At 68.0% G+C, this 57,671-nt stretch carries 50 protein-coding genes, 1 tRNA gene and 1 pseudogene (2 of these 52 cut by a window edge); 27 read left to right on the plus strand and 25 right to left on the minus strand.

What is annotated here, in order from left to right; all coding sequences use genetic code 11:
• From HW274_RS06215 to der, 7 genes are all read left to right on the plus strand, one after another.
• Window positions 1-389: the 3' portion of a site-specific tyrosine recombinase XerD gene (locus HW274_RS06215; protein WP_075404475.1), read on the plus strand. Its footprint begins 535 nt before the window's first position; 389 of the gene's 924 nt are visible here — the last part of the coding sequence; its start codon lies off the left edge, out of view; it ends in the stop codon at window positions 387-389.
• A gap of 161 nt (window positions 390-550) precedes the next feature.
• On the plus strand, window positions 551-1,423 hold the full coding sequence (locus HW274_RS06220) for a ParA family protein (RefSeq protein WP_009406376.1): 873 nt from the start codon (window positions 551-553) through the stop codon (window positions 1,421-1,423).
• A complete protein-coding gene (locus HW274_RS06225) occupies window positions 1,413-2,234 on the plus strand; it encodes a ScpA family protein (protein ID WP_185989492.1) in 822 nt (273 codons plus the stop codon). Before HW274_RS06220 ends, HW274_RS06225 begins: the two co-directional genes overlap by 11 nt.
• Window positions 2,231-2,830 (plus strand): SMC-Scp complex subunit ScpB, encoded by a 600-nt coding sequence (gene scpB, locus HW274_RS06230; RefSeq protein WP_185989493.1) that lies wholly within the window; start codon window positions 2,231-2,233, stop codon window positions 2,828-2,830. Before HW274_RS06225 ends, scpB begins: the two co-directional genes overlap by 4 nt.
• The gene (locus tag HW274_RS06235) at window positions 2,827-3,801 is read left to right on the plus strand and encodes a pseudouridine synthase (RefSeq protein WP_185989494.1); all 975 of its coding nucleotides are present in this window, start codon (window positions 2,827-2,829) and stop codon (window positions 3,799-3,801) included. Before scpB ends, HW274_RS06235 begins: the two co-directional genes overlap by 4 nt.
• Window positions 3,798-4,958 carry a prephenate dehydrogenase gene (locus HW274_RS06240; RefSeq protein WP_185989495.1) on the plus strand — a complete coding sequence of 387 codons (1,161 nt, stop codon included), beginning with the start codon at window positions 3,798-3,800 and terminating at the stop codon, window positions 4,956-4,958. Before HW274_RS06235 ends, HW274_RS06240 begins: the two co-directional genes overlap by 4 nt.
• 129 nt (window positions 4,959-5,087) lie before the next feature.
• Window positions 5,088-7,247: a bifunctional cytidylate kinase/GTPase Der gene (gene der, locus HW274_RS06245; protein ID WP_075253920.1), complete on the plus strand. Its 2,160-nt coding sequence runs from the start codon at window positions 5,088-5,090 to the stop codon at window positions 7,245-7,247.
• Between the two features lie 13 nt (window positions 7,248-7,260).
• Here the strand turns inward: der and HW274_RS06250 are convergent, their stop codons facing one another.
• Window positions 7,261-7,773: a glyoxalase/bleomycin resistance/extradiol dioxygenase family protein gene (locus HW274_RS06250; RefSeq protein WP_065362666.1), complete on the minus strand. Its 513-nt coding sequence runs from the start codon at window positions 7,771-7,773 to the stop codon at window positions 7,261-7,263.
• A gap of 72 nt (window positions 7,774-7,845) precedes the next feature.
• On the opposite strand from HW274_RS06250, the pseudogene HW274_RS12900 reads away from it, so the two are divergent.
• A pseudogene (locus HW274_RS12900) lies at window positions 7,846-8,139 on the plus strand (DUF6597 domain-containing transcriptional factor); the annotation flags it as partial.
• 84 nt (window positions 8,140-8,223) lie between these two features.
• On the plus strand, window positions 8,224-8,661 hold the full coding sequence (locus HW274_RS12800) for a helix-turn-helix domain-containing protein (protein WP_260679216.1): 438 nt from the start codon (window positions 8,224-8,226) through the stop codon (window positions 8,659-8,661).
• 31 nt (window positions 8,662-8,692) lie between these two features.
• Here the strand turns inward: HW274_RS12800 and HW274_RS06260 are convergent, their stop codons facing one another.
• The gene (locus HW274_RS06260) at window positions 8,693-9,082 is read right to left on the minus strand and encodes a hypothetical protein (RefSeq protein ID WP_009747536.1); all 390 of its coding nucleotides are present in this window, start codon (window positions 9,080-9,082) and stop codon (window positions 8,693-8,695) included.
• Window positions 9,083-9,210: 128 nt separating this feature from the next.
• On the opposite strand from HW274_RS06260, the gene pgi reads away from it, so the two are divergent.
• Both pgi and HW274_RS06270 read left to right on the plus strand, forming a co-directional pair.
• Window positions 9,211-10,866 carry a glucose-6-phosphate isomerase gene (gene pgi, locus HW274_RS06265; RefSeq protein ID WP_185989497.1) on the plus strand — a complete coding sequence of 552 codons (1,656 nt, stop codon included), beginning with the start codon at window positions 9,211-9,213 and terminating at the stop codon, window positions 10,864-10,866.
• Between the two features lie 60 nt (window positions 10,867-10,926).
• Window positions 10,927-11,226, plus strand: coding sequence for a rhodanese-like domain-containing protein (locus HW274_RS06270; protein WP_185989498.1), 300 nt, complete (start codon window positions 10,927-10,929; stop codon window positions 11,224-11,226).
• Window positions 11,227-11,291: 65 nt separating this feature from the next.
• Here HW274_RS06270 and HW274_RS06275 read toward each other — a convergent pair whose 3' ends face one another.
• The 8 genes from HW274_RS06275 to zwf all read right to left on the minus strand — a co-directional run bounded on the left by HW274_RS06275 (window position 11,292) and on the right by zwf (window position 18,851).
• Window positions 11,292-12,161: an HAD family hydrolase gene (locus tag HW274_RS06275; RefSeq protein ID WP_185989499.1), complete on the minus strand. Its 870-nt coding sequence runs from the start codon at window positions 12,159-12,161 to the stop codon at window positions 11,292-11,294.
• Window positions 12,162-12,305: 144 nt separating this feature from the next.
• On the minus strand, window positions 12,306-13,259 hold the full coding sequence (locus HW274_RS06280; RefSeq protein WP_075253823.1) for a CAP domain-containing protein: 954 nt from the start codon (window positions 13,257-13,259) through the stop codon (window positions 12,306-12,308).
• A gap of 472 nt (window positions 13,260-13,731) precedes the next feature.
• A tRNA-Pro gene (locus HW274_RS06285) sits at window positions 13,732-13,808 on the minus strand.
• A gap of 100 nt (window positions 13,809-13,908) precedes the next feature.
• Window positions 13,909-14,346, minus strand: a complete 438-nt coding sequence (locus HW274_RS06290) for an RNA-binding S4 domain-containing protein (protein WP_075253824.1) — start codon at window positions 14,344-14,346, stop codon at window positions 13,909-13,911.
• A gap of 22 nt (window positions 14,347-14,368) precedes the next feature.
• A complete protein-coding gene (locus HW274_RS06295; protein ID WP_185989500.1) occupies window positions 14,369-15,430 on the minus strand; it encodes an HNH endonuclease family protein in 1,062 nt (353 codons plus the stop codon).
• A gap of 82 nt (window positions 15,431-15,512) precedes the next feature.
• A complete protein-coding gene (gene pgl, locus HW274_RS06300) occupies window positions 15,513-16,307 on the minus strand; it encodes a 6-phosphogluconolactonase (protein WP_185989501.1) in 795 nt (264 codons plus the stop codon).
• Complete coding sequence (locus tag HW274_RS06305; protein WP_075253827.1) at window positions 16,300-17,271, minus strand: glucose-6-phosphate dehydrogenase assembly protein OpcA; 972 nt, start codon at window positions 17,269-17,271, stop codon at window positions 16,300-16,302. The genes pgl and HW274_RS06305 overlap by 8 nt, the downstream gene beginning before the upstream one ends.
• Complete coding sequence (gene zwf, locus HW274_RS06310; protein WP_070511529.1) at window positions 17,268-18,851, minus strand: glucose-6-phosphate dehydrogenase; 1,584 nt, start codon at window positions 18,849-18,851, stop codon at window positions 17,268-17,270. The genes HW274_RS06305 and zwf overlap by 4 nt, the downstream gene beginning before the upstream one ends.
• Window positions 18,852-19,268: 417 nt before the next feature.
• Between zwf and gndA the strand changes: the two genes are divergently transcribed.
• From gndA to HW274_RS06345, 7 genes are all read left to right on the plus strand, one after another.
• The gene (gene gndA / locus HW274_RS06315) at window positions 19,269-20,744 is read left to right on the plus strand and encodes an NADP-dependent phosphogluconate dehydrogenase (RefSeq protein WP_185989502.1); all 1,476 of its coding nucleotides are present in this window, start codon (window positions 19,269-19,271) and stop codon (window positions 20,742-20,744) included.
• A gap of 81 nt (window positions 20,745-20,825) precedes the next feature.
• Window positions 20,826-23,525, plus strand: a complete 2,700-nt coding sequence (pepN, locus tag HW274_RS06320) for an aminopeptidase N (RefSeq protein ID WP_185989503.1) — start codon at window positions 20,826-20,828, stop codon at window positions 23,523-23,525.
• Window positions 23,526-23,782: 257 nt separating this feature from the next.
• Window positions 23,783-24,235, plus strand: coding sequence for an FHA domain-containing protein (locus HW274_RS06325; protein WP_004564921.1), 453 nt, complete (start codon window positions 23,783-23,785; stop codon window positions 24,233-24,235).
• Window positions 24,232-24,996 (plus strand): MerR family transcriptional regulator, encoded by a 765-nt coding sequence (locus HW274_RS06330; RefSeq protein WP_185989504.1) that lies wholly within the window; start codon window positions 24,232-24,234, stop codon window positions 24,994-24,996. The genes HW274_RS06325 and HW274_RS06330 overlap by 4 nt, the downstream gene beginning before the upstream one ends.
• A 133-nt stretch (window positions 24,997-25,129) precedes the next feature.
• Window positions 25,130-25,606 carry a DUF151 domain-containing protein gene (locus HW274_RS06335; protein ID WP_185989578.1) on the plus strand — a complete coding sequence of 159 codons (477 nt, stop codon included), beginning with the start codon at window positions 25,130-25,132 and terminating at the stop codon, window positions 25,604-25,606.
• A 272-nt stretch (window positions 25,607-25,878) separates the two neighbouring features.
• Window positions 25,879-26,451, plus strand: a complete 573-nt coding sequence (locus tag HW274_RS06340; RefSeq protein ID WP_370538944.1) for a MerR family transcriptional regulator — start codon at window positions 25,879-25,881, stop codon at window positions 26,449-26,451.
• A 163-nt stretch (window positions 26,452-26,614) separates the two neighbouring features.
• Entirely contained in the window at window positions 26,615-27,574 is a 960-nt protein-coding gene (locus HW274_RS06345; RefSeq protein ID WP_185989505.1) for an aldo/keto reductase, read from the plus strand.
• Between the two features lie 23 nt (window positions 27,575-27,597).
• On the opposite strand, the gene HW274_RS06350 is transcribed toward HW274_RS06345, so the two are convergent.
• Complete coding sequence (locus HW274_RS06350) at window positions 27,598-29,199, minus strand: Hsp70 family protein (protein ID WP_185989506.1); 1,602 nt, start codon at window positions 29,197-29,199, stop codon at window positions 27,598-27,600.
• Between the two features lie 308 nt (window positions 29,200-29,507).
• On the opposite strand from HW274_RS06350, the gene HW274_RS06355 reads away from it, so the two are divergent.
• The 4 genes from HW274_RS06355 to HW274_RS06370 all read left to right on the plus strand — a co-directional run bounded on the left by HW274_RS06355 (window position 29,508) and on the right by HW274_RS06370 (window position 34,848).
• Window positions 29,508-30,746 carry an inorganic phosphate transporter gene (locus HW274_RS06355; protein WP_185989507.1) on the plus strand — a complete coding sequence of 413 codons (1,239 nt, stop codon included), beginning with the start codon at window positions 29,508-29,510 and terminating at the stop codon, window positions 30,744-30,746.
• On the plus strand, window positions 30,743-30,988 hold the full coding sequence (locus tag HW274_RS06360) for a hypothetical protein (protein WP_185989508.1): 246 nt from the start codon (window positions 30,743-30,745) through the stop codon (window positions 30,986-30,988). The genes HW274_RS06355 and HW274_RS06360 overlap by 4 nt, the downstream gene beginning before the upstream one ends.
• Before the next feature lie 43 nt (window positions 30,989-31,031).
• On the plus strand, window positions 31,032-32,564 hold the full coding sequence (locus tag HW274_RS06365; protein ID WP_185989509.1) for a GH32 C-terminal domain-containing protein: 1,533 nt from the start codon (window positions 31,032-31,034) through the stop codon (window positions 32,562-32,564).
• 232 nt (window positions 32,565-32,796) lie between these two features.
• Entirely contained in the window at window positions 32,797-34,848 is a 2,052-nt protein-coding gene (locus tag HW274_RS06370; protein ID WP_185989579.1) for a sucrose-specific PTS transporter subunit IIBC, read from the plus strand.
• 83 nt (window positions 34,849-34,931) lie between these two features.
• Here the strand turns inward: HW274_RS06370 and HW274_RS06375 are convergent, their stop codons facing one another.
• The 4 genes from HW274_RS06375 to HW274_RS06390 all read right to left on the minus strand — a co-directional run bounded on the left by HW274_RS06375 (window position 34,932) and on the right by HW274_RS06390 (window position 38,601).
• Window positions 34,932-35,963 (minus strand): LacI family DNA-binding transcriptional regulator, encoded by a 1,032-nt coding sequence (locus HW274_RS06375; RefSeq protein ID WP_185989510.1) that lies wholly within the window; start codon window positions 35,961-35,963, stop codon window positions 34,932-34,934.
• A gap of 111 nt (window positions 35,964-36,074) precedes the next feature.
• On the minus strand, window positions 36,075-36,698 hold the full coding sequence (locus HW274_RS06380) for an SGNH/GDSL hydrolase family protein (RefSeq protein WP_185989511.1): 624 nt from the start codon (window positions 36,696-36,698) through the stop codon (window positions 36,075-36,077).
• 44 nt (window positions 36,699-36,742) lie between these two features.
• Window positions 36,743-37,492, minus strand: a complete 750-nt coding sequence (locus tag HW274_RS06385) for an ABC transporter ATP-binding protein (RefSeq protein WP_260679217.1) — start codon at window positions 37,490-37,492, stop codon at window positions 36,743-36,745.
• On the minus strand, window positions 37,489-38,601 hold the full coding sequence (locus HW274_RS06390; protein WP_185989512.1) for an ABC transporter permease: 1,113 nt from the start codon (window positions 38,599-38,601) through the stop codon (window positions 37,489-37,491). The genes HW274_RS06385 and HW274_RS06390 overlap by 4 nt, the downstream gene beginning before the upstream one ends.
• 314 nt (window positions 38,602-38,915) lie before the next feature.
• On the opposite strand from HW274_RS06390, the gene HW274_RS06395 reads away from it, so the two are divergent.
• A complete protein-coding gene (locus HW274_RS06395; protein WP_185989513.1) occupies window positions 38,916-41,324 on the plus strand; it encodes an excinuclease ABC subunit UvrA in 2,409 nt (802 codons plus the stop codon).
• Window positions 41,311-42,594 carry a GNAT family N-acetyltransferase gene (locus HW274_RS06400; protein ID WP_185989514.1) on the plus strand — a complete coding sequence of 428 codons (1,284 nt, stop codon included), beginning with the start codon at window positions 41,311-41,313 and terminating at the stop codon, window positions 42,592-42,594. Before HW274_RS06395 ends, HW274_RS06400 begins: the two co-directional genes overlap by 14 nt.
• Window positions 42,595-42,627: 33 nt before the next feature.
• Here the strand turns inward: HW274_RS06400 and HW274_RS06405 are convergent, their stop codons facing one another.
• Window positions 42,628-43,749, minus strand: a complete 1,122-nt coding sequence (locus tag HW274_RS06405; protein WP_185989515.1) for a 6-phosphofructokinase — start codon at window positions 43,747-43,749, stop codon at window positions 42,628-42,630.
• Window positions 43,750-44,047: 298 nt separating this feature from the next.
• Here HW274_RS06405 and HW274_RS06410 point away from each other — a divergent pair, with 298 nt between their 5' ends.
• Window positions 44,048-44,407, plus strand: a complete 360-nt coding sequence (locus tag HW274_RS06410) for an RNA polymerase-binding protein RbpA (RefSeq protein ID WP_010615210.1) — start codon at window positions 44,048-44,050, stop codon at window positions 44,405-44,407.
• An 8-nt stretch (window positions 44,408-44,415) separates the two neighbouring features.
• Here HW274_RS06410 and HW274_RS06415 read toward each other — a convergent pair whose 3' ends face one another.
• The 9 genes from HW274_RS06415 to HW274_RS06455 all read right to left on the minus strand — a co-directional run bounded on the left by HW274_RS06415 (window position 44,416) and on the right by HW274_RS06455 (window position 55,301).
• Window positions 44,416-45,255 carry a polyprenol monophosphomannose synthase gene (locus HW274_RS06415; RefSeq protein ID WP_185989516.1) on the minus strand — a complete coding sequence of 280 codons (840 nt, stop codon included), beginning with the start codon at window positions 45,253-45,255 and terminating at the stop codon, window positions 44,416-44,418.
• 66 nt (window positions 45,256-45,321) lie between these two features.
• A complete protein-coding gene (gene lnt / locus HW274_RS06420; protein ID WP_075253844.1) occupies window positions 45,322-46,959 on the minus strand; it encodes an apolipoprotein N-acyltransferase in 1,638 nt (545 codons plus the stop codon).
• Window positions 46,960-47,017: 58 nt separating this feature from the next.
• On the minus strand, window positions 47,018-47,935 hold the full coding sequence (locus tag HW274_RS06425) for a DUF808 domain-containing protein (RefSeq protein WP_075253845.1): 918 nt from the start codon (window positions 47,933-47,935) through the stop codon (window positions 47,018-47,020).
• 58 nt (window positions 47,936-47,993) lie between these two features.
• Window positions 47,994-50,963, minus strand: a complete 2,970-nt coding sequence (locus tag HW274_RS06430) for an RNA helicase (protein ID WP_185989517.1) — start codon at window positions 50,961-50,963, stop codon at window positions 47,994-47,996.
• A gap of 9 nt (window positions 50,964-50,972) precedes the next feature.
• Window positions 50,973-51,956, minus strand: a complete 984-nt coding sequence (locus HW274_RS06435) for a diacylglycerol kinase family protein (RefSeq protein ID WP_185989518.1) — start codon at window positions 51,954-51,956, stop codon at window positions 50,973-50,975.
• Between the two features lie 49 nt (window positions 51,957-52,005).
• Window positions 52,006-52,827: a twin-arginine translocase subunit TatC gene (tatC, locus tag HW274_RS06440; protein ID WP_020991516.1), complete on the minus strand. Its 822-nt coding sequence runs from the start codon at window positions 52,825-52,827 to the stop codon at window positions 52,006-52,008.
• Window positions 52,828-52,872: 45 nt separating this feature from the next.
• Window positions 52,873-53,133 carry a Sec-independent protein translocase subunit TatA gene (gene tatA, locus HW274_RS06445; RefSeq protein ID WP_004564895.1) on the minus strand — a complete coding sequence of 87 codons (261 nt, stop codon included), beginning with the start codon at window positions 53,131-53,133 and terminating at the stop codon, window positions 52,873-52,875.
• A gap of 111 nt (window positions 53,134-53,244) precedes the next feature.
• Window positions 53,245-54,261, minus strand: coding sequence for a YafY family protein (locus HW274_RS06450; protein WP_185989519.1), 1,017 nt, complete (start codon window positions 54,259-54,261; stop codon window positions 53,245-53,247).
• A 2-nt stretch (window positions 54,262-54,263) separates the two neighbouring features.
• Window positions 54,264-55,301 carry a YafY family protein gene (locus tag HW274_RS06455; RefSeq protein ID WP_185989520.1) on the minus strand — a complete coding sequence of 346 codons (1,038 nt, stop codon included), beginning with the start codon at window positions 55,299-55,301 and terminating at the stop codon, window positions 54,264-54,266.
• 68 nt (window positions 55,302-55,369) lie between these two features.
• Between HW274_RS06455 and HW274_RS06460 the strand changes: the two genes are divergently transcribed.
• On the plus strand, window positions 55,370-56,542 hold the full coding sequence (locus tag HW274_RS06460; protein WP_185989521.1) for a DUF3866 family protein: 1,173 nt from the start codon (window positions 55,370-55,372) through the stop codon (window positions 56,540-56,542).
• Window positions 56,535-57,671, plus strand: partial view of a sensor histidine kinase gene (locus HW274_RS06465; RefSeq protein WP_260679218.1) — the 5' portion only. Its footprint extends 252 nt past the window's final position; the window shows 1,137 of its 1,389 coding nt (coding positions 1-1,137); the start codon lies at window positions 56,535-56,537; its stop codon lies beyond the right edge, outside the window. The genes HW274_RS06460 and HW274_RS06465 overlap by 8 nt, the downstream gene beginning before the upstream one ends.

Here is a 57,671-nt window from a genome sequence, read left to right on the forward strand (position 1 = left end):
TCCCCATGGGGGCCTACGCCTGGGAGGCGCTGGATGCCTACCTGGTGCAGGGCCGACCGGTCCTGGCCGAGAAGGGCAGGGGAGTGCCGCAGGTCTTCCTCAACACCTTGGGCAGGCCCCTGAGCCGGCAGAGCGCCTGGGCGGTCCTCCAGCAGGCCGCCGAACGGGCCGGGCTCATCGGGACGGACTGCGCTGATGAGCGGCGCATCTCCCCCCACACCTTGCGCCACTCCTTCGCCACGCATCTGCTGGCGGGAGGGGCGGACGTGCGTGTCGTCCAGGAGATGCTCGGACACGCCTCGGTCACCACCACCCAGATCTACACAAAGGTCACCGTCGACCACCTGCGGGAGGTCTACGCCACCAGCCACCCGCGGGCTCTGGCCTGATCGATGAACCCGCAGGCGAGGGCCGTTCCCCCAGGCCTTGGTGGAGGAAGCCTGAGTGCACACCGGGCCGCGGCTGAAAGCGGGGTTCTGTCGGCTTTGATCTCTGGCGTGTCCCGTCTGAACTGGGCGATGTCGGTCGGCTTTCGACTAGGCTGGATAACGTGAATGACTCCATCCAGCCAGGCCTGATCGACAACCCCGGCACCGACGAGAGCGAGGAGAAGGACTTCCCCGTTCCCGCGCCGCTGGAGTCGCACGGACCCGCTCGGGTCATCTCCATGTGCAACCAGAAGGGCGGCGTCGGCAAGACCACGACGACGATCAACCTCGGTGCGGCCCTGGCCGAGCTGGGGCGCAAGGTCCTCATCGTCGACTTCGATCCCCAGGGAGCGGCCTCGGCCGGCCTGGGCATCAACGCTCACGAGCTCGACTCCACCATCTACGACCTGCTCGTCGCCAGCCGTCCGGACATCCGCACGGTCATCCACGAGACCACGGTGGAGGGGCTGGACATCGTCCCGGCCAACATCGACCTGTCCGCCGCCGAGGTCCAGCTCGTCAACGAGGTCGCCCGCGAGCAGGCCCTCAAGCGGGTGCTGCGTCCGGTGCTCGACGAGTACGACGTGATCCTCGTGGACTGCCAGCCCTCGCTCGGACTGCTGACCATCAACGCCCTGACCGCCTCCCACGGCGTCATCATCCCGCTGGAGACCGAGTTCTTCGCCCTGCGCGGGGTGGCGCTCCTGGTTGAGACCGTCGAGCGGGTCAAGGACCGCCTCAACGCCACCCTGGAGATCGACGGCATCCTGGCCACCATGGTGGACTCCCGCACCCTGCACTCCCGGGAGGTGCTTGAGCGCCTGGAGCAGGCCTTCGGCGAGCAGCTCTTCGACACGCGCATCCGGCGCACGATCAAGTTCCCGGACGCCTCCGTGGCCAACGAGCCGATCACCAGCTACGCGCCCTCCCATCCCGGTGCGGACGCCTACCGCCGGCTGGCCCGCGAGGTCATCGCCCGCGGCGATGTCGCCTGAGTCGGAGGAGCAGGGGCCGCCCCGGCTGCCCGGATTCAGCGTCACGCTGCCCCAGTTCGAAGGCCCCTTCGACCTGCTACTGAGTCTCATCGCCCGCAAGCGGCTCGACGTCACCGAGCTGGCGCTGGCCGAGGTGACCGACGACTTCATCGCCCACATGCGCTCGGACTGGGACCTGGGGCGCGCATCGGAGTTCATCGTCGTGGCCTCCACCCTCCTGGCGCTCAAGGCGCACCGCCTTCTGCCCCATGACGAGAACGAGGAGGAGCCCGACCTCGAGTTGCTCGAGGCCCGTGACCTGCTCTTCGCCCGGCTCCTGCAGTACCGGGCCTTCAAGGAGGTCGCAGCGGCCTTCCGCTACCGGGCGGAGACCTCCGCACGCAGCTACCCCCGCATCGTCGCCCTGGAACCGCATCTGGCGGCACTGCTGCCCAAGCTCGTGGCTACCATCACCCCCGAGGAGCTGACGCGGCTGGCGGTGGGAGCTTTCACCCGGCCCACGGATCCAGGCGTCCAGACCGTCCACCTGCACGAGCGGGTACCGGTCGGTCAGCAGCTGAGCCTCATCGCCAGCAGGCTGCGCAGTCACGGACCCCTGACCTTCGCCCAGATCATTGAGGACGCCGAGCGCACTGCCGTCGTGGTGGCCCGCTTCCTGGCGCTGCTCATCCTCCACCGGCAGGGCAGTGCCGAGCTGGACCAGACGGAGGCCATGGGCGAGATCACCGTGACCTGGTGCGGCGGTCAGGACGACCTGACCGGCATGATGACCTCTGAGAACCTCACTGAGCTCGAGGAGGAATTCGCATGAGCGAAGCCGCCGGGCCTCAGCTGCGCAATGCCGCTGAAGCCATCCTCATCGTCGCCGACGAGCCGGTAACCACCTCTGCGATCGCCGAGGCCCTCGGCATCGAGGACAGCATCTGCGAGGAGCTGCTCGAGAGTCTGGCAGCCGAGTACCGTGGAGAGGCGCCCGGCAGCCGTGCTCACGGATTCCTCCTGCGACGGGCAGCAGGCGGGTGGCGCTTCGCCTCCGTGCCCGAGCATGCCGACCTCGTCGAGCAGTTCATCATTGGCGGCGCCACCGCGCGCCTGAGTCAGGCCGCGCTGGAGACCCTGGCCGTCGTCGCCTACCGGCAGCCGGTCACCCGAGGGCGCGTCGCGCAGATCCGCGGGGTCAATGTCGACGGCGTCATGCGCACCCTGCACGCCCGCGGCCTCATCGAGGAGGCCGGTGCCGAGACCTCCGGTGCGATTCTGTACCGGACCACGGGAGACTTCCTGGAGTACCTGGGAATCGACTCCCTGGACGAGCTGCCACCCCTGGCTCCCTACCTCCCCCGCGTCGAGGCGCTGGGGGAGATCGTCGAACAGGCCGATGAGATGGCCGGTAGGAGGACCCCATGACCCCGAGGAACCGCCACACCCGAACCAACTCTGTGCCCCACAGCGATTTCGGGGCCCAGGAGTTCTACGACGAGGACGACCTCGAAGAGCTCGACGAGCAGGCCGACGCCGGCGACCTCGCCGCTTTCGACGCCGAGGCCATCGACGAGGACGAGGAGGCCCGTCTGCTTCAGATGCGTGAGCGTGCCACCAAGGGCGGCCAGGACGACCCGCACGTCGCTTCCGGACAGCGTCTGCAGAAGGTGCTGGCCCACGCAGGGGTCGCCTCGCGCCGCGCCTGCGAGCAGCTCATCGCCGACGGCCGCGTCAGCGTCGACGGCATCACCGTCACCGAGGCAGGCGTGAGGGTGGACCCGCTGACCCAGGAGATCCGCGTTGACGGCAGCCGAATCCTCACCAACCCCGAGCTCATCACCCTCATGCTCCACAAGCCGGCCGGAGTCGTCACCACCATGGAGGACCCCGAGGGCCGCCCGACCGTTGCCCAGTACGGACGCGACTACCTGGCCGAGCACCCCGAGCTGCCCGACTCGCTGCGCCTGGTGCACGTCGGCCGCCTCGACACCGAGACTGAGGGGCTGCTCCTGCTTTCCAACGACGGCGAGCTCTCCCACCGGCTCATGCACCCCAGCTACGAGATCGCGAAGACCTATGTCGCCATCGTTGAGGGACAGGTTGAGCCCTGGGTCCCGCGCAAGCTGCGGCGCGGCATCGAGCTGGAGGACGGTGAGGCCAAGGCGGACCGGGTGACCGTCAAGGACTCCGGGCCGCGCGGCTCCATCGTCGAGATCACCCTCCACTCCGGCAAGAACCGCATCGTGCGACGCATGCTGGACGCCGTCGGCCACCCTGTGACGCGCCTGGCGCGCACCCGGCTCGGACCACTGCGGCTGGGCAACCTGCGTCCCGGCCAGACCCGTCCCCTCAGTGGCGAGGAGATCGCCGCGCTGCAGCAGGAGGTCGGGCTGTGAGCGCCCCCGAGCCGCGGGCATCAGTGTCCACGCGCGGCCCGGTGCTCATCGTCGGTACAGGGCTGCTGGGAACCTCACTCGCCCTGGCGCTGCGGACGGCGGGTGTCGAGGTCCTGCTCTCCGACACCTCGCCGACCTCCCTGGCCCTGGCCCGGGACATGGGTGCGGGAGCGCTTCACGGCGAGGACAGCCCCGAGCCGCAGGTCGTCGTCGTGGCCACGCCCCCCGACGTGACCGCCGACGTCGTCGTCGAGCAGCTGAACGCCCACCCCAGTGCCGTCGTCACTGACGTGGCCTCCGTCAAGGAACGGGTCGTCACCGAGGTCCGGTCCCGGGCGGGAGCGCAGGCGCGCAGGTACGTCGGCTCCCACCCGATGGCCGGCCGGGAGCGCTCCGGCGCCGGCGCCGCGGACTGCGACCTCTTCGCCGGCCGCCCCTGGGTGGTTGTCGGCCAGGACTCCGATCCGCAGGCGGAGCTGGTCATCAGGAACCTGGCGGTCGATGTGGGCGCCACCCCGGTGCGCATGGGGGCGGCGGAGCACGACGCCGCCGTCGCCGCCGTCTCCCACGTGCCCCAGCTCGTCGCCTCACTCGTGGCCGCTCGGCTGGAGGAGCTGGGGGAGGGGGCCCTGGCCCTGTCAGGGCAGGGGCTTCGTGACGTCACCCGGATCGCGGCCTCGGACCCCAGGCTGTGGTCGGCCATCATCGTGGGCAATGCCGGGCCCGTGGTCGACCTGCTGCGCCGGATCAGTGATGACCTGGCTGCACTGGTGACGGGGATCGAGGCGGCAGTCTGCGATCCGGACAGTCCGGAGTACATGGCTCCTGGAGCGGCACGTGTGGTTGCTCCCGGGGCCGTCGGCGCGGTCACCGACGTCATGACTCGGGGAAACCTCGGTCGGGCACGCATCCCCGGCAAGCACGGTGGCGCGCCGCGCCGCTACACCGAGGTCCAGGTCCTGGTACCCGACGCCGCCGGTGAGCTGGGCAGGCTCTTCTCCGACATCGGCGCCGCCGGCGTCAACATCGAGGACTTCTCCTTGGAGCACTCGGCCGGGCAGAGCGCCGGCATCGCCCTCATCTCCGTCCTTCCGGCGGCCGCCCTACGGCTGGAGGAGGCACTGGACGCCCAGGGCTGGCGCGTCGTCGCGGGCTGAAACCGGTTCAATGCGCCGCGCAGGCCCGCCTGTGTCAGTACTCATGGGGGCTGATCCGCAGTACCGCGCCGAAGTGTGGGACGCTTGGCTCAGTTCATGACCATCAATCGGACCCTGATGGAGGGCACCATGGGAATCGTCGTTGCGATCGACGGACCAAGCGGATCGGGCAAGTCCACCGTCTCGCGGCGCGTGGCCGCCGAGCTGGGACTGGCCTACCTGGACACCGGTGCCATGTACCGGGCCGCCGCCTGGTGGTGCGAGCACGAGGGGATCGACTTGGGCGATGGGGCTGCCGTTGCCGAGGCCGTCGCCGCGATGCCCCTGCACATGGGGCTGGATCCCGAGCACCCCACCTTCACCGTGGACGGCACGGACGTATCGACCGCGATCCGCGACCCGCACATCGCCACTGTCGTCTCGAAGGTCGCCACCAACCTCGAGGTGCGTGCCGAGCTGGCACGCCGCCAGCGCGAGATCATCCGTTTCGAGGCGACCGGGCACACCGGGTCCTTCTCCGAGGGCGCCGGCATCGTGGCCGAGGGACGTGACATCACCACCGTCATCGCGCCCGACGCCGACGCCCGCCTGCTGGTGACCGCCTCGGAGGAGGCCCGCCTGGCCCGTCGCGCCGGGGACCTGGAAGCCGCCGGAAAGCAGGTCGACGCCGACGCCCTGCGCGACCAGGTGGTGCGCCGCGACCGCGACGACGCCACGGTCTCCCAGTTCCTCACCGCGCCCGAGGGCGTCACCCTGGTGGACACCTCGGAGCTGACCCTGGAGCAGTCCGTTGAACGGGTCCTGGACCTGGTGGAGGAGGCCGCCGACGCCGCCGCCCAGCGGGACGCCGAGGAGGACCTGCGGGCCCAGGCCATGCGCGCGGGCCTGGCCGACTACGAGCTCGATGAGGAGGACCTCGCCCTCCTGGAGGCCGACGGCAGCCTGCCCGCCGGTGACAGCGTCGAGCCCGGGCTGCCGGTCCTGGCCGTCGTCGGCCGGCCCAACGTGGGCAAGTCGACTCTGGTCAACCGGGTCCTGGGCCGCCGCGAGGCCGTCGTTCAGGACACCCCCGGTGTCACCCGCGACCGGGTCTCCTACCCCGCGGAGTGGGCCGGGCGCCGCTTCACCATCGTCGACACCGGCGGCTGGGAGGTGGACGTGGCCGGCCTCGACGCCGCCGTGGCCACCCAGGCCGAGATCGCCGTCGAGATGGCCGACGCCGTCCTGCTGGTCGTCGATGCCCAGGTCGGTATCACCGAGACCGATGCCCGCGTGGTGCGGATGCTGCGCCGCAGCGGCAAGCCGGTGGTCCTGGCCGCCAACAAGGTCGACTCCCCGGCCCAGGAGGGGGACGCCGCCACCCTGTGGAACCTGGGGCTGGGCGAGCCCTTCCCGGTCTCGGCCCTGCACGGCCGGGGTAGCGGCGAGGTCCTCGACGCCGTCATGGAGGTCCTCCCGGAGGTCTCCGCCGTGGCCACCGCAGCGCCGGAGGGGGACCTGCACCGCATCGCCCTCGTGGGGCGGCCCAACGTCGGCAAGTCCTCGCTGCTGAACTCCATCGCGGGCCAGGAGCGCGTCGTCGTCAACGAGACCGCGGGCACCACCCGCGACCCGGTCGACGAGATCATCGAGCTCGACGGGCGCCAGTGGGTCTTCGTCGACACCGCTGGGATCCGCCGGCGCGTCAAGCAGTCACGGGGCGCCGACTACTATGCGGTGCTGCGCACGCAGGGCGCCATCGACAAGGCCGAGGTCGCCGTCGTCCTGCTGGACGCCTCCGAGCCGATCAGTGAGCAGGACGTGCGCGTGGTCCAGCAGGCCGTTGATGCCGGCCGAGCCCTGGTCCTGGTCAACAACAAGTGGGACCTGGTGGACGAGGAGCGCCAGAAGATGCTCCTGTGGGAGGTCGAGCACGACCTGGCCCACGTCTCCTGGGCCCCCCACATCAACCTGGCAGCCCGGACCGGCTGGCACACCAACCGGCTCGTGCGCGCTCTCGACGCCGCACTGGAGGGTTGGACCACGCGCGTGCCCACAGGCCGGCTCAACGGCTTCCTGGGGCAGCTGCAGTCCGCCACCCCGCACCCGGTGCGAGGCGGCAAGCAGCCCCGCATCCTCTTCGCCACCCAGGTCCAGGTGGCCCCGCCCCGGATCGTCATCTTCACCACCGGTTTCCTCGACGCCGGCTACCGGCGCTTCATCGAGCGGCGCCTGCGTGAGGAGTTCGGCTTCACCGGCACCCCCATCCAGATCGGGGTGCGCGTGCGCGAGAAGCGCCAGCGGCGCTGAGCCCCGGAAGGGCTCAGCTGTCGGAAACGGCCTGCTTCTTGGCCCACGCGGCAACACGTGCGGAACTCTCCTCCTCGGACAAGTCCTCGACCCGGGTCATGACCGACCACCGCACGCCGAAGGGATCGCGGATGGAGGCGAACCTGTCCCCGGACACGAAGGTGTCGGGCGGTTCCAGCAAGGTCGCACCGGCGGCAGTAGCCCGCTCAACGGCGGCGTCGACATCCGGGCAGTACAGGCGGATCGAGTAGCAGACCGGCTCATCCGACGGAGTCGCAACCAGACCGGACAAGGCTGAGGGCTCACCGATCTGGATCCTGCCGTGACCGAAGTCGAGCTCTGCGTGGACGACCGCACCCTCGATCTCCACACTGTCCACGATGCGCGCACCGAAGACGTCACGGTAGAACCTGAGCGCTCGGTCGGCGCCGTCAACCGCCAGAAACGGTGTGATGCTGGTGAAGCCGTGCGGAGTCCCATCAGTCGTGTAGTGACCAGTGGCCCCGGATAGGTTGCGTGTACTCATGCCAACGACTGTAGGAACGATGGAGGTGCCTTCGCTTGAAGATCTGCGACAGCTCCGGAAAGGTGAGGAGCCGTGCCCGAGACGACCGCTGATCGACGGGGGATCCTCTATCCCTCCAGGCTTCCGACCTTTCACCGCCAGCCTGTCCCCGAGGCACTGGCCGATCGGGTCCGCTGGATCTGGATCCCACGCTGGGACTTGCCCGCAGGACAACGGGACCGCCAGGAGGTGCTCCCGTTCCCCGCCTGCAACCTCGTTGTCGAGCCCGATGGCATGGCTCTGCACGGCCCGACGACGAGCATCTCCTATCGTGAGCTGGAAGGCCGAGGATGGGCCGTCGGAGCCCTTCTCAGGCCTGCGGCAGCGGGTGCGCTGTGCTCCCCGTCCCTGATCCGGAACTCCCATCGGCCGCTCGAGGACCCTGACCTGGGCGCTGCGGTTGCTGACGCCATGGCGGATACCAACACGATGAGGGGTGGACAACGTGCCGCCAGTGCGCTGGCAGACTGGGTGGCGCAACATGCCGGGCCGCCACAAGCGATTGCGCTCATCGCCAACAAGATGGAGGACGTCGTCGCCTCCGACAGAAGCGTCCTGCGCGTCGATCAGCTGGCGCGACGCCTCGATCTTTCTGTCCGCAGTCTCCAACGCCTCTGTGAGAAGTACATCGGCCTGCCCCCACTCGCAGTGATCCGACGCTACCGGCTCCAAGAGGCAGCACAGCGGCTTCGGGAGGATTCGTCCGTCACCGTTGCGCAGGTGGCCGCCGAACTCGACTACGCGGACCACGCCCACCTGACCGCCGACTTCCGACGCGTTCTGGGGCTCTCACCGAGCCAGTACCGACAGCAGACCATCAGCGATCGTCAGGCTCTCAGTGACCGGTAACGGGTTCAAACCTCGGGCAAGTGCCGCCCGATCAATAGACCAGGGAACGGAAGCTCCACCATGCCGTCAGGGTGTTGAGAGACAGTATCGTCGTCAGTGCCAGCAATGCGCCGGAGAATTGCACCCAGAACGTCGTGCGGTGCCGCCGCATCTGGACGAGTGCCCATACGTCGGCCGCAGCCAGTAGGAGGGTCATGACTCCCAGCAACAGGATGGCCGGGTTTTCGGCCACAGCCTCGCGGGTCTGACCGAGGCAGTCCGAGGCTGGGACACACGCGGGTAGCTTGTAGGTGTTCTGCCAGCCGGTTGTTGCGATGATGCCCACTGCCAGTGACGCAACCACGACAACCGTCCCGACGCAGGTGAGTGCCAGGTGCAGCCACCCGCCTGTTCTCTGGAGGCCGGCTGAAGAAGGTTCCATCGCCTCATCGTACGGGGCAGCCTTGAGGATCCCGCGCCGGCGCGTCAAGAACCAGCAGGACGCCGCGAGCGTGAGAACGTTTGGCACCGGACAGTGGCGCGTGGCCGCAACACCCATAGACTGTAGCCATGCTGAATCCGGTTGACCCCACCACCACGCCCGCCTGGAAGCGCCTCACCGAGCTCCACGACACCATGACCCCGGACCTGCGCGCCTGGTTCGCCGACGATCCCGAGCGCACCGAGCGCTTCTCCTACGAGTTGGGGGACCTCTACGTCGACCTGTCCAAGAACCTGCTGACCGACGACGTCCGCGACGCCCTGGCCGAGCTCGCCGAGCAGGTCGACGTCCCGGGCCGCCGTGACGCCATGTACGCCGGCGAGCACATCAACATCACCGAGGACCGTGCCGTCCTCCACACGGCCCTGCGTCGCCCGGCCACCGACTCCCTGAGCGTGGACGGCCAGGACGTCGTTGACGACGTCCACGAGGTCCTGGAGAAGATCTACGCCTTCGCCCGCCGCGTCCGCTCGGGGGAGTGGACCGGTATCACCGGCAAGCCCATCAAGACGGTGGTCAATATCGGCATCGGCGGCTCCGACCTCGGTCCCGTCATGGTCTACGAGGCTCTCAAGCCCTACGTGCAGAAGGGCCTTCAGTGCCGCTTCATCTCCAACATCGATCCCACCGACTGCGCCGAGAAGGTCGCGGACCTCGACCCGGAGACGACCCTGTTCATCATCGCCTCCAAGACCTTCACCACCCTGGAGACCCTCACCAACGCCCGCATGGCCCGCGACTGGTTCCTGGCCGCCCTCCAGGCCAAGGGCATTGAGACCGACGGCGCCATCGCCAAGCACTTCGTGGCCGTGTCCACCGCCCTGGATAAGGTCGCCGAGTTCGGCATCGACCCGGCCAATGCCTTCGGCTTCTGGAACTGGGTGGGTGGACGCTACTCGGTGGACTCCGCTGTCGGTACGGTCCTGGCCGTGGCCATCGGCCCGGAGAACTTCGCCGACTTCCTCTCCGGCTTCCACACCGTGGACGAGCACTTCGCCACCAAGGCTCCGGCCGAGAACGTCCCCATGCTCATGGGCCTGCTCAACGTCTGGTACGTCAACTTCTTCAAGGCCGGCTCCCACGCCATCCTGCCCTACGCCCAGTATCTGCACCGCTTCCCCGCCTACCTCCAGCAGCTCACCATGGAGTCCAACGGCAAGTCCGTGCGCTGGGACGGCAGCCCCGTGACCACCGAGACCGGCGAGGTCTTCTGGGGCGAGCCGGGCACCAACGGCCAGCACGCCTTCTACCAGCTCATTCACCAGGGCACCCAGCTCATCCCCGCGGACTTCATCGCCGTGGCCAACCCCGCTCACCCCACCAAGGACGGGGGAGTGGACGTCCACGAGCTGTTCCTGTCCAACTACCTGGCCCAGACCGCGGCGCTCGCCTTCGGCAAGACCGCCGACGAGGTGCGTGCCGAGGGCACCGCCGAGGAGATCGTCCCGGCCCGCGTCTTTGCCGGCAACAGGCCGACCACCTCGATCCTCGCCCCGGCGCTGACGCCAGCGGTCGTCGGAGAGCTCATCGCCCTCTACGAGCACATCACCTTCACCCAGGGCATCGTGTGGGGCATCGACTCCTTCGACCAGTGGGGAGTGGAGCTGGGCAAGAAGCTGGCCCTCGAGATCGCCCCCGCCGTCCAGGGGGACGAGGAGGCCCTCGTAGGGCAGGACGCCTCCACCCGGGGCCTCATCGCCCGCTACCGCAGCCTGCGCCGCTAACCCGACCAGACCAGCCGAATGCTCAGTCGTGTCGGCGACTGATATCCCGTTGAGGAGGACATGATGAAGGAAGTCAACGTCGATGAGCTGCGGCGTCGGCTTGAGACGGGGGAGGATCTGGTTGTCCTCGACGTGCGCGAGCCCGACGAGGTGGCGCGTACGGCGATCCCCGGCTCAGTCAACATCCCGCTGGGTGAGGTGGCCGACCGGATGGGAGAGCTCGATGCGTCCCGCCCCACTGCAGTCATCTGCGCTGGCGGAGTGCGCTCCGCCAAGGCGGTCAGGGCCCTGACCGCTGCCGGCTACACCGGCGAGCTGCTCAACGTCAGCGGCGGCATGAAGGCGTGGCTGGGTCAGTAACCCGGCGGGCAACCAACCTATCGGGACGGCCTCGGACTGACCGGTTCGGGGCCGTCCCGCGTGTTTCAGCCTCGGCTCCGACAGCGCCTGAGCAGCTCGTCGACTGTACGCAGGACACCATCCTCGGTATTGGCGGGCGCCGTGTACGTCGCCGCGGCATGAATGCCGGGGTGGGCATTGCGCATGGCGAAACCCAGGTCCGCGTGGTCATAGAGATCCAGGTCGTTGAGGTAGTCCCCGAAGACAGCAGTCTGCTCCGGGAGGACCCCGAGCCTGGCCTGAAGCGCCGACAGGGCCCGCCCCTTGGATACCTGCGCCGACATCATGTCCGTCCAGTGCAACCCGGAGACGACGGTCTGCACGTGGGGAACCGCCGCGGTCAGCGCCTGGGAGCTCCCATTCTCGACGTCGTCGAAGTCGAAGACCGCGACCTTGAGCGCCTCATCCAGGGCAATGGCGGTCAGATCCTCGACGATCTCCAGCGCCTCGTAGTACAACCCGGCCTGTTGCAGGAAGGCCGCATCGGAGCGCTCGATGTAGGCGCAGTGCTTGCAGGCCACGACCGCGCCGACGTCGTACCCGGAGTCGGCCAGGTGGCGGGTCGTGGTGATGGCGGCCACGGCATCCTGGGCACTGATGGTGTCGGAATGGATCTCCTCACCGCCGTGGACGACGAAGGAACCGTTCTCAGCGATCAGTGGTGAGTCCTCGACGGCGGCGCCCAGGACCGCACGCAGGTTCGCCAGCTGCCTGCCCGAGGCAGGGGCGAAGACGATGCCGGCGGCTCGCATGTCTTCGACTGCCTCCAGCAGCCCGGCGGGAACACGCCCATGACCATCAAGGAGAGTTCCATCCATGTCGGTGACAACAAGACGGAGATCGATCTGCGCGGGCAACGCCGCGAGGAGCTCGGGCTCCAGGGGAAGGTGCTTCACGGCCTCATCCTCTCAAGGATGACGAGTCCATGTCAGCACGGCGTGGGGAGCGTAAAAGACGGGCGCCTGCCGGCCCACACCGATCAGTGGACCAACAGGCGCCCGTCAGAGGAACGGCTCGCGCTCTGAGAGCCTTCAGCTCAGTCAGCTGGCCTGGCGGCGACGCATGACGAGGACGGCGCCGGTGCCCAGCAGGCCGGCGGCGGCGACGGCGACGGCGATGCTCGGACCAGTGGTGGCCAGGGCGGGCTTCGTCGGGGTGGTGCGAGGAGCCGCAACGACAGGAGTCGCGGACGGCTTGGCCGGGGTACCGGTGGTCGTGACGGTCTGGGTGGTCACCGTGGTGGCCGGAGCGGACGGCGTGGACGCAGGGGTGGTGGTCTCCGAGGTCGGGGGAGCAGTCGGAGCCGGCGCAGTCGTCTCGGTGGACGGCGTCGACGGAGTGGTCTCCGGGGTCGGCGTCGGGCTGGGGACGGTGGTGTCCGTCGGCGGGGTGTCGGTCGTCGACGGCGGGGTGTTGCTCTTCGTCGTCGTCGTGTTGGTGGTCGTTGTGGTCGACGGGGTCAGCGTCGAGTTGCTGACGTTGTAGGCGGCGAAGTTCTGGGTGGCGTACCACCTGCCGTCCGAGGTCTGGGCGAATCCGATGCCGATGGAGTTGACGTTCGGGTCGGTCATGTTCTTGTAGTGGCCGGGGGAGTTGAGCCACTGGTCGAAGATCAGCGCGCCGGTGTCGCCACCCGCGGTACGCCAGGCCACGTTCTCAGAGCCGGTGGTCCAGCCCTTGGGGTAGACCGACGTGAAATCGGGGCGGTGGCTCATGTTGTTGGCGGCGGCCTGCTGCTCGGACCAGTCCTGTGCGACAGCGTCGAGCTCCTGGTACCGGGTCACGGGCTGAAGGCCCAGGCCGCTGCGCAGCTCGTTGACCTTGTTCAGGACGGTGTCGGCGTACTGGGCCCCCTCCGAGGTCACCTGGGCGGGAACCGCGGCGGCGGCTGCCGGTGCGCCCTGAGGGGCGGCCGGAGCGGCCAGTGCGGCCGAGGAGGCGGTCAGCGGCACGACGGTGAGCGCAGCTGCGGCGATGACGCGCTTGATGTTCATGTGTCGTTCTCTCTGATCGGGAATATGAGAACACAGTCTGATTTGCACAACCGACGATGAGCCGATGCGCAGGATGCTGTGAGACACCCTTGATGTCGGTGTTCACTCAACCACAGTCGCGTCAGCCATGCATGTTATTCGGTTGTGACTTTTCTGACCGAATTCGTCGCGCGGCTGAATCATGTGACCGACTGCAAGGGGTAGTTCTTTCGTCTTGAGATACCAATGAAAACTGGGCACAGGTGGCGGATGGGCTGAGCGATCGCCGTCATTGCAACGTTGATTGGATCGTGATTAAAGATCGGTAAATTGCTATCGGACCCATCGACTTAAATTAGCCTAATGGTTGTTATGTGGGATGCAAATGTGACCTGTGTTGATAAGGCTTGCATCGGAAGAATGTGAAAGGCTGTCGACGAAGTGTTGTCAACAAAAAGGTCCGCACTCCTTTGAAGAGTGCGGACCTTTGTTCTGGTCGGGCTGGCGGGATTTGAACCCACGACCCCTTGACCCCCAGTCAAGTGCGCTACCAAACTGCGCCACAGCCCGTTGACTCGCGGCTTCGGGCCGCTTGCAACGAGCAGAACCTTAACCCATGGGGCGGCTCCTTCCGAAATCTGCTGGCGGTGAGGCCGCTCACCCCGGGGTGTCAGGCGCGGTCATCCTGATGGCGTCCGCCTCCCATGAGGGCGTCGAGCTGACGGCGCTCCTTCTTCGTGGGCCGTCCTGCCCCGCGATCTCGGATGACGGCGGCCGGCGCATCCAGGGGCGACGGGCGAGGAGGAGAGGAGTCGATGTACGCGGTGCGGGCGATGGGGGCACCCACCCGCTTGGTGAGGATCCGGGTGACGGTCAGCAGCCGGTCGAAGCCATCGACGCGGTAGCGGACCTCGTCCCCCACCGAGACGTGCTGGGCGGGCTTGGCGGTCTCTCCATTGATGCGCACATGCCCCGCCTTGCAAGCGCTCGTCGCCGCCGAACGGGACTTGATCTGCCGCACGCTCCACAGCCAGACGTCGATACGAGCCGACGTCGGTGCACTTGGAGCGCTGTTACCTCCGGAGGCGGAACGGGTGTGAGCTGCCATGGCGGCATCCTAAGCAGGAGGCTCAGTGGCGGGACATGGGAAGGCGCTGACGCCGTGAGGCTGCGCGCCCTCGGCGTCGGCCCCGAAGAATGAGCCCCCAGCCCAGTACCAGGGCTCCGAGCGCTGCCAGTGCGGCGTATCGGGGACTGTGCCACACCGCGGAGCCGACCTCTTTCGCGCTACGAGCGGCTCGTTCCGGGAGGGATGCGGTCCCGTCCCCACCGGCGAGACAGCTGTTCAAGGTGGTGCTCAGCGCCGCCTTGTCGGCCTGGGGCAGGCCGAGCCGGTAGGAGGCGGCCACTGAGACGAAGCGACGTGCGTAGGTGCAGCGGTAGGAGTTGTTGGCCGGCCACCAGCCGCCCGGGCCGGTGGGCCGCCAGCTGCCGGTCTCGGTGGAACCAACGGGACAGCTCGCCGGCCCGCAGGCGCCCTTGGCCTGGTTGGCCTCGCCTTCAACGGCGATGAGATTCAGCGGGTCGTTGGCCACCAGTAGTCGGGTGCGCTCATCCCACTGCCAGGCTCCGTGGGCGTAGAGGTAGTTCAGCGGTACCACGTGGTCGATCTGGACAGCTGCCGAGGTCTCCTGACCACGTGTGAAGGTGACCCTTCTGCCGGTGTAGGGATCCTGAAGGACGCCCGCCCAGACGGTGGCGTCCGGGCACACGCCCGCACCCCGGCCACGTCCCTCCTCCCGGGACTGAACGCCGTCAGCACGCGAGAAGTCGGCATCCGTCAGGTCCCGGGCAAGGATCTCGTTACGAGTGTCACAACCGTCACCGTCGACGTCGGTCCACGCCTCACCGAACCAGCCGGTGCGGGAACCTCCCTCGGCCCAGGAGTGGGCGGCCGGAGCGTCCTCGGGCAGATCCGAAAGCACCTCAAGAGAGGCCTTCAGGGACAGGATGAAGTCTCCTCTCCGGTCCCAGGGCGCCTCATGGAGGGCCGCGAGCTCGGTGGTCGCTGACCTCTGGGAGGGCTCCGGCGAGGCATCATCGGCATGGACGGGAAGAGCTGGTGTCATCCCCGATGCACTGAGCGCACCGAGCACCGTCAGGCGCGCCAGGAGCCGGCCAGAAGCGTTCATGGGGCTACGGTAGCCCCACCCGACGACACGAACTCTCGGGCTCGTCGGCCCGCAGCACGCCTGCAGGGCAACCGAACAGGACTCAATCAGCCATCAGGGCGTTGGCCTGCTCGTCCAGGTACCAGGTGGTCTGCTCTCCCCGGCAGCACGAGGCCGGTGCCTTGAGCGCATCGGGAGTGCCCAGCCCGAGGCGGACCGCCTCGGCCTTGCCCTCACCGCCGGCAACCACCATGACCCGGCCGGCATGCTGCAAGGCCTCGAAGGTCAAGGAGTAGCGCTCAGGAGGCGGTTTGGGCGAGTTGCGCACGGCCACGGCGGGAGCCCCCACCGTGAGCGCGGCCGGGTGCCCGGGGAAGAGGGAGCAGACGTGCGCGTCAGGTCCCAGCCCCACGTGGACGACGTCGAAGCCGCCGGGGGTCACACCCGCCGACTTAAGCTCGTGGGCCATGCGGGCGGTCGCCTCATCCAGGCCGCTGACCTCGTTCGGAGCGGCCAGCCGGTGGGTCTGAGACTCCCTGATGCCTGCGGCGATGAGGGGCGTGGCCAGCAGATCGTTGCGTTCCGGGTCCCCGGCGGGCACGAAGCGCTCGTCACCGAACCACAGGTGGATGGCGCGACGCACCGCTTCGGGCTGGGCGGCGATGAGCGGCGCGAGGGCCTCAGACAGCGCCATCCCCCCGGAACCGCCTGTCAGCGCCAGGTGGGCGACTCCCCGCTCCGTCACCGCCGCGGCCAGGATCCGCACGGTGTCCTGGCAGGCCCTGCGCGCGGCGTCGCCCAGTGTGGGAAGCACGATGACCTCTGGCGTGGCCGCGGCCGAAGCCGCCTCCTGGATCTCGGCGATGGCCTGGGTGCGGGGGGTACCGGTGTCAGTCATTGACGGGCTCCTCGAGCAGCGTGGCCAGGACCTCCTGGTAGACGAGGTCGGGGGTGAGCCGACGCAGCTCCTCGTTGAGGGTGCTGACCGGCTCGCGCCGCGCCATCGTGACCACCTGGGGCTCGGGGGAGCCGGGGCGCGTGATCGTGACCCGCTCCAGGTCATGGCGGGCGATGATGACCTCGCCGTCGTCGGTTCTGGCGGTGATGGAGGAGATGCCCTTGAAGTCCTCCTCATCGACTCTCGTGACCGGTACGTCCAGTCGCAGCCGCAACCACGCGATCATGAGGGAGAGAGAGGAGTTCCTCGGCTCGCCGGCGACCACGACCTCTCGCAGGCTGCCCGAGCGCAGCAGCGGGTCCAGGGTGGAGGCCACCATGGCGCGCCACAGGGTGATGCGGGTCCAGGCCAGGTCGATGTCGCCGCGAACGCTCACCGGCGCCAGTGCCCGCAGCGCCCTGGCGGGGAAGTCCTGCGCGGGGGTGTTGGTGATGCGTGTGGAGCCCAGGCGTCCCAAGGGATCCTGCGAGGGGATCTCGGGGACGGTCGTCGGCCACCACACGACCACAGGGGCGTCGGGCAGGAGGAATGGCACCACCAGCGTGTCGGTGTGCAGAGCCGCCTCGTCCCAGGGCCGCAGGACCAGTGTCTCGCCGGCACCGGCGTCGTGACCGACACGGATCTCAGCGTCCAGGTGCCCGCCGGCCTGGGCCGGGACGTGTCCGTCACGGCTGCGCGGAGTCACGCGACCGGCAGTGTCCTCCTCCGGCGGTTTGACGACGGCGATGATGCGGCTGGGGTGATCCCGGCTGGCACCGTGCGCGGCGCACAGCGCGTCCTCCAGGCCCTTCTCGTCGGTGGAGATCACGAGAGTCAGCACCCGGGAGGAGCCGGAGGTCCCCTCGTGCTCCACCAGCCGGGAGACGATCCGGGAGGTGGTCGTCGCGGTCAGTGTGGTAATCATGAGCGCCTCCAGGTGCGGCCGTCGCGGGCAAGGAGTTCGTGGGCACTGGCCGGCCCCCAGGAGCCGGGGCGATAGCCCTCGGGACTCCCACCGGCGCTCCAGTGCTCGATGACGGGATCGAGGATGCGCCAGGACAGGTCGACCTCGCGCTGGTGGGGGAAGAGGGGGGCGTCACCCAGGAGCGCATCGAGGATGAGTCGCTCATAGGCCTCCGGGGACTCCTCGTTGAAGGTGGCTCCGTAGCCGAAGTCCATGGAGACGTCGCGCAGCTCCATCTGGGTTCCGGGCACCTTGGAGGCCAGCCGCAGCGTGATGCCCTCATCGGGCTGGATGCGCAGCACGATGGTGTTGGCACCCACGGCCGTGGTGGCCGCCGACTCAAAGGGCAGGAACGGCGGCTGCTTGAAGACGACGGCGACCTCGGTGACCCGGCGGGTCAGGCGCTTACCGGCGCGCAGGTAGAACGGCACGCCGGCCCAGCGACGGTTGGCGATCTCCAGGCGCAGGGCGGCGAAGGTCTCCGTGCGGGAGTCGGCGGCGACGCCGTCCTCCTCCAGATAGCCCCGCACCGGCAGCCCTCCCTGGAAGCCGGCGTCGTAACGGCCCCTGGCAGTGGTGAGGTCCAGGTCCAACACCCCATCGCGCTCCAGACGCACGCAGTTGAGGACCTTCTCCTTCTCCAGGCGCACCGCGGCCGCCTCCATGCTGGTGGGCTCCTCCATCGCGGTCAGCGCCAGGAGCTGGAGCAGGTGGTTCTGGATGACGTCGCGCGCCGAGCCGATGGTGTCGTAGTAGCCGGCCCGGGTTCCGATACCGATGTCCTCGGCCATCGTGATCTGGACGTGGTCGACGTAGCGCTGGTTCCACAGCGGCTCGAACATCGTGTTGGCGAACCGCAGCGCCAGGATGTTCTGCACCGTCTCCTTGCCCAGGTAGTGGTCGACCCGGAAGACGTCGTCGGGACGCACGATGCGTCCCACGAGGTCATCGAGCTCTCGGGCGCTGGCGCGGTCGTGCCCGAAGGGCTTCTCAATGACCACGCGGCGCCAGGCCTCGGGCGACTCCTCCACGAGCCCGGAGCGGGCGATGCGCTCGGTGACGGCGGGGAACCACCCCGGAGGGATCGACAGGTAGAAGGCGCGGTTGCCGCGCGTGCCCCGAGTGGCGTCCAAGTCATCCACCACGGCCGTGAGCCGGTCGTAGGCGGCGTCGTCCTCGAAGGAGGCGAACTCCACGAAGCGCATCCCCGCTGCCAGCTGCTCCCAGATGGCGGGACGCCACGGGGTACGGGCGCCCTCCCGAGCCGACTTCTCCACGTAGGCGCGCAGGTCATCGTCGGACCAGGAGCGCCGGCCGACCCCCACCAGGGAGAAGCTGGGGGAGAGCAGGCCCCGGTTGGCCAGGTCATAGATCGCGGGTAGGAGCTTGTGACGGGCCAGATCGCCGGTAATGCCGAACATCACCAGGACGCAGGGGTCCGCGATACGCGGAAGGCGAAGGTCACGGGCGTCGAGAAGCGGGTTGACCGCCCGCGCGGGTCTCGACGACGGGAACGGAGTCGCAGAGTCGGAGCTGGACACGTCAGCCTTTCTGAGATTCGACGAACGGCGGACCAGATGGCACCGACGGGTCGTCGGAGCACTGCGGCGCTCTGAGCGGAGGCCCGGCCAGGGCCGCTGCACCGCTTGGAGGAACCGTGCTGGCCGCACCTGTCACTGTAGCGCCACCTCAGGCGGCTCACCTGGCAGGGACAGGCCTGTCGTGAGCCGTCACACGTCGTTGCCGACACGTCTGAACCACAGACGGTCCTCGTGCGCGAGGACTGGACGCGGTAGGGTCACAGAGGTTGACAGGTGCGAGTGGGTACTCATCAGCGTCGTGAACCGTAATGCTGACACGCCGCTGCCGTTATCGCAGAGCGCAACCAGTATCCTCCGCCACCAAGGCTTGAAATCGCAGCGCCGTCATGAGGGGCTGCGGCACAGGAAAGGACTTCCATGAGCAGCTTCATCCCCGCACCGGCCACAGCCGACCTCGGTGTCTTCGGGCTGGGGGTGATGGGGGCGAACCTGGCCCGCAACCTGGCTCGTCACGGTCACGCGGTCGCCGTCTTCAACCGCACGCTTGCCCGTACCGAGAGGCTCATCGAGCGCTACGGCTCCGAGGGCGATTTCGTGCCCGCAGCTGACCTGAAGGACTTCGTGGCCTCGCTGCGCACGCCGCGTGTGGCCATCATCATGGTTCAGGCCGGAGCTGCCACCGAGGCGGTTATCGAGGAGCTGGCCTCCCTCATGGAGCCCGGTGACATCATCGTCGACGCCGGCAACACGCTCTACACCGACACCCGGCGCCGCGAGGTCTCCCTGCGTGAGCGCGGGCTGCACTTCGTGGGCATGGGGGTCTCCGGCGGTGAGGAGGGGGCGCTCAACGGCCCCTCGATCATGCCCGGCGGCACCGCCGAGTCCTACGACCGCCTGGGGCCGATGCTGGAGTCCATCTCGGCCCACGTCGACGGCACGCCGTGCTGCACCCACGTCGGTCCCGACGGCGCCGGCCACTTCGTCAAGATGGTCCACAACGGCATCGAGTACGCCGATATGCAGCTCATCGCCGAGGCCTACGACCTGCTGCGCCACGTCGGCGGGTTCACGGTCCCCGAGATCGCCGAGGTCTTCCGCTCCTGGAAGGACTCCGAGCTCGACTCCTACCTCATCGACATCACCACCGAGGTCCTGTCGCACACCGATGCGGCCACCGGTGAGGCCTTCGTCGATATCGTCGTCGACGCGGCCGGCCAGAAGGGCACCGGGGTGTGGACCACTCAGACGGCCCTCGAGCTGGGAGTGGCCGTGCCCGCCATCGCCGAGGCCACCTTTGCACGCGCGGTCTCCTCCTCCAGCGCGGCGCGGGCCGCGGTTCAGGCCGCTGACATCGCTGCAGGAACCACTCAGACGGCCCTGACCGACCCCGAGGAGCGACGCGGCTTCGTCGATGCCGTCAAGCAGGCCCTCTACGGCTCCAAGATCGCCGCCTACGCCCAGGGCTTCGATGAGATCGCCACCGCCTCCAAGCAGTTCGACTGGAACATCGACCTGGGTGCCATGGCTCGCATCTGGCGAGGCGGCTGCATCATCCGCGCCCGTTTCCTGGACGACATCACCCGCGCCTACGCCGAGAACCCCTCTCTGGCCAGTCTGCTCACGGCGCCGGTCTTCGCCTCCTCCCTGGCGACGGTCCTGCCCGCCTGGCGCCAGGTGGTGGCCACCTCCGCCACCACCGGCGTCCCCGCCCCAGCCTTCGCCTCCTCCCTGGCCTATGTCGACCAGCTGCGCTCCCGGCGCCTGCCGGCCGCCCTCATCCAGGGGCAGCGAGACTTCTTCGGCTCTCACACCTACCACCGCACCGACGACGTCGAGGGCGTCTACCACACCCTGTGGGCCACGCCCGAGCGCACCGAGGAGAAGTGGGACTGAGGTTTCACAAGGCCTGGTACCCACCTCGTACCAGGCTCGTGGAGGTCTCGGCCGCGACCGCATGCCGCTAGATTTTGGCGCATGACGACCACCGCGCCCGCCCGCTCCGACAGCCCCACGAACCTGCGTCACGAGGAGGCCGCCTGGCGATCCTCCGTGTGCCAGGTGCCCTCCACCCACGTGGCCGTGGACGTGACCAGGGCCATCGACCGCCACGAGGCCGCCTTCAGCGTGCGTTGCCTGATGAGCCTGGACATCAGGCAACGCACCGAAGGACTCTGGGTGGACTTCGTGGGGCAGGCGGTCGACTCCCTCAGCATCGACGGGCAACCGGCCCCGGTGACCTGGGACGGCGCCCGTATCGAGCTGCCCGTCCTCGACCCGGGCGAGCACACGGTGGAGATCACGGCGCGCGGCCTCTACTCCAACTCGGGTCAGGGACTGCACCGCTTCCACGACCCTGTCGACGGCGCCACCTATCTCTACACCCACTTCGAGCCCTCCGACGCGCGCCGGGCCTGGCCGGTGATGGAGCAGCCGGACATCAAGACCCGCTTCTCGCTGGAGGTCACGCATCCCCGCGGCTGGACGGTCATGTCCAACACCCGCCCGCAAGCTGGCGGATCGAGCCCCCAGGCCCCCACCGGCACGGGCCGCGGCTGTGAGACGACGTCCTTCGCCGCCTCCAGGCCCCTGCCCAGCTACCTCACCGCACTGGCCGCCGGCCTCTGGCACCGAGTGACCGGGCAATGGACGTCCCCGAGCCGGCGGGGCCTGACGATCCCGCTGTCGTGGTCCTGCCGCGCCAGCCTGGCCGAGCACCTCGATGCCGCAGAGCTCCTCGACCTGACCCGGGCCGGCCTGGACCTGTATGACCGGGCCTACGCCTACGGCTTCCCCTGGGACTCCTACGACAGCGTGCTCGTCCCGGAGTACAACCTCGGAGCCATGGAGAACCCGGGCTGCGTTACCTTCAACGAGGAGCTCTACCTCTTCAGGGGGCCGGTCACCCGCTCCCAGAGGGCCGGACGCGCCAACACGATCCTCCACGAGATGTGTCACATGTGGTTCGGCGACCTCGTGACCCCCACCTGGTGGGAGGACACCTGGCTCAAGGAGTCCTTCGCCGATCACCAGGGCACCTGGGCCGAGGCCGAGGCGGCCGGCTACACCGAGGCCTGGGTGAGCTTCGCCTCCACCCGCAAGGCCTGGGCCTACCTGGAGGACTCCCGGCCGGCCACTACCCACCCCATCGTCGCCCGGGTCGACGACGTCGAGGCCGCCCGGCAGGCCTTCGACGGCATCACCTACGCCAAGGGGGCCGCCGTCCTCAAGCAGCTCGTCGCCCACGTCGGCCAGGAGGCCTTCTTCAAGGCCTCGGGTCTCCTCTTCGAGCGCAGAGCCTACGGCAACGCCTCCCTGGACGACTTCCTGCACGTGCTGTCCCAGGTCTCAGGCCGTGACATGCAGAACTGGGCTCGCGCCTGGCTCCACACCGCAGGCCCCTCGGTCATCACCGACGAGCTGGTCGTTCATGAGGGACGCATCGCCTCCCTGACCCTGCAGCAGGAGGGGAGCGACCCGGTGAGCGGGTGGACCGTGCTGCGTCCGCACACGCTCGTCGTCGGCCTGTACTCCTTCGACGGGGACGGAGCGCTGGTACGCACCCACCGTCTGCCGGTGGTCCTGGAGGCCGCGAGCCTCGACGTCGTCGAGGCCGTGGGTCTGCCCGCTCCCGATCTCGTCATCGTCAACGACGAGGATCTCACCTATGCCGTCGTGCGGCCCGACGAAACCTCGCTGTCATGCCTGACCGGCTCGCTCGGCTCCCTGCATGACCCCATGGCGAGGTCCTTGGCCTGGTCGATGCTGCACAACCTGGTCCGCGACGCGGTTATCGATGTGGCACTGTTCGTCCAGGCCGTTCTGGCGCACGCAGACGATGACACCGAGCCGAGCACCCTGACTGTCCTGCTGAACCAGGCGCTGCGGGTCGCCTGCAGGTATGCCGACCCGCATACGCGGAGCGTGCTCCTGGAGCGCCTCGTGGCCGATGACTCGACCGGGCCCTCCACGGAGGGGCAGCCGGCCACCGTGCCCGGCGGGTGGGGCAGGCTCCGTGCTGCCGCGCCGGGATCCGACGCCCAGATCGTACGCGCCCGCGCCTGGCTGGAGGCAGCAGGGCAGGCGCGGCTGCTCGGTGAGGCGGGCAGTGCCCAGGTGGCCGCTCGTGCACGAGAGATCCTGGACGGAGCCCTGCCAGGACTGGAGCTGGACGCGGACATGCGGTGGCGGGCCCTGACCGCATTGGCGCGGCTGGATGCTGTCAGTGCCAATGAGCTCGAGGCACAGCGGAAGGCGGACCCGACGGCCAGCGGCATCACCCATCACCTGCAGGCCTCCAGCTCGATGCCCCACCAGGACCTCAAGGCCGAGGTCTTCGAGAGGCTCCTCAGCGACGCCACGCTGAGCAACGACCACATTGACGCCCTGGTGGCCGGCTTCGCCGTCGACGCCCACTGCGAGCTGACCGCGTCCTTCACCCCCCGTTACCTCCGGGAGATCCAAGGGCTGTGGGCCGGGCGCGGCCAGGAGATCGCCACCCGGTTGGTCGTCGGGCTCTTCCCCGCCTGCGGGGACGAGGCGGATGCCCAAGCGGTCGAGGACTGGCTCGCGACGCACCCCGATGCGCCGACGGCCCTGCGTCGGCTCGTCCTCAAGAGCCTGGACGACCTGCGACGCGCTCTGACCGCTCGACGCACTGGCTCGGCGGTTCTCTGAAGGGCTCGAGCCATCGCCGTGCCGCGAGACCTTTGTCCTAGCCTGAGCATCATCAATGCGAGGCCGTGACCTGTTTGAGACCTTCAATCGGTGCTCCCAGTCACCTTACGGGCATCGTCGCGGGCGCGCAGCGGGTAGGCTGCTGGCCAATCATGGAGGGCTGCGTCGTGGTGTTGACTCGACGGCGGTGCAACGAACGGTATGGTGGTCCCTGAGGCGGCGCACCGGGCGCCGCAACGAACCGAGGGGCAGGAATAATGTCGAGCAGTCCGATCGAGCAGGATCCCTCCTCCACACAGACCTTCGGGGTCGTCGACGTCGCCAACGCGGTCGACTCCCCGGTGGTGGGGCTGAGCCAGCAGGACGCCGCCGCGATCGCTGCCCTACCGTCGGGAACGGCGCTTCTCCTCGTCCACCACGGGCCGACCACCGGTGCGCGGTTCCTCCTGGACGCCGAGGAGACCACCGTGGGGCGCCACCCTCGTGCCGACATCTTCCTCGATGACGTCACCGTCTCCAGGAAGCACGCGGTCTTCTCGTCGCTGCCCGATGGCGGGTACGGCGTCCGTGATTCCGGTTCGCTCAATGGAACGTATGTCAACCGCACGCGTGTGGAGCAAGTGGCGCTTCGCTCCGGTGACGAGGTCCAGATCGGCAAGTACCGGATGACCTACCACCCCGGCCCCCAGGGCGGAGCCGCGTCTCGGTGAGCGCTGCAACCGCACGAAGCAAGAAGCGAGAAGCCCCCTCCTCCTTGCTTGAGGCCTCTGAGCGCCCGGCGGGCGAGACCTGGCCCCGTGGCATCTCTCGAGAGCCTGTGATGAAGATCGGGCAGGTGGTGGATCTCCTCAAGGTGGAGTTCCCTGCCCTGTCGATCTCAAAGGTTCGCTATCTCGAGGGTGAGGGACTCATCAGCCCTCACCGTGTCGGCAATGGGTACCGTCGCTACTCGCAGGCGGACCTGGAGCGGCTGCGCTACGCCTTGGCGGTGCAGCGCGACGAGTACCTTCCGTTGCACGTCATCCGTGAGCGTCTGGCGCGGCTTGACGCCGACGTCGAGGTGCCCGCTCCACAGCCCGTCGCCCGGGTGGTCGCCCGGGATGGCCGGATCGTCGACGACGGCCCCATGGATCTGGAGGCGCTCCTGGCTCACTCCGGTGCCAGTGAGTCCCAGATCGAGGAGCTCGTCGCGGTCGGACTCATCAGCCCCGATGTTCGTGGACGCTACAGTCAGCAGAACCTCAGGACCGTGCGTCTGGCCATGGAGATCACCCGCAAGGGAGTGCCCCTGCGCAACTTGCGCGCGGTACGCGCCTCAGCTGAGCGGGAGGCGGACACGATCGACCAGGCAGTGGCTCCGCGTCGGTCGCGCTCGCGCAGCGCCGGTGAGGAGACGGCTCGGGAGCTGGCCGAGCTCGTCGCGGATCTGCACACGATTCTGCTGCGTCGTGCCGTTGACGCGCTGGGCTGAGGGCGGGCGCGCGCACCACGCCCGGTAGGCGTTCACCCGGTCGGTGGCTCGTGTCGACGAAGGTCAGCGTGCATCGATGGCGCGTTCCCGGGACAGAGGTGACTACCTCCCGTAGGGTTGGAACGTGCCCTTGATGCAGTTGGTGGGTGTCAGATCCACCGATCCTGATGACGGCTTGGTCGCCGTCCTCGTGGAGGACGGCGGACCGACGATGCTGGCCATTCCGGTGACGGCGCACGAGGGACTGGTGCTGCAGGCCCACGGCTCGCACCGCTCGCCCTCATGGCCCAGGCTCCTTGACGACGTCGTCGAGGCGCTGGGCGGTCGCATCGGGCGCACTGAGCTCGACGTCGATGATGACGCGCGTATCGTCGCCAGGCTCGTCGTTGAGACTCCTGTCCGCACCAGTGGCGTGACGACCGTGGCCTGCACTCCGGGAGAGGGGCTGCTTCTGAGCGGATACCACCGGTTCCCGGTGCACGCCAGCAACTCGCTAATGCGCCTGAGGGCTGTGGATCTCAGCGACGACCACGGTGCTGAGCGCCTTGAGCAGTGGCAGCGAGTGCTGTCGCAGACCGATGACCTGGCCGACGGCGACACGCGGGACTGATGTGACTGATGTGACTAGTGTTGTGATCTATGTCACTTGTGGTTGCAGCCGTCCTGCCGGAGAATCGGCTGTATCTCGGGGAATAGTCGGTGTACGGGCCGTGACTGTCGACCTCAGCTAGAGATTCATGCCTGACAGCACACCGAGATGGGGCGTGCCCTTCGTTGAGCATCGCCTCAAGTGGCCCTATCGTGGAGCCGTGGCCGCACCAGGCTGGCCGCCGCACCAGTTCCAGGTGCGTGTTCTTCCGGCGACAGGAGCAGGTCGTGAGCATGAATGAAGCCAGTGCGATAGCAAGGCCTCAGCGTACTCAGGGCATGCTGTTCGGTGACCCTCTGCCCCAGCTCGATGCCGATTCGGGCTACCGCGGGCCGGTGGCCTGCCGAGCCGCCGGCATCACGTATCGCCAGCTCGACTACTGGGCGCGTACCGGGCTGGTTGAGCCATCGATTCGAAGCGCCAAGGGATCGGGCTCCCAGCGGCTCTACTCGTTCCGCGACATCCTGGTCCTCAAGGTCGTCAAGCGCCTCCTGGACACTGGCGTCTCGCTCCAGCAGATCCGTACGGCGGTCAGTGCCCTGCACTCCCGCGGTGTCGAGGATCTGGCCTCCATCACCCTCATGAGTGACGGCGCCTCGGTCTACGAGTGCACCTCGGCCGACGAGGTCGTCGACTTGGTCGCAGGCGGCCAGGGCGTCTTCGGTATCGCCGTGGGGCGGGTGTGGCACGAGGTCGAAGGGGCGTTGGCGGACCTCCCCGTCGATCACGCTCAGGCGCTCGGAACTCCTCTGGTTGAGGACGAGCTGGCCAAGCGTCGCGCTGCCAAGCGGCAGCAGGCCATCTGAGCGCGGGGAGGCGCGCACCATCAGAACGCTTGTTCGCTGAGGCTGGAACCGCGGTGACGGTTCCAGCCTTCAACGTATTCTGGCCGAGTCGATCCGATTCACGACAAGGCGAGTGTCTCCGCGGTGCAGCTTCCGGCGGCGCTCTTATACACCAGGAGGCAAGATGACTGGAGCTCCCACCCGTACCCTGGCCGACCTGAGGATCAGCCCCATTGGGCTGGGAGGTAATGTCTTCGGCTGGACGGCCGATGAGACGACCTCCTTCCAGGTGCTGGACGCATACCTGGACGGTGGCGGGAACCTCGTCGACACTGCTGACGGATACTCCTACTGGGCTCCTGGGAATTCAGGAGGGGAGTCGGAGACCGTGATCGGTGCCTGGCTCGCCTCGCGTCCTGTCCGTGAGCGCGTGGTTCTGGCCACGAAGGTCTCCACTAAGCCCGACCGTCCGGGGCTGAGCGCGGATAACATCCGCCGGGCGCTGAAGGAGTCGCTGTCGCGGCTGCGTACCGACGTCATTGATATCTACTACGCCCACTTCGATGATGAGTCGACTCCGTTGGAGGAGACCGTCGACGCCTTTGAAGAGGCCCGACTTGCCGGCAGGATCCGGCATGTGGGGCTGTCCAACTACACGCCTGAGCGTATCCGGCAGTGGTTCGCCATCGCTGACGCTCACGGGTGCGCTCGGCCCGTCGTGCTTCAGCCTCACTACAACCTGCTCCACCGAGGCGACGTCGAAGGCCCGGGTGCCAGGGGGCAGGTGGCGGCCGAGCTCGGTATGGGGCTCATGCCCTACTTCGCTCTGGCCGCCGGTTTTCTCACGGGGAAGTACCGTCGGGACGAGCCGATCAGTGGTGAGAGGGCTGGAATGGTCGCCGACTACCAGCGGCCCGAGTGCTATGACGTCGTTGAGACTGTCGCCAGGGTGGCGGCGGATCACGGGGTGGAACCGGCAGCCGTGGCTCTGGCCTGGCTGCGCGACCGTCCCGGTGTCATCGCTCCGTTGGCCTCAGCACGTGATCTCAACCAGCTGCGGCCGATTGTGGAGGCGCTGACCCTCGAGATCAGCGAGGATGAGACCCGGGCTCTCACCCGGGTCTCCGATGCCGCGCGTTCCTGACCCGCTGCAGGGTCGGCCGGCGCTTACAGGGTGCGCCTGCCCAGAACGTAACGGCGACTGTATCCGTCGGAGAGGTCGGTGATGGTGACGCGAACCAGGCCGGCCTCATCGACGCGGTAGTGCTCCTGAATCCGCGGACCGTGATCGCGCCGCTCCACCGAGTAGGTCCTCAGCTCCTCGTCATCGACGTCCCGCAGGGAGGCGTCGAAGGGGAAGACGATGTCCTGGTAGGGGGCGATCTCGCCGCGGGGCTCACCGCCTTCGTCGACACCGGCGCACTCCACGAAGCGGTACCAGCCGATGTTGTGCGCCGCGTCGTACTCGCGGGTCAGCACCGTGCCTTCCCGACCCCCGGGCGAGGCCTGGACGGACTCGGGGCTCAGAATCGAGTCGAAGGTGAGGCGATGGCCGCCGTCGGCCTCGCGGAAGACACCGAAGCCCCGTGAGAGCCGGTCGGTCAGGTCGTAGTCGCTGGTGCGGTCCGCCGCGATCGCCAGGCCGATGGCGGTGGAGGCCCCGGGGTAGGGGGAGCGGTGAACCCGACGCCCGAAGCGCTCCCGCAGGAGCCTGGGTACCAGAGGAAGACCGGAGGCGCCGCCAACCAGGTAGACGCCGGCGATGTCGGTCAAGTCCGGGCTCCCGTCGTCCATCCTGCCGACCAGAGGGGCCATCGTGGCCAAGGACCGCTCAATGAGCGGCGTGCAGGCCGTGTACAGGTCAGACACCGGCAGAACGACGTCCTGGCCTCTGAGGATGATGAGCACCCGACGGCTCTGAGGGGTCAGGTGCTCCTTGGCGTCGCGGCACTGGTCCAGTAGGTCGTCGAGCTCGGTGGGGGAGAGGTCCTCCTCGGTGATGCCCGCCCGGCTCAGGGCCATCGTGGCAATGAGCAGGTCGACATCGTCCCCGCCCAGGTCTCCCAGCCCGTGAGAGGCCAGCACCTCGTGAGACGTGCCGACGACGTCGACCAGTGAGGTGTCGAAGGTGCCACCGCCCAGGTCGTAGACCAGGACCCGGGTGCGCCTGGAGGAGACGGTGGTCGCCTTGCGGTGGGTGTACTCGAATCCGGCTGCACTGGGCTCGTTGAGCATGGCGGCGATGCGGAAACCGGCCTGCTGGAAGGCCTCAAGAGTCAGAAGACGCTGCGCCCCGTAGGCGTGGGCGGGCACGGCGACCACCACGCGGGCGCGGGTGATGTCGATGCCCCGATCAGCGAGCTCGGACGTCAGGTGACGGAGGTAGCTGGTGAGAACCTCCAAAACGGAGAAGGTTTTGTCTCCCAGCCGTACCGGCGTCGAAGCGGTCAACGTGGGGGAGGCCAGGACCCGCTTGAGGCTGCGCAGCAACGGAGCGCCCTGGTGAGCTGCCCGCCTGGCGGCGAAACCGTGAACGAGCGTCCCCTCGTGCAGCGCTGTCAGCGAGGGGATGAAGTCGTGCTCGTCGCCGTGCTCATCGGTGAAGCTGATAATGGGATAGTTCCCCCGGTCAGCACGTGCCACGACGGTACGTGTCGTCCCCAGGTCGATTCCCAGATCGATGTCTGTTGCTGACTCTTGGTCGATCCCCTGGTCGGGGAGGGTGCCGCTGCCGATGCTGTCCAGGCTCTTCGTCGTGTCCGCTGCCATGCAGTGACCCTATCGTGACGGGCCCTTCCTTCCGGGGTAAGCCACCATGTTGAGAAGTACTTGTGGAACGTGACAATTTGCTCAGCGGTTTTGCCCCGAAGGTGGGACGAAAGACCGTGTTGCTGGGGAGCGGGCATGACGCGCTTATGAGACCTGGGGAACCAGTGCGAGCCTCGTATGCGATCGGTTAGGCAGCAGGGGGGTCGGCGGGTAACAATACTGGTGGGTTGCGCTCACGCGACCTGGACCTCCGCAGCCGTCTGCCAGGGCGGTCGAGAGGGTCAGCCAGATCTCCCATCGGGAACGGTATGAGCACCATTCTCTTCCTCGTGATCGTTGTCGTCGTGACGGCTCTCGTCTTCGACTTCACGAACGGTTTCCACGACTCGTCCAATGCGATGGCGACGTCGGTGGCGACAGGCGCCTTCACACCCAGAAGAGCGGTTCTGGTCGCCGCCGTGCTCAACGTCATCGGCGCCTGCCTGTCGACCGAGGTCTCCAAGACGATCTCGCACGGGATGTTCGACGACACGGTGATCGAGGCGGCGCCGGCCATGATCTTCGCTGGTCTGGCCGGCGCCATCCTGTGGAACCTGGCGACCTGGTTGTTCGGGCTGCCGTCGTCCTCGTCCCACGCGCTGTTCGGAGGACTCATCGGAGCGGTCGTGGTGGCAGCCGGGGTCCAAGGAGTCCACTGGGGGACGGTGATCTCCAAGATCATCCTGCCCGCCGTCATCGCACCGGTCGTGGCCGGAGTGGCGGCAGCCCTGGCCACGGCCCTGGCCTACCGCATCGCGCATCCGACCAACCCGTACTCCGAGAGGCTCTTCCGTAACAGCCAACGGGTCACCGCATCATTGGTGGCGCTGTCTCATGGCACCTCTGATGGGCAGAAGACCATGGGGGTCATCACGCTGGTGCTGGTGGCTGGTGGCTACCAGGAGGCCGGTACCGGGCCCCACTGGTGGGTCATCGCCGCAGCGGGCCTCGCCATCGGCCTGGGCACCTACTCGGGCGGGTGGCGCATCATGCGCACCATGGGGCGTGGGCTGGTGCATGTCGAGGCTCCGCAGGGCTTCGCCTCCGAGACCGCCTCGACGGTGGCGATCCTGGCCTCCTCCCATCTTGGTTTTGCGCTGTCCACCACCCACATCTGCACCGGGTCGATCCTGGGTTCCGGGATCGGCCGGGGCACCAAGGTGTCCTGGAGGACTGCCGGCAAGATGGGGATCGCATGGCTGGTAACGCTTCCGTGTTCGGGCCTGGTGGGGGCCGCCACGTCCTATGTCGCGGTCAAGGGCGGCGTGCCGGGCACGATCGCTGTCATCTGCCTGCTCATCCTGGGGGCCCTGGCCATCATTCGGCAGGCGAGCCACAACCGGGTGGATTTCTCCAACGTCAATGACGCCTCCGAGGTCGTTGTCGTCAAGCAGGATCCGGCACTGGGACGTGAGCCGAGGACGCTGGACGAGGTGCGCTCCGAGATTGTCAATGGCGTGACGGACCAGGACAGTACGCATCGGATGACGACAGGATCCATGGCATGACCGGTATGGCGATCGACTGGGGCTCACTGGGGCTGGTGGCGTCAGTGACGGTGCTGGGAACCGTCTTCATCCTCACCATCTGCTCGCTGGCGGCCCGTATGCTGGCCACCGTGCACGCCAAGCACGAGGCCGGCGAGGTCGAGGGGGTACGTCAGGCTCAGGTCCTGGCGGGTGTCTTCATCACCATTGCCGCCGTGATCGCGTTGTTCGGTCTGTGGCTCATCGTCCCGTACTTCCACTGAGAACCGCCTCGGAGCATGACAGTGGTCCTGCTAACATCCCTTCGTGACTGAGGACCTCAAGCGCCTGTCCCAAGAGGCTATTGCCGCATCCGCGGTGGCCGATGACCCGGACTATCCCTGCTTCCATGTTGTCCCGCCGGTGGGGCGACTCAACGATCCCAACGGGCTGCTCGTCGACGGCGACACCTACCATGCCTTCTACCAGCTCAGCCCCTTCCATCCCCACCGCAAGCTGGTCTACTGGGGCCACTCCTCCTCGACGGACCTGCTGCACTGGCGCCACCACGCCCCTGCCGTCATCCCGGACTCCTCCTACGACCTCAGTGGTGCGTATTCCGGTAACGCGATCGTGCTGGAGGGCCATGAGGTCGATGCCGCTCCTGCTCGGGCTCCGTTCCAGCTGTTCTACACCGGCAACCTCAAGGACCCGGTGACCGACGAGCGCACCGCCAGTCAGTGCCTGGTGACCAGCGGCGACCTGACCGACTTCGCCAAGTGGCCCGGAAATCCGCTTATCCCCGCCCACGCCGAGGGCTACACGTCCCACTACCGTGACCCGCAGGTCTTCCGGGATCCTGACCGGCCGGGGGAGTACCGCATGCTCATCGGGGTCCAGCGCGCCGATGAGACCGGCGCCGCCGTCCTGTACCGTTCCCGGGACCTGGTCTCCTGGGAGCTGGAGGGGGAGCTGAGCTTTCCCGGCGCGGGAGGCGCCTTCGATGCCTTCGGGTACATGTGGGAGTGCCCCGGCCTGGTGAGGCTGAAGGATGAGGACACCGGTGAGGACTGGGACGTTCTCATCTGGTGCCCGCAGGGCATCATCCCCGACCGGGAGGGCTTTGAGAACATCTTCCCCTGCGTCTACACGGTGGGGCACCTCGCGGGCACTGAGCTGCGAGACACCGGCGGGGTCTTCCACGAGGTCGACCGGGGCTTCGAGTTCTACGCCCCTCAGGTCTTCGCCCGTCGTCCATCCGAGCCGGGGCCGGTCCTGCTGACCGGGTGGGCGGGCAACGCCTCTGAGGACGATCAGCCCTCCATCGAGACCGGGCAGTGGGTCCACGCCCTGACCATGCCTCGGATGCTGAGTCTCAAGGCGGGCCGACTCATCCAGTGCCCCGCAGCCTCACTGCCGTATGACGCCGGGGAACCGGCTCTTGTGGGTGAGTGCGTGAAGGCGGGCCTCTACGAGATCGATGAGCTCAGCGGGCACCGCAGCTGGCAGCTGCGCCTGGAGGCGGATGCTGAGCAGACCACGGGGCCGTGGGGACTGCAGATCGGCTCGGATGCCTCGCACGTGGACATCACCCTGGATCGGCAGGTGCTGCGGGTGGACCGCTCCACCTCCCGCTACGCCCAGCACGGATCGGTGCGCAGCGTGACGCTCCCTGAAGGGTGTGCGCCGGTGCTGGAGGTCATTCACGACCGATCGCTGACTGAGGTTTTCGTCGGTGACGGGGCATTGGTCCTCACGCTGCGCAGCTTCGTCGACGTCAACGGCACGGGAGCACGGCTGATGGTGGACGGGGACCTTGCGCTGACGGCCGGCAGCACGAGGACATTCGCACCGTCCTGACGCCTTCCCGGCCTCGCGTCGCTGTGGGAGCAAAGAGCTCCTGAGCAGGGAGAAGGCGGGGAATAGATCCGGGCCCTTCTCTCCGGTTGCAGGGTGCTCTAACTCACTGTAATGTGACGATCGATTGACATAGGTGTGGCTGCAGGGAGTCAGCGATGATCCCGACCGTTGGGTTTCCCCGTCCTCCCAGGTGCTGCGGTCCCATCACGAGAAAGGAAACCCCCGGGTGGCAATGGATCACGCCCGCGTGGCGAAGGACGTCCTGACGTACGTCGGTGGCGCCGATAACATTAACGCAGCAGCGCACTGTGCAACGCGTCTGCGTCTTGTCCTCAATGACATGGACAAGGTCGACCAGAAGGCTCTCGACAAGGATCCCGACCTCAAGGGCACCTTCATCGCGGGCGGCATGTTCCAGATCATCGTTGGCCCCGGAGACGTCGACCTCGTCTTCTCCGAGATGATCCGAACCGGAGGGGTTAAGGAGGTCTCCAAGGACGAGGCCAAGGAGCAGGCCGCCAAGGGCGGCAACCCGCTATCCCGCTTCATCAAGACCATCGCGGACATCTTCGTTCCGATTCTTCCCGCCCTTATTGCCGGCGGTCTCATGATGGCCCTCAACAATGTTCTGACCGCCCAGGGGCTCTTCGGTGACCAGGCGTTGACGGAGCGCTGGGGCTGGCTCAAGGACTACGCGGCCCTCATCAACATGATCTCGGCGTCGGCCTTCGCCTTCCTGCCGGTACTCGTGGGCTACTCGGCGACCAAGCGCTTCGGTGGCAACGTCTATCTCGGTGCCGCTATGGGTGCGGCCATGGTCTCAACATCGTTGTTGTCCGCCTACAGCATGTCCGACCCGGAGGCGGCGGCGAAGTTCTGGGAGTACACGGGGGAGTCGTCGACCTGGTCCCTGTTCGGGCTGGAGGTAGCCAAGATCGGCTACCAGGCCATGGTCATCCCGGTGCTGTGCGTGGCGTGGATCCTGTCCGTGGTGGAGAAGTGGCTTCACAAGCGGTTATCTGGAACCGCTGACTTCCTGCTGACGCCGCTGTTCACCATGCTGGTGACTGGGTTCCTCACCTTCATCGTCGTTGGACCGCTCACCCGTGAGCTGTCGATCTGGATCACGGACGGTCTGGACTGGCTGTACAACACGGCGGGTCCCGTGGGTGGTTTCCTCTTCGGCATCGTCTACTCCCCGATCGTGGTCACCGGTCTTCACCAGTCCTTCCCGGCGGTGGAGCTGCCGCTCATCGCTGACAAGGCCAGTACCGGTGGGTCCTTCATCTTCCCGATCGCCTCCATGGCGAATGTCGCTCAGGGTGCCGTGGCTCTGGCCGTGTTCCTCAAGACCCGTGACGCCAAGATGAAGGGGCTCGCAGGAGCCGGTGGTGTTTCCGCGCTCTTCGGTATCACCGAGCCCGCCATCTTCGGTGTCAATCTTCGACTGCGCTGGCCCTTCTTCATCGGAATGGGGGCAGCCGGTATCGGAGGCATCCTGGTGTCCCTGCTCGACCTGCGCACGCACTCCCTGGGGGCTGCGGGAATGGTGGGCTTCGTGTCGATGCGGACAACGGACATCCCCAAGTACCTCGCCGTGGAGGTGTTCACCATCATCATTGCCTTCGCCGCCGCCTACGCCTACGCCTCAACCCGCGGTAAGGCCTCCCTGGCCGGCGATGACGTCGACGCCGATGAGGCCGCCCTGGAGGCCGAGGCCATGGCCGAGCACGCCGAGACCGTCGAGCTGCCCGCTGAGGCCACTGAGGACTTCACCGTCACCGCTCCGATCCAGGGACGTGCGATCCCGCTGTCCGAGGTGGAGGACCAGACCTTCGCCTCAGGCATGCTCGGTCCGGGCATGGCCATTGCACCCGCCGAGGGGCCGGTCGTCTCCCCGGTCGACGGCGAGGTCCTCGTGGCCTTCCCGACCGGTCACGCCTACGGCCTACGATCCGCCAGTGGAGTCGAGCTGCTCATTCACGTTGGCATGGACACCGTCCAGCTCGAGGGCAAGCACTTCAGCCCCAAGGTTAAGGCCGGCGACAAGGTTCTGCGGGGCATGCCGCTGGTGGACGTCGACTGGGCCGCCGTCGGAGCCGCCGGCTACCAGACCGTCACCCCGATCGTCGTTTCCAACGCCCAGGGCTACGAGGGGATCGAGGAGCACGGTGCTGGAACGATTCACCGAGGTGATGCGCTCTTCGACGTCGTGCGCAAGGCCGATGACCCCGGTGCCGACACAACGGATGTTCAGGCCGACGCCGCTCAGGCCAAAGCCTGATCCAGTCAAGGATCGTCCGTGATTCGGATGCTCGTGGGCCCCGACCTGGATGGTCGGAGCCCACGAGCATCGTCAACGGATCACTAGGCGGTACGGCCGGGCAGCAGCTTCACCGGCATGGGGGAGGGGGCCTGCAGGTCCTCCACCCCGGGACCACCCGACTGCGTGCTCTGCGCGGAGACAGCGGTGGCCGAGTCGATCCGCTTCAGGAGCAGGTCGACTGCTGCCCGTGCCAGCTTGGTGATGGGTTGCTGGATCGTGGTCAGCGCCGGCAGGGCATGCCGCATGGCGACCGTCCCGTCGAAGCCGATCACCTTGAAGTCGTCCGGAATCCTCAGATCGCGCTGGGCCGCCCACTCCATCACTTGCGCGGCAGCCAGATCGTCAGTGGCGAAGACCGCGTCGACGTCGTCGACCACGAGGTCGAGCCGTTCGCGGATGAGACGGGGGCGCTCACTATTGGGGGTGTTGAAGTCGACGGTCAGGACCACCGGGTCGATACCTGCCTGCTGGAGCACCTGGCGGTATCCCTTCTCCCGCAGGTTGTGGATTCCAGTGCGAGACGTCAGCAGGGCCGGACGGCGCGCCCCCCGCTTGAGCAGGTGCTCGGCGGCAAGCCGACCGCCGGCTTCGTTGTCGCAGCGGACATTGGGGACGATGGGGGAGAGGTCCCGGTCCACGCTGACCAGGGGCAGGTGAATCGAGCTGTAGTCGGCCAGACCATCATTGTGGGCGCTGGAGATGATGCCATCGACCCGGTGGGAGACGAGCAGGTCGAGGTACTCGCGCTCCCGATCCGCCTTGCCCATGGAGTTGCAGACGAAGGTCCGGTAGCCGCGCTCTGCGAGAAAGTCCTCGACATGCTCGGTCAGCTCGCCGAAGAAGGGCAAAGCCACGGTGGGGACGATCAGGCCGATCGAATGCGTCGACTTGCCGTGCAGCGCGCGGGCGATCTGATTGGGGCGGTAGTTGAGCTGAGCGATCGCCTCAGCCACCCGCTCCCGTGTCTCTTGGGAGAGGTAGCCGCGGTTGTTGAGTACGCGGGAGACTGTCGTCAGCGAGACGCCTGCAGCCTGGGCGACATCGGCCAGTGTGGGTTCGCGGTGTGACTCCACGAGTGGGTCCTCGAGCTCCTTCAGTCGGTCACGGTGAGTGCGATCTGCCGCCAAGCATATGCCTCGAGGGGGTCATTACCCAACTGACCTGCGTAAACGTGGGTGGAAGTGTTACGCGCTGGGCAGGATCTCGGCGTAGAAGGAGATCATGGCGCGGGCCATCCGGGCGTGTCCGGCGTCGTCGGGGTGGATCTGGTCGATGGCCAGCCGGTCCTCGTCGCCGTTGATGGCCGTGCTTAAGGCATCGGTCGAGGTCAGACCCAGGGACGTGGCCTTCTCATGGACGAGACGGCGGATGGCCTGGAAGCGTGGGCCGAACTCCAGGGAGGGGAAGTAGGGGGCGATGATGACCGGCGCGCCCCGCAGGCGTGTGGAGATGAAGCTGAGGTCATGGTCGATCGCCTGCTCGACCAGCTCACGCTGAGAGGGGAGGAAGGCGGCGTCGTTCAGGCCCAGGCTGATCGTGACGACGTCGGGCTCGCAACGCAGGACCGCCTCCAGCCAGGTGGTGTCACGGCACGACGGTGAGCGTTGCCCGCCGGGCAGGTGGCCCCCACGTCGTGCGAAGAAGCCCAGGCCGTCCGCCGCCAGGTTCACTTCCCGCCACCGCTGATGCTCACACACGAGCGAGGTCCAGCGATTACGAGGATGGCTCAGGGCTCGCCAACCGGTGGTGATGGAGTCACCGAGGAAGACAGCAGTGGGGAAGTGGTCGGAGTGCGGGATCGTGGACACGGCTACCGACTGTAGTTCTCCATGCCGGGAGGAGCCAGCGCTGCTCAGCGGTCATCGCGTGAACCGCTCTGGCCCTCGCTGTCCTTGGGTGCGTCCTGTTCGGTCAGGACACCGTCGTGCATCGCCAGGACCCGATCGCATACGGGAAGCAGCCGCTCGTCATGAGTGACCATCACCGTGGCCTTGCCCAGCTCGTGGGTCTGGTCCGCAAGCAGATGAGCGACGTCCTGAGCCCGTCGGGTGTCCAGGGAGGCCGTGGGCTCATCGGCCAGGATGATGTCCGGGTCGTGGTAGAGCGCCACCGCGATGGCGGCGCGCTGACGCTCGCCCCCGGAGAGCTTGGAGGGGTAGGCGTGGGCGCGCTTCGTGATGCCGAGTGAGTCCAGCAGATGGTCCCGTCGGTCGGTGTCGCCCTGCGTTCGTGCCGCTCGGTCGTGCAGGCTGAACTGGTCGTTGAGCCTGAGGAAGGGCACCAGCCCCGAGGCCTGGAGGACGAAGCCGATGCGCCGAAGTCGGAGCCTGGCCCGCTGCTTCTCCGGCAGGCTGGAGAAGGGCTGACCGGAGATTGTCACGGTGCCACTCGAGGGAGTGCGCAGGCCGCCCATGATGGTCAGGAGCGTGGACTTCCCGGAGCCTGAGGGCCCCAGGATCCCCACCAGCTCGCCAGCGCGCAGCGTGAGGTCCGTGCTGCGCAGGGCGTGAACGGTCTCATCGCCCTGACGGTAGTCGCGGGTCACCGTCTCCAGGGACATGACCGGGGTTGCCGCTCCACTTGCTGCTGCTGATGCGGTCATGAGATGGCCTCCACGGGATCGATGCGGGAGATGACCCGGACGGAGATGAAGCCTCCGATGACGGAGATGGCGATGAATGCCGTGACGATGAGCAGGTCCAGGACGGCGGAGATTCTGAAGGGCACGGCGCGGGGGAGGACCAGGGACGTCGCCATCGTCAGAAGCAGGCCGATGCCGATGCCGGCTACCGACAGCACGAGGGTCTGGGCGCATCCGGAGCGGATGAGGTAGCCGGTGGGGACGCCGCGGGCTTTGAGGATGCCCAGGACCGGTCTCTTCTGCAGCGTCAGCACGTAGATGAAGATGCCCAGAACCGTGGAGGCGATGATGATGAGTGAGCCGATCATGAGGCTGAAGGTGAGGACCTGGGCCGAGTAGCCGGGGAGCGTGCGAACAAGCTCCTCGGTGGTGAGGATCGTCAGTCCTGCGTCCTTGGCGGACTGCGTGGCCTTGCTGTCGGCGGTCAGGTCGGAGGTGAAGACGACGGCGGAGACGGCGGGGGACAGGCTGGTGGGGCCGTGCTGGCGCAAGGCCCGGCTGTCCATGGTCACCACGGGAGCCGCCTGGAAGGTGGTGTCATGGGTGAACCCGACGACGGTCCAGTCGTGGTCAGAGCCCAGCAGCCGGAGCGTGTCACCAACCGCGAGTCCCTTGGCCTTCAGCGAGTCGTCGACGAGGACCTCGCTATCGGGGGTGGAGATCGCCCGCCCGTCGGCCACAGGCGGACTGAGCTGTCCGTCCAGATCGATTCCGAAGGCGAAAACGTCCTCACGCAGCGCCTCACCATCCTCGTCCTTGACGTCTGGTGCCTGGGCAACAGCGGCCGTGCTCATCAGGGCGGAGGCCGTGGTTCCGTTGTCCTTGGCCAGGGCCGTGGCCGCTTTCAGTTGCTTGTCGCTCAGACGGGAGGCGGAGAGGTTCTCGTTGGAGGCGTCCGTGACGGCGACGCTGGCGGTGTTCCAGCCGTCGATGCCGGCGCGATAACGGTGGGCGAGGCCCACAGCCAAGGAGGCCAAGAAAAATGTGAGGTAGGCCACCAGGGTGATGACGGAGATGATGAGCGTGAAGCGCACGGGTTCGTGGCGGATCTCGCGCAGCGCGAGGAACATGGGGCTCCCTGAGGGATAGTCGGCAGCGGGCCGGCTGGCGCACTCCGTGAAGGCTACATGCCGCGTGAGGTTCGCGAGGTCGAGGGGCCGGGGGTAGCGCTCGTCTGAGGGGTGGCGACCAGGCAGGACGCCCGGATCCTGACGCCCAGATCCTGCCGCGTGTCGTGGGAGAGCGTCGCGACAGCGAGAATGACATAATGTGCATTATCGGTGTTCGGTGAGTGGGGCTGGTTCTGAGGAAGACCTCGTGCGCGGCATCATGTCTGGGACATCCGGTCGGCTGCGACGTCAGGCAGTCCGGCACAATTGTGTGTGTGACTGGAAGGACTGCTGGAAACAACCCCGCCGATGCGCATGACGTGATCCGTGTCGTCGGGGCTCGTGAGAACAACTTGCGCAGTGTCGACGTCGTCATCCCCAAGCGCAGGCTGACGGTCTTCACCGGCGTGTCGGGCTCAGGCAAGAGCTCGCTCGTCTTCGCCACGATCGCCGCCGAGTCGCGCCGTCTGGTCAATGAGACCTACCCGGCTTTCGTTCAGGGCTTCATGGACGTCGGCGCGCGTCCCGACGTCGACCGTCTGGAAGGGCTGACGCCGGCGATCACTGTGGACCAGGAGCGCCTGGGATCCAACCCGCGTTCAACCCTCGGTACCGTCAGCGACGTCGGAGCCCTGCTGAGAGTCCTGTACTCGACGCACGGCGCGCCCCACATCGGCTCACCTCAGGCTTTCGCCTTCAACGTCCCTTCCGTCACCGGTGGCGGTGCACTCACCACACAGCGCGGCAACCGCAAGATCGTCGAGCGCAAGACATTCACCGTTCAAGGCGGGATGTGCCCGGCCTGCGAAGGCATGGGTCAAGTCTCAGACATCGATCTGACGCAGGTGCTCGATGAGACGCTCTCCCTGAAAGACGGGGCGATCACCGTCCCCGGATACTCAGCCGGCGGCTGGCAGGTGCGCAGCTTCACTGACTCCGGTCTCTTCCCGCCAGACGTGCCGGTAGCCGCCTTCACGCCCCAGCAGCGAGACGATCTGCTCTACAAGGAGCCCACGAAGATCAAGGTCGGCGGCATCAATGTGACTTACGAGGGACTCGTCCCGAGAATACGACGGTCGATCCTGTCCAAGGAACCACAGGCACTGCAGCCTCATATTCGCTCATTCGTGGAACGGGCCGTCGTCTTCGGGACCTGCCCGCAGTGCCATGGAACCCGTTTGTCCGAGCCCGCCCGCACCTGTTTGATCGACGGAACATCCATTGCTGATGCCTGCGCGATGCAGATCTCGGATCTGGTGCAGTGGATCACTCGCCTTCAGGGAATTCTGACCGATGCAGCTCCCCTGCTGGACAATCTGAAACACATGTTGGAGGCTTTTGTACGCATTGGACTGGGCTATCTGTCACTGGACCGTCCGGCCTCGACCCTCTCGGGCGGCGAGGCCCAGCGCACCAAGCTCGTGCGTCACCTGAGCTCGGCCCTCACCGACGTCACCTACGTCTTCGACGAGCCCAGTATCGGACTGCACCCGCACGACCTCCATCAGATGAATGAGCTGCTGCTGTCACTACGGGACAAAGGAAACACCGTGCTCGTCATCGAGCACAAACCTGAGACCATCTCAATCGGCGACCATGCGGTGGACATGGGGCCGGGAGCAGGAACCCGAGGAGGCCGGATCTGCTTCGAAGGAACGGTCGAGCAGCTGCGCGGCTCCGACACTCTTACCGGACGCCACCTGGTGGACCGAGTGCGGATCAAGAACAGCCACCGCTCCCCCACGGGAAGAATCGAGATTCGCGGCGCCAGCACGAACAATCTTCGCGACATCGACGTCGATATTCCCCTGGGAGTTCTCAGCGTCATCACTGGAGTCGCCGGATCCGGCAAGTCGAGCCTCATCCACGGCCACCTCTCCCCCATCGACGGCGTGGTGACGGTCGACCAGGCACCGATCAAAGGCTCCAGGCGCTCGAATACCGCCACCTACACCGGACTGCTCGACCCTGTTCGCAAAGCCTTTGCCACAGCCAATAAGGACAAGGGTGCGAAACCTGCGCATTTCTCGGCGAACTCAGACGGGGCCTGTCCGGTGTGTGGCGGAACGGGAATCATAGAGACGCAGTTGGGCTTCATGGAGACTGTGGAGTCCCAATGCCAGGCCTGTGAAGGGCGCCGTTTCAAGGACGAGGTGCTCGCCTACCGCCTCGCTGGATGCAGCATCGCCGATGTCCTGGACATGAGCGTCGAGGCGGCGCTGGCCTTCTTTTCTCAGGGTGAGGCTCGTGTCCCCGCGGCCACCAGGATCCTGTCACGACTGACGGATGTGGGGCTCGGTTACCTCCACCTCGGCCAGGCCCTGACCACCTTGTCCGGTGGTGAGCGTCAGCGGCTCAAGCTCGCCGTCCACCTGAGCCAGGAAGGCCGCATCATCGTGCTCGATGAGCCGACCGTCGGACTGCACCCGGCCGACATCGAGGCCATGCTGATGCTCTTGGACCGCCTCGTGGACGGCGGCCGCACCGTCGTCGTCATTGAGCATCACCAGGCGGTGATGGCGCACGCCGACTGGATCATCGACCTCGGCCCTGGAGCGGGCCATGACGGCGGCCGGGTCGTGTTCACCGGAACGCCGGCGCAGATGGTGGCGGAGCGAAGCACACTGACGGGGCAGTACCTTGCCCGGTACGTCGAGGAGGATAACGACCATGCCCCCGAGTGAGGCGCAGGATGATGGACGTGCCGACGCGGCACGTCCCTACCGAATCCGTCCGGCAACGATGGCGGACTCCCCCGCGATCCGCCAAATCCGCAACGCCGCCGTGCGCGAGTCCCTGGCCATCTGGACCAGCATTGAGCAGGACCACGCTGGGGCCGAGGCCTGGCTGGCGCCCATGGTGCAGCGCGGAACCGCTCTCGTCGCCCACGTCAGCGGTGAGCCGCAGGACGTCGTCGGCTTCGCGGTGGCCGGTCCCTGGCACTCCTACGAGGGCTACGCCCGCACCGTTGAGGACTCGATCTACCTGAGCCCTGCGGCGCAAGGCAAGGGACTTGGTGCCAGGCTCCTCGCCGCCCTCATCGAGGCCTCACGGCGGGCCGGGGACCGCACGATGATCGCTCTCATCGAGGCGGGTAACGCCACCTCGGTGCGCCTGCACGAGCGCTATGGTTTCACCACTGTCGGCACTGTCCCGCAGGCCGGCGAGAAACATGGTCAGATCCTCGACCTGACCCTCATGAGCCGTTGCCTGAAAGGACCCACCGTGTGCGACAACCAGAACGAGCCCTCTGACAGCCTCCGGTGGGTCAACGCCAACCAGTCCATCGAGCTTCAGCCCGAGGAACCGGCCGTCACCCAGTGGCGGGTCAGCGCCACCGACGAGCTCGTGGCGCACCTGCTGAGCCTGGTCGGCACGCCCCAGGGGCGGCCGGCGATCATCGCTGTCGACGGGCGAGGTGGATCGGGCAAGACCACGCTCACTACGGCGCTGACCGCAGCCGTCCCCGGCGCACAAGCCTTCCACCTGGACGATCTCATCTGGAATGAGCCGCTCTACGACTGGGACCAGCTGTACGTCGACACCCTGACCCAGCTGCGGGAAGCCGGAAGCCTCGACCTGGTCCCGGACAAGTGGCGCGAGCACGGACGCGAAGGTTCCATCCGGATCCCGGCCGGCTCTCCCCTGGTCATCGTCGAGGGGACCGGGGCGGGCCTGGCCGCAGTGCGCAGCCTCATTGATGCGCACGTATGGGTCCAGACCGGCGACGACGTCGCTGAGAGCCGCGGCATCAAGCGGGATATCGCCGAGGGAGTCAACGGCGACGCCGAGGAGTCGGTGCGTTTCTGGCACTGGTGGATGGCCGGCGAGCGCCTCTTCTTCGCCAAGGACCGTCCCTGGCAGCGTGCTGACGTCATCGTCTCCGGTGACGCCCCCACCGGTGTGGGCCCAGGAGAGATCGCCTGGACTCCCGGGCCGCTCCTGGCCGGCTGAGGCGCGCAGCCGCCCGCCGCTCAGACTGGGCTCTCAGTCCCCCAGCGCCGTCCCCACGGCGCGAGCGGCCTGAATCCACTCATGGTCGGCCGGAACGAACTTGGTGCGTCCGGCCACCTCCTTGAGCGGCACCAGCTCCGTGCCGTGACCGCGGTCAGCGACCATGACTCCGAAGTGGCCCTCTGCGATCGCATCGGCTCCGGCCACGCCCAGGCGCGTGCCCAAGAGACGATCCGCTCCGCAAGGCGAACCACCGCGCTGGACGTACCCCAGGATGGACACGCGCGCCTCCAGCCCGGTCAGGCTCTCCAGCTGCTCGGCCAGGGTGAAGGTGTTGGCGCGGTGAGAAGCCTCCAGACGCTTGACACCCCGCTTGGCCATCGCCTTGCGCTCGGGACTGGAAGCGTCCTTGACCAGGGCGCGAGCGTGCTCCAGCTCGGCGTGATCCGTCACGGACAGCGCCCCCTCGGCCACAGCCACCACGGAGAAGGACGACCCGTGGGAGCGGCGCCGCTCGATCTTGTCCGCGATCGCGTCCACCGAGTACGGGATCTCCGGCAGCAGAATGACATCCGCCCCGCCCGCGATGCCGGCGCCCAGAGCCAGCCATCCAGCTCGGTGCCCCATGATCTCGGTGAGGATGATGCGGTGGTGGGAGTGCGCCGTCGAGTGCAAGCGGTCCACGGCCTGAGTGGCGATCTCCAGGGCTGTGGCAAAACCGAAGGAGGAGTCGGTGTGGACGATGTCGTTGTCGATGGTCTTGGGCAAGTGGATGACGTTGAGACCCGCATCCATGAGGCGTTTGGCGTTCTTCGCGGTCCCGCCCCCGCCGAGGCAGACCAGGGCGTCGATCCCGTCCTTCTCACAGTTGTCCACGATGGTGGGCACCATGTCCCGGGGCTCGCCGTCCACCATCATCCGATGCACCTTGTCCCGGCTGGTTCCCAACATGGTTCCGCCGGTGGTGAGGATCCCGGACAGGGCAGCGGGGTCGAGCTCAGTGAAGCGGTTCTCGGCCAGACCGCGCATGCCGTCCCGGAAGCCGACGAGCTCCCAGCTGTGCTGCTGGATCGCCGCCTTTCCGAAACCTCGGATCGCCGCGTTGAGTCCCGGGGCGTCGCCGCCCGCCGTAAGAATGCCGATGCGCTGAGCCATGAAGCCAAGTATGCCGGTCCCGGCTGGCCCGCACAGGCTCTAGGCGCCGGTTCCGCTGATTCCGGTGATGCGAGGGGCGGGGTGGTCACTGAAACGGGCCGACGACACTGCGTTAGACGCCAACCGGTATCATCATTACCCTGATCGCGTCGATGCCGAGGAACCCAGTGGGAACCCAGCGGGAACACTGCACCTTCCTTCGGTGTTGACGCACCGGTGCCCTGGAGGCTGAGCGGGAGCCGCACGCTCCGTCAGAACTGGGACACCACGAGAGACGAGCCACAAGGAGACCACAAGCATGGCAGACCGCGCACTGCGAGGCATGACCATTGGCGCGAAGTCGATGGAGTCGGAGGACGGCGTCGAGTTCGCCGAGCGGATGATCGTCAGCTACGAGTGCCCGATGGCGCACGTCACCAGGATCCCGATGTCCACCGAGGCCGAGGTGCCTCCCACCTGGGAGTGCCCCGAGTGCGGCCAGCTCGCCGCCCGGCGCGGCGAGGATGAGCCAGAGCCCGACGAGCCCAAGAAGACCCCGCGCACCCACTGGGACATGCTCCTGGAGCGCCGCAAGGTCGACGAGCTCGAGGTTCTCCTCAACGAGCGCCTCGAGGCGCTGCGCAGCGGCGAGGTCTACCGCGAGCGGGTCAGCGGCTGAAAAAGCCGTCAGGAGCGCTTCTGTCGCGATGAGCTCGTCGGGCGCTGCTGCTGGTACCCGGCAGCGCCCCGACGGCGTTTGTCGCGGGCGGCGCGCAGCCTGCTTCCGGCGACCTTGGCCGCATCGAGCAGCTGGCCGGAGCGCTTGGCCACACCCCAGCGGGTCACCAGGGACAGCTCCTCGGTGAAGATGCCCCCCGAGAGCTTGGACTGCCCGGCCTCCCGCTCCAGGAAGGTGATCGGCATCTCCACGATGCGTCCGCCGATCTCGTCAACCAGCTTGGTCATGTTGACCTGGAACCCGTAGCCGAGAGCCTCGACCTTCCCGAGGTCCATGCGGCGCAGGATCGAGGCGCGGAAGACCCGGAAGCCCGCGGTGGCATCCTTGACGCGCAGCCCCAGCATGGCGTTGATGTAGAGGTTCCCGGCCTTGGACAGGGCCACGCGCTTGGCGTCCCAGCCCTCGGTGGCGCCGCCGGAGACCCACCGCGAGCCGATGACGAGGTCCGGCTCGTCGGCCATCTCGGCGCGCTGGATGAGCAGGGCCAGGTCCTCGGCGCGGTGGGAGCCGTCGGCATCCATCTCCACGATGAGCTCGTAGCCGGCGGCCAGTGCCCAGGAGAACCCGGCGAGGTAGGCCGGGCCCAGCCCGTTCTTCTCGGAGCGGTGCAGGACATGGATGTGGGAGTCCTCGTCGGCACGGGTGTCGGCGTAGTCGCCGGTGCCGTCGGGAGAGCCGTCGTCGACGACGAGAATGTCCGCCTCAGGAGCGTGCTCGCGGACCCGGTCCAGTGCCGTGGGCAGGGACTCGATCTCGTTGTAGGTGGGGATGACGACGAGTGCCTTCACTTCTGTCTCCAAGGTTGGGGTCGTGTGGCGCCGAGGCTAGTGGCGACGCCCTGAGATTATCTGAGATCAGCGACGACGCCGGCGATCCCCGGCGGCAGCCGCTGCCTTCCGCCCTGAGCGCAGCCGGCTCAGGATACCGGCTCCCACCAGTAGGCCTGCACTGGCGAGGAGAATGATGCCGGGGGCGGCACCGAGCCGGTCGGCGACGGATTGCGAGCTGCGCAGCGGAACATCGGCCACGAGGCTCGCCTGGGTGTAGGGACGGGTGACCTGCTCGACCTCACCGCGGGGGTTGATGATCGCGGTGTAGCCGACGGTGGAGGCCTGGATGACGCTGCGGCCATGGACCACCGCCTGGACACGGCCCTGGGCGAGCTGCTGGGCGGCCTCGCCGGAGTCGAGGAAGGAGGCGTTGTTCGTCGGGATGATGATCGCCTGCCCGCCCTGTTCGACGCCGGTGCGCAGGGCGTCGTCGTAGGCGACCTCGAAGCAGATGCCCATGGCGAAGGTGACGTCCCGGCCCTGGGTGACGGCCGGAACCGTCAGGGTGCTGGGACCGGTGCCGGGCAGCATGTCGATGCCGACCCGGTCGACCTGGGTGGTCAGACGCCGTACCAGAGAACGGGAGGGGATGTACTCCGCGAAGGGCACGGGCCGGTGCTTGCGGTAGTAGGGATGAGCCGTCTTGCCCGAGACGTCTCCGGGATTCCAGATGAGGACGTCGTTGTAGCGGATGTCGCCGACAACAGGAACCGCGCCCACGAGCACCGGCGCCTGGACCGCCTGGGCGGCCTCATCGACGATGCTCGCCGAGGCCGGATAGTCGCGAGGGTCCAGGTCCGCGGAGTTCTCCGGCCAGATGACCATGTCGAGGCTGCCGGGGCCCACGTCGGCGGCCAGCTGCTTGGTCGCCTTGGCGTGGTTACCGGTCACCTCCAGGGCCCGGTTGAAGGCGTCCTCGAAGTCGGTGGCCACATTGCCCTGGACGGCTCCGACCCGGACGGTACCGTTCTCAGCGCGCGTCTCCAGGGGCAGCGTCCGCGGCGCAACGAGCACAGCCGCCGCGATTGCTGCGCAGAGGAGGACCGGCATGGCGCGTCGCTCATAGATGGATTGAGCTGCATGGGCGAGGCATGCGGCCGCCAGTGCCACCAGCAGCCCCACCCCGGCGCTGCCGACATAGGCCGCCGCCGGCAGGACGGGGGCATCCGCCATGGCGAAAGCCAGGCGCCCGAAGGGGAAACCGCCCAGCGGCCACACCGAGCGCAGCTCCTCCATCCCGGACCACAGCACGGCGAAGAAGAGCACACTGGCCGCTCCGGCCGGCACACACCGCGCGAGCCGCCCTCGTCGGGCGGCTCCCTGCAGCAGCGGGAGATTGCTCACTAGGGACCAGGCCCCGCCGAGTGCGGCCAGGTAGAGGGACTCGAAGAGCGTCAGCGCGATCCAGCCGATCGGGTTGCCCATCCCCACCATCGTGAAGTGCAGCAGAGGAGTGAACAGCCCGAAGCCGTAGAGCAGTCCCAGACCGGTGCCCGCCCAGAAGCGGCGTCCGCGGATGAGGAGCATGAAGGTCCCGACCCCGACGAGGGCCGACCACCACAGGTTCATCGGGGGGAAGGCGGCGTAGGTGGCCAGACCCGCCAGCAGCGCCACCACCACCGGGGCTGATCGACGAAGCCAGCCGGGGGACCGAGAGAGCATCCGGGAGGGCAACCGAGAGGGCACTGTCACGCGGTGAAGCATACGGGGATGTTGATAGTTAACCTTTGTGACGGCGGGCCAGAGCGTGATGCACGGGCTGCCAAGCCAGGGCCAGCACGGTGCCGATGACGGCTCCGATGAGGCAGGACATGGCTGTTCCGGTGATCCAGGACAGGACCGGGTTGTGGGTGAGCTCCTCGGCCCACTCGATGGCGTGGTGCAGCGGGTGGAAACCCACCTTGGCGAGGTTGGCCGCCAGGATATGACCGCCGACCCACAGCATCGCCACGGTCCCGATGATCCCGATGCCGCGGAAGAGGGCCGGCGCAGACCTCACGATCGCGCGGCCCAGCGAGCGGATGGCGCCTGTGCGGCCCTGTCCGGCCAGGTGCGCGCCGGCGTCGTCGAGCTTGATGAGAGCCGCCACCAGGCCGTAGACGGCGAAGGTGATGAGCAGGGCGATGAGGACCAGCACGATGATGCGCCGCATGGAGGACTCCCCCTCGACCTCGGCCAGGGCCAGCAGCATGATCTCGGTGGACAGAACGAAGTCCGTGGTGATGGCCTGACGGATGATCTGGGCCTCGTCGATCGGGCCGGTCTCCTCCTTGGCGTGAGCAGCGCCGCCGAAGCGCTCCAGGATCTTCTCCCCGCCCTCGAAGCACAGGTAGGCGCCGCCGATGACGAGCGCCACCGGCAGGAGCCACGGCGCCACGGCCGTCAGCAGCAGGCCGATCGGCAGGATGATGAGGAGCTTGTTGCGCAGCGAGCCCAGCGTGATCCTCTTGATGATCGGCAGCTCCCGGTCCGGGGTGATGCCGGTGACGTACTGGGGGGTGGTGGCGACGTCGTCGACGGCGGCCGCCGAGACCTTCGCCGAGGTCTTGACGGCCATGGAGGCCGTGTCGTCAACGGTGGACAGCGTCAGCTTGGCGAGCGTGGCGATGTCGTCGAGAAGGGCGAAGAAGCCTGACATAGGGGCATGAGTCCTGTCGTCCGGAGTATCGGCTGGAACGAGAGTACTAGCCGCCGCGTCACACGGCCGACCAGCTCACCACTCCCCTATTGAGATCCAGGGAGGCCTCGGCGGCGCGCATCGACAGGTCGGTGACCGCCCTGGCCTGCTCGGAGGTGGCATCCGGTGGCGGTGAGAGGCTCGCGATCTGCCCGACGACGTCGAGCAGCTGCTTGCACCAGCGCACGAAGTCCCCGGCCGTCAGCTCCGTGGCGTCCAGGATGTCCGCCAGCTGTGCTCCGTCGCACCAGGCCTGGACGGCCCCGGCCAGCGCGGGCTCCGCGCCCGAGGAGGCCTCGATGCGGGCCAGGGACTCCAGGTCGTGGATCCGGTGCGAGACCCCCAGCTGCGCGCGCAGGCACTGGCCGAGCCGGGATGCGGGCGCTACGGGCAGCCCGATCGACTGGGCACTCAGACGTGGCTCGTAGACGCACGCGCTCAGTGCCCCGGCCAGCTCCGCGGCACTGAGGTCCTCGAAGACCCCCGTGCGCAGGCACTCGGCGATGAGCAGGTCCCGCTCGGCGTAGATCCGGGCCAGTACCTTGCCGGCACCGGTGACCCTCAGCTCACGCTCCGGGTGCCCCCGGTCCACCGGGCGCAGGTAACCCAGCTCGAGCAGCACCTCGCAGACGGCATCGAAGAGGCGGGCGATGGTGCCGGTGCGGGTCTCGATGCGCCGTTGAAGGCGCTCGGCCTCGGTCTTGGCCCTGGACCACTTGCGGCCCACCCGGGCGTGCTCCTCCCGGTCGGGGCACCCGTGGCAGGGGTGGGAGCGCATCTCGTGGCGCAGTCGCTCGAGGTTCTCGATCGCGCTGTCTCGGCGGGCCTGCGCGCGGCTGGAGCGGGTGCGTGTGCGCTTGCCGCTCCCTTCCAGGTCTCCGGCGCGTAGAGCGTCGACCAGCCGCTGAACGAGTCGGTCCCGGTCCCGGGGCCGGTGCGGGTCCACCGAGTCGGCCACCCGCAGGGCGCCGACGCGCATGACCCCGTCCGGTGCCGTGTCCGGAGTCAGGGCGACGACTCGCGCGTCCTCCCCCAGCACCGTGATGGTGGGGGTCCCGGTCCGGTCGGCACCGACCTGAAGGACGATGCCGTGGCGGCGGCGTCGCCCCTTGCGGAAGACGATGACGTCACCGCGTCCCAGCGAGCTCATGGTCCGTCCCGTCTCGCTGCGGCGCGCCGCGGACTTGTCCCGTGACAGGTCCGCCTCGGCGTCGGCAATGGCCTGGCGCAGGGAGGCGTACTCGCGGAAGTCACCCAGACGGCACGTCATGTCCTTCTCCAGGCCCCCCAGGCTGCGGCGCTTGCGGCGAGCCTGAGCGGCCAGCTCCACGACGCCGCGGTCGGCCTGGAACTGGGCGAAGGACTGCTCGAGCACCTCACGCACCCGCGTGCGCGGCATGCGCTCGAGCAGGTTGACGGCCATGTTGTAGGTCGGGCGGAAGGCGGAGATCAGCGGGTAGGTACGCCGGGAGGCCAACGAGGAGACCGTGGCCGGCTCGACGTCGTCGGCCGCCAGCACGACGGCGTGGCCCTCCACATCGATGCCACGGCGTCCGGCCCTCCCCGTCAGCTGGGTGTACTCCCCCGGGCTGAGGGTGACGTGAGCCGAGCCGTTCCACTTGCGCAGCGACTCCAGGACCACGGTGCGAGCGGGCATGTTGATCCCCAGCGCCAAGGTCTCGGTGGCATAGACGACCTTGACCAGGCCCGCGCTGAAGAGCTCCTCCACCGTCTCCTTGAACACCGGTAGCAGCCCCGCGTGGTGGGCCGCGACGCCGCGCTCCAGGGCGTGGGCCCAGAAGTGGAAGCCGAGGACTCCCAGGTCGCTGACAGGGATGTCAGCCGTGCGCCGCTCGATGACCTGGCGGATCCGGGCGGCCTCGGCCTCGGTGGTCAGGTCCACCCCGGCGCTGACCACCTGGTGGACGGCCTGCTCGCAGCCCGCCCGGGAGAAGACGAAGACGATCGCGGGCAGCAGGCGCGCCCCCTCCAGGGCCGTGACGACCTGCAGTCGGGAGGGCGGCTTCAACCTGGCCGTGCGGGCTCCTCCCTCGCCACGGCGAGGCGCCCGTCCCCCTCGGGTGGAGCGCTTCCAAGGCTGCGGCCCTCTGGCCGAACCGCCGCCGCGGCCACGGTAGCTGTTCTTGGAGGCGCCACCGGAGGCGGCGGCACGCCGGGCCTGCTTGACGGCCTTGAGCAGCTCGGGGTTGAGCGGGGGCTGCCCCGTCTGCTCCGCCTGCTCCGCTTGCCGCTCCAACTCGGTCTGCTCGGACTGGTCAAGCTGGTCGGACTGCTCAGGTACCTCCGCGGGGTGGGAGTACAACGGCAGCAGCCGGCGTCCGACCATCATGTGCTGAGTCAGCGGGACGGGGCGCTCCTCGGAGACGACGACGGCGGTCCTGCCGCGCACCTGGCCGAGCCAGTCGCCGAACTCCTCGGCGTTGGAGACCGTGGCGGACAGGGAGATCACCTGGACCTCAGCGGGCAGGTGGATGATGACCTCCTCCCACACCGGCCCGCGGAAGCGGTCGGCCAGGTAGTGGACCTCGTCCATGACCACGAAGCCCAACCGGTCCAGGTCACGCGAGCCCGAGTAGAGCATGTTGCGCAGCACCTCGGTGGTCATGACCACCACGTCCGCATGAGGGTTGACGGAGGTGTCACCGGTCAGCAGCCCCACCCGTTCCTGACCGTGGCGGGCCACGAGGTCCAGGTACTTCTGGTTGCTCAGGGCCTTGATGGGGGTGGTGTAGAAGGTCTTGAGTCCCCGGGTCAGGCCCAGGTGCACGGCGAACTCCCCCACCACTGTCTTGCCGGCGCCCGTCGGGGCGGCGACCAGGACACCCTCTCCCCGCTCGACGGCGCGGCAGGCCTCCTCCTGGAAGGGGTCGAGGGGGAAGTCGTAGCCCTGGGCGAAGCGGGCGAGCTCACTGCTGGAGGCGGCCTGTCGACGTCGAGATGCGGCATAGCGCTCGGCTGGTGAGCTCATGGCAACACCCTACGGGCCCGATCGGCTTTGAGCCGGTAGGAGCAGCCGGACGGCGTCGGGGACGGCCTCGAGGCGCAGGGGCAGCTCGGCCAGCGGCTCGCCGTCGGCGAAGGGGTGAGGAGGCGGGCGCAGGCCCCGGTCATGGCCGGTTCGCTCAGTGAGCGCCTCAATGGTGACGGTACGGCTGCGCTCGAGGTGGACGGCCGGGTCGGTCAGGTGCGTGCCGCGGAAGAGCCGGCGGAAGAGGGTGAGCAGGCGGGTGCGGCCCACAGGATCCAGGCGCAGCACCTCCAGCAGGCCGTCAGTGGGGTCGGCCTGGGGAGCCAGGTCCATGCCGCCGCCGACGTAACGGGTGTTGGCCGCCGCCAGCAGGAGCGCCGGTCCCTCCCAGGCGCCCTCGTCGGTGGTGACTCGGTAGCCGTAGGGCGCCAGCGTCGCGAGCTCGGCGGTGAAGGCGCGCACGTAGCGTCCCTCGCCGGCGGGCCAGGAGAGGGTGTTGGCGCGGGCGTTGACGGCTGCGTCCACTCCGGCGCTGACCACGGCCAGGGACCAGCGACGCTGCGGGGCGAGCAGGGTGCCGTCGGGGCGGGAGGCGTAGATCGCGTCCACCGCCGTGATGGCGCCCTTTCCGGACAGCGCCTGGTTGATGAGGCGGGCGGAGGCCGCTACATCCCTGCTGGGCAGACCGAAGTGCCGGGCGATGTCGTTACCGGTGCCGGTGGCCACGATGCCCAGGGGCACGTCCGTCGTGGCGACGATATCCACCCCCAGGTGGGCCATGCCGTCCCCGCCGACGACCACCAGTGCCTCAACATTCCGATGCGGCTCGTCCCCCAGGAGGGTCCGTCCTGCGTCACGCGCCTGCTCGTAGGAGCTGCCACGCACGTGAAGGACCTCGTGGCCGGCATCAGTGAGGATCCGGCGGGCGACGTCGTCAGCGGTCGCATGACGTCCCCGACCCGAGGAGGGGTTGGACAGCAGAGCGATACGCATCGAAGGAAAGGCTGGGACAAGTCAGGCAGGGACGGGGTGAAGCACCCTGCTACTCGGCCAGGGCGGCCTCGAGCTCGGCATCGAGCTCAGCGCGCTTCTTCTCCACCCGTTTGTCATGCCTGATGGAGATGAAGCAGGCCAGGAAGTACAGGCCGGCAATGGGAACGGACATGAACACCATCGACCATGGATCCGGCAGCGGGTTGGCAATGGCCATAAAGGTGACGATGCCCATGATGGCCCAGCGCCAGCCCTTGAGCATGGTCTTTCCCTGCATGAGCCCGAGCATATTGAGGGCGACGAGGAGCTCGGGCAGGAGGAAGGCGATCCCGAAGACGAGGACCAGCCTCATGACGAAGGAAAGGTAGAGATTCGCCCCGATCACTCCGGCAGTGGGGCCGTCAGGGATGAAGCTGGTGAGGATGGAGACCGCGTGCGGCATCACCCAGATCCCCAGGCCTGCGCCGGCGAGGAAGAGGAACAGGCCGGCCACGCCGTAGGCCCAGGTGTATGCCTTCTCCTTGCGGGTCATCCCCGGTCCCACGAAGGCCCAGAACTCGTACATCCACAGCGGGGAGGAGAACAGGATGCCCAGCCAGATCGACACCTCGAGCTTCATGTCGAAGGAGGCCAGGATCGTGTCGAAGTTCAGGGTGAGGTGCGCGCCCTTGGCATTGGCCTGCTCGATGGGGCGGGTGATGAGGGCGAAGGCCCGCTCGTAGACCAGGTAACCGACGACCGTCATCACCATGACGCCCGCGGCGGAGACGAAGAGACGCTGGCGCAGCTCGCGCAGGTGGTCCCCGATGGACATGCGCGCCTCGGGGTTGTCCTTGCGCCTCGATCGCTTGATCCGAGGGAGCTTGGGCACCGCGGCCTCCTTCATCTGCAGGTCACCGGCTCTGGCCGGATGACATCACTTCTGGGATGAGCCCTCGGCGCTCTGAGCGGTCTGGCCGGACTGGGTGGGCTCGGTGTAGTAGGTGCCCTCCTGCGGCTGCTGAATCTGAGCCTGGGAGTCCTTGGAGTCGTCGTCGCGCAGCTCCTTGACCTCCTTCTTGAAGACCTTCATGGACTGGCCCACGCTGCGGGCGATGTCAGGCAACTTCCTGTAGCCGAACAGCAGGATGACGACGATGAGCAGGAAGATGATGTGCGACGGCTTAAAGAGGTTCACGGCGCTGCTCCTTGTGGTAGGCGCTATCGATACGGGCTGAGTGTAGCCTCCCGGGAGGGCGCCTCAGAACGAGGGGCCTGATGGTTCTCCCCAAGGCGGACGGGTCAGGACTTAGCAGTTGTATGAGGTCAGAGCCTGTTTGGCTGCTGCTGCCGCCTCTTGGGCGAGGTCCTGGGGCTCCACCGCCACGAGATGGCGCCCCGCTGAGAGGATCAGGCCGATGAGCCAGGCGCGGTCGCGTCCCTCGACGACCACCTGAAGGTTGCCGTCTGCGGTCTCCTCCTGGGAGAGGCACGGGATCTGCTCGGCGAGCCAGCGGCCCGTCGGTTGGAGAACCAGCGTGGCACGAGGTCTGTTCCCCGCGCAGTGATCGGCCTTGGGCTGGTTCCTTCTGCGTGAGGCGCGGTGCCGCACGGACGGGGTGTCGAGCGCCTCTGCCGCGGTGATCCGGTCCAGGCGGAAGCTGCGCTCGGCCTGGGCACTGAGGCACCAGCCCACCAGCGTCATATGTGATCCATCACTTTCCAGCGTGATGGGATCGACGTCTCGCTCCGAAGGGGTGTCGGTGGCGGAGACATAGACCAGGTGGAGGCGGCGTCCGTCGCGCAGGGCGGAGCGCACAACGGCCAGGATCCGGGACGTACGGCTGGAACGTCCTGCGTGTGCGGGCCCTGGGCCGGTGGTGGTGACGGTTCCCGGATCGGCGCGCGCGTCGGAGTCCTCGGTGGAGGCGCCAGAGCTGAGCAGGGCGGTCACCGCCTGCTGGGTGGAGGCGATGACAGGGGCGGAGACATCGTCGTCGGCCAGGAGGTCGGCGAGCACCCTGAGCGCCATGAGCAGAGAGATCGCCTCCTGCCGCGTGAGGCGAACCGGGCGGTCCAGCCCCAGCGTTTCGGACAGGCGCAGGCGCCCGGCCTTGAAGTCCGCGGCGTCGAAGTCCACGAGGTCCCCGTGCATGCCTCCGGGCAAGCCGGAGACCCACAGCGTGTTGATGTCGCGCTCAATGACGGCCGGGGTGACGCCGAAGTGCTTGGCGGCCTCCGTGACGGTCACGCCGGGGTGCCCCGCGACCCAGGCGGGCAGCGCCAGCAGTCGCGCGAGCTGGTCGGAGGCGGATACGCGCGCCATCGTCACTCCCCCTCCGGTGCCGTGAGCCCTGCGGCGCCTTGCAGGTGGGACAGGACCGCCTGGCGCAAGGAGTCGGGAGCGAGGACGACAACTGCGTCGCCAAGCGCTGCTACGGTTCCGGCGAAGGAGAAGGGATCCTCGTAGTCGACGGCGATGAGATCACGGTCCTCCAGGTGCGCCGGCAGGTCGGCCGGAGGGTCCTGAACCGGATCGAGGTGGGCCCCGGCCAGACGCAGTCCCAGAGCCCGCCCCGGCAGGGCGGCGAGCAGTGCACGCCAGCGGCTGGGCGCCTTGGCGGGAAGCCGGGTGAAGGCTCCGGGGCTCCCATGGACGGTGACCGAGCCGGTGATGCGAGCCAGCCGGAAGGTCAGCAGCCTGACGGCGGTTCCTTCCGTTTCCTCCGGTTGTCTGCTGGCGTCTGGGCTGTGGGCACCTGCCGGCTCGACGGCGTCGAGGTACCAGGCGCCCTCGGCCAGGCGCAGGTGGTGTGGCTCGACAGTGCGGGCCCGGGTGCTGCCCGAGCGGGCCGAGACGTAGTCGAAGGTGACCAGGCGGCGCTCGTCGACCGCGGTGATGAGCTCCTCGGGGATCTCCTCACCGGACAGGTCCGCAGTGAGGACCGGCAGGCCGGCGGAGCCGCCCCCGGTGGGTCCCTCACTGACGGCGCGCAGCTTGGTCAGGGCCCTCCGGGCCGTGGCGGGAAGATCGCCGTCGCGCCAGGCGGATGCGGCCAGGCTCAGGCAGGCGGCCTGCTCGGCGCTCAGGTGCAGCGCGGGCAGGGTGTAGTCCTCCTCGATGACCCGGTACCGGGGCTCCTCGGGGCGTCCGGTGGTGGTCACCTCGATACCGAGCTCGCGCAGCGTGTCCTTGTCCCGCTCGAACTTGCGGCGCGCCGAGAGCGGATTCGTGGAGGGGTCCGCCAAGCCGTATCCCGGCACACTGGCCACGAGCTCCTCGGCACTGAGACCGGTGGTGGTGTTGCGCAAGGTGAGCAGAAGGCTCACCAGGCGTTCCTCGGTGCTACGGGTCGGCTGGCTCACGGTGCCCCAGCCTAGGAGAATCCGGTGGCCTGCGGCTGGTGGCGCGCGCGCCCGGATAGTCTGCCGCCATGATGTGGCGCGACGGCGTAGTGACCGGGACCAGGACAACATGGGGACCCGTGGGGCGATCCTGCGCCGAGCTGGACGTGGAGATCGTCGGAGCCCCGAATGGTGCGGACGGCCTGCTGCCAGGCCAGCGGGTCCGTGCAGTCGCCTACGAGGCCCTCACCGGGCTGCCCAGCGCCGCCGAGCGGGTGAGGCTGGAGGTCTCAGCCCTCGACCGCGCCCTGGGCACGGGCGGGCACGCCATGGTCAGTTCTCGCCTGGACGTCCTTCCGCCTGACCCGCCGCGCGAGGGGCATCTGGTCAAGGCCCGCTACATGCCGGACCAGGTCATGGTCACCGGCGTTGACGAGCAGGGCACAGCCCACCACGGTCTGCTGTCCCAGCCGATCGGCAGCCTGGACCTGGAGGGGATGCCGGTGGTGGTGGCCGACCTGCACTCGAGCCTGCCGGCGGTGCTCGCCGGGCTGCGCTCCCCTGACGGTCAGGAGCAGCCGCGCGTCGCCTACATCATGACCGACGGCGGGGCCCTGCCCCTGGCCTACTCACGTGTTGTTGCCACCCTGAGCCGGGCCGGGTGGCTGGCCGGGACCATCACGGCCGGCCAGGCCTGGGGCGGCGACATCGAGGCAGTCAGCGTCCACAACGCGCTCCTGGCGGCCCGGCACGTCCTGCGCGCCGACGCCGCCGTCGTCATCCAGGGGCCCGGGAACCTGGGCACCGAGACGCCCTGGGGCTTCTCCGGAGTGGCCTGCGGGGATGCGATCAACGCCATCGCCACGCTGGGCGGACACCCGGTGGCCTGCCTGCGTGTCTCCGACGCCGATCCCCGCGCCCGCCACAGGGGCGTGTCCCACCACTCGATGACGGCTTACGGGCGAGTCGCGCTGGCGGGGGCCGACGTCGTCGTCCCCGGCCTGGAGGGGCCGCTGGGGGTGCAGGTGCGTCGGGAGGCCGAGGCTCTGTGCGCGCCCCGGCCGGGCGCCGGGCAGCACCGACTCGTCGAGGTTCCTGCCGACGGGCTCCTGGAGCTGCTGCGAAAGGCAGAGGCGCAGACCGGGGTCAGGCTGTCCACCATGCGACGAGATTTGGATGAGGACGCGGCCGCCTTCATCGCCGCAGCGGCGGCCGGTCGCCACGCGCGCCGGATCCTGAACGAAGGAACAGCGCATGGCTGATCGAGACGGCCGACTGGGGGCCGCAGCCCGCGGCGCAGCGCTGCCGACGACAGCGAGTCTGTCTGCAGCCTACGACTGGCAGTCCCGTCATCGCATGGTGCCGGGGCGAGGAGGCCGCTGGGCACGCTACTCGATCCCGGTCATGGATCTCGCCCTGGGGGCCGTCTTCCTCGCCTTCGCACTGGAGTCGGTCACCTTCATCCTGCGCTACGGCGGCTATGCCATCTATGTTGCGGACTTCGCCTTGTGCCTTGCATTGGCGCTGACGCAGTTCGGACGGTTGCGCCTCCTGCGTGTCTCCTTCATGGCGACCTACGCCCTGCTGGCGGCCTACGCGATCCTCGTGGCCCTCTCCCCCGTCAACCTCGGCCTCAACCCGATCATCGCCACGGCCACCACAAGTCTCTACACCGTCACCCGCTGGGAGCCCGATCGACGCTGGGGCACGGCGGCGCTCCTGCTGGCTCTGGCCGGTGCCCTGGTCAACCCCGTCACTCTGGCCTCGTACATCCGGCCCCACGAATCAGATGTCGACGCGGCGACAAGCGACGGCGGGACTGGAGCCATCCTGGTCGCCCGCACGCTCATCAGCCTGGTCTTCGTCGGTGCAGTGGTGCTCACCTACCTGCTGGCCTCCTCCCGGCGCCGGATCGCCGAGAACCAGGCCCTCGACGTCGGCATCGCCGCGGCCCAGGCGGTTGCGGCCGAGCGCCTGAGCCTGGCCCGAGAGCTCCACGACCTGGTGGGCCACAGCCTCACCACGATCAAGGTGCAGGCCGCCACCGGCCTGGCCCTGGGAGGTGAGGAACGGCTGCGCAGCACGCTGACCACAGTGCGTGACACGGCCGATGCCTCCCTGGCCTCCGTGCGCCAGCTCGTCTCCGTACTGCGCTCAGACGCCGGCGAGATCACTCCCTTGGCGGACCTGCGGACCATCCCGGCCCTCATCGAGACCACCCGCAGCTCAGGGAGCCGGATCAGCGCAGTGCTTCCCGAACCGGAGGTCCTGGAGCGGTGCAACTCGGCGTGGTCTGCGATACAACGCCTCACCCTCGTCCGCCTCGTGGGAGAGACCCTCACCAACGCCGTCAGGCACGGAACCGGCCAGATCGAGCTGATCCTGACACTG

Origin of the sequence: Actinomyces sp. oral taxon 169 (assembly GCF_013394715.1) — a bacterium.
Taxonomy (GTDB): domain Bacteria; phylum Actinomycetota; class Actinomycetes; order Actinomycetales; family Actinomycetaceae; genus Actinomyces.

Coding starts and splice junctions, on each gene's coding strand:
- HW274_RS06435 (WP_185989518.1), bottom strand. CDS start 51,956: ATGCGTATCGCTCTGCTGTCCAACCCCTCCTCGGGTCGGGGACGTCAT.
- HW274_RS06270 (WP_185989498.1), top strand. CDS start 10,927: ATGATGAAGGAAGTCAACGTCGATGAGCTGCGGCGTCGGCTTGAGACG.
- HW274_RS06260 (WP_009747536.1), bottom strand. CDS start 9,082: ATGGAACCTTCTTCAGCCGGCCTCCAGAGAACAGGCGGGTGGCTGCAC.
- der (WP_075253920.1), top strand. CDS start 5,088: ATGGGAATCGTCGTTGCGATCGACGGACCAAGCGGATCGGGCAAGTCC.
- HW274_RS06450 (WP_185989519.1), bottom strand. CDS start 54,261: ATGGCGCGCGTATCCGCCTCCGACCAGCTCGCGCGACTGCTGGCGCTG.
- HW274_RS06340 (WP_370538944.1), top strand. CDS start 25,879: ATGAATGAAGCCAGTGCGATAGCAAGGCCTCAGCGTACTCAGGGCATG.
- lnt (WP_075253844.1), bottom strand. CDS start 46,959: ATGCTCTCTCGGTCCCCCGGCTGGCTTCGTCGATCAGCCCCGGTGGTG.
- HW274_RS06305 (WP_075253827.1), bottom strand. CDS start 17,271: ATGATTACCACACTGACCGCGACGACCACCTCCCGGATCGTCTCCCGG.
- HW274_RS06250 (WP_065362666.1), bottom strand. CDS start 7,773: ATGAGTACACGCAACCTATCCGGGGCCACTGGTCACTACACGACTGAT.
- HW274_RS12800 (WP_260679216.1), top strand. CDS start 8,224: ATGGCGGATACCAACACGATGAGGGGTGGACAACGTGCCGCCAGTGCG.
- HW274_RS06350 (WP_185989506.1), bottom strand. CDS start 29,199: ATGGCAGCGGACACGACGAAGAGCCTGGACAGCATCGGCAGCGGCACC.
- scpB (WP_185989493.1), top strand. CDS start 2,231: ATGAGCGAAGCCGCCGGGCCTCAGCTGCGCAATGCCGCTGAAGCCATC.
- pgl (WP_185989501.1), bottom strand. CDS start 16,307: ATGACTGACACCGGTACCCCCCGCACCCAGGCCATCGCCGAGATCCAG.
- HW274_RS06345 (WP_185989505.1), top strand. CDS start 26,615: ATGACTGGAGCTCCCACCCGTACCCTGGCCGACCTGAGGATCAGCCCC.
- HW274_RS06280 (WP_075253823.1), bottom strand. CDS start 13,259: ATGAACATCAAGCGCGTCATCGCCGCAGCTGCGCTCACCGTCGTGCCG.
- HW274_RS06405 (WP_185989515.1), bottom strand. CDS start 43,749: ATGGCTCAGCGCATCGGCATTCTTACGGCGGGCGGCGACGCCCCGGGA.
- HW274_RS06295 (WP_185989500.1), bottom strand. CDS start 15,430: ATGAACGCTTCTGGCCGGCTCCTGGCGCGCCTGACGGTGCTCGGTGCG.
- HW274_RS06360 (WP_185989508.1), top strand. CDS start 30,743: ATGACCGGTATGGCGATCGACTGGGGCTCACTGGGGCTGGTGGCGTCA.
- HW274_RS06460 (WP_185989521.1), top strand. CDS start 55,370: ATGATGTGGCGCGACGGCGTAGTGACCGGGACCAGGACAACATGGGGA.
- HW274_RS06390 (WP_185989512.1), bottom strand. CDS start 38,601: ATGTTCCTCGCGCTGCGCGAGATCCGCCACGAACCCGTGCGCTTCACG.
- HW274_RS06410 (WP_010615210.1), top strand. CDS start 44,048: ATGGCAGACCGCGCACTGCGAGGCATGACCATTGGCGCGAAGTCGATG.
- HW274_RS06225 (WP_185989492.1), top strand. CDS start 1,413: ATGTCGCCTGAGTCGGAGGAGCAGGGGCCGCCCCGGCTGCCCGGATTC.
- pgi (WP_185989497.1), top strand. CDS start 9,211: ATGCTGAATCCGGTTGACCCCACCACCACGCCCGCCTGGAAGCGCCTC.
- HW274_RS06425 (WP_075253845.1), bottom strand. CDS start 47,935: ATGTCAGGCTTCTTCGCCCTTCTCGACGACATCGCCACGCTCGCCAAG.
- HW274_RS06370 (WP_185989579.1), top strand. CDS start 32,797: ATGGATCACGCCCGCGTGGCGAAGGACGTCCTGACGTACGTCGGTGGC.
- HW274_RS06385 (WP_260679217.1), bottom strand. CDS start 37,492: ATGACCGCATCAGCAGCAGCAAGTGGAGCGGCAACCCCGGTCATGTCC.
- HW274_RS06430 (WP_185989517.1), bottom strand. CDS start 50,963: ATGAGCTCACCAGCCGAGCGCTATGCCGCATCTCGACGTCGACAGGCC.
- HW274_RS06290 (WP_075253824.1), bottom strand. CDS start 14,346: ATGGCAGCTCACACCCGTTCCGCCTCCGGAGGTAACAGCGCTCCAAGT.
- HW274_RS06335 (WP_185989578.1), top strand. CDS start 25,130: ATGCAGTTGGTGGGTGTCAGATCCACCGATCCTGATGACGGCTTGGTC.
- gndA (WP_185989502.1), top strand. CDS start 19,269: ATGAGCAGCTTCATCCCCGCACCGGCCACAGCCGACCTCGGTGTCTTC.
- HW274_RS06325 (WP_004564921.1), top strand. CDS start 23,783: ATGTCGAGCAGTCCGATCGAGCAGGATCCCTCCTCCACACAGACCTTC.
- pepN (WP_185989503.1), top strand. CDS start 20,826: ATGACGACCACCGCGCCCGCCCGCTCCGACAGCCCCACGAACCTGCGT.
- HW274_RS06400 (WP_185989514.1), top strand. CDS start 41,311: ATGCCCCCGAGTGAGGCGCAGGATGATGGACGTGCCGACGCGGCACGT.
- HW274_RS06235 (WP_185989494.1), top strand. CDS start 2,827: ATGACCCCGAGGAACCGCCACACCCGAACCAACTCTGTGCCCCACAGC.
- HW274_RS06355 (WP_185989507.1), top strand. CDS start 29,508: ATGAGCACCATTCTCTTCCTCGTGATCGTTGTCGTCGTGACGGCTCTC.